This window comes from Pseudomonas atagonensis, from assembly GCF_011369485.1.
In the GTDB taxonomy this organism is placed as follows: Bacteria; Pseudomonadota; Gammaproteobacteria; order Pseudomonadales; family Pseudomonadaceae; genus Aquipseudomonas; species Aquipseudomonas atagonensis.
In genome coordinates this window covers 171,961-229,631 of sequence record NZ_VXCA01000017.1, presented here as the reverse complement: position 1 = coordinate 229,631, position 57,671 = coordinate 171,961, and the positions used below count along the sequence as shown (strand labels likewise).

At 60.4% G+C, this 57,671-nt stretch carries 49 protein-coding genes and 1 pseudogene (2 of these 50 only partly in view); 22 read left to right on the top strand and 28 right to left on the bottom strand.

Annotation, left to right across the window (positions count from 1 at the left end):
* The 5 genes from F2P67_RS12765 to F2P67_RS12745 form a co-directional block, all read left to right on the top strand.
* Positions 1-1,669, top strand: partial view of a xanthine dehydrogenase family protein molybdopterin-binding subunit gene (locus F2P67_RS12765; protein WP_166220828.1) — the 3' portion only. It extends 545 nt beyond the left edge of the window; 1,669 of the gene's 2,214 nt are visible here — the last part of the coding sequence; its start codon lies off the left edge, out of view; the stop codon is at positions 1,667-1,669.
* A gap of 6 nt (positions 1,670-1,675) precedes the next feature.
* Complete coding sequence (locus tag F2P67_RS12760) at positions 1,676-2,569, top strand: LysR family transcriptional regulator (protein WP_166220827.1); 894 nt, start codon at positions 1,676-1,678, stop codon at positions 2,567-2,569.
* 165 nt (positions 2,570-2,734) lie between these two features.
* Complete coding sequence (locus F2P67_RS12755; RefSeq protein WP_166220826.1) at positions 2,735-4,231, top strand: helix-turn-helix transcriptional regulator; 1,497 nt, start codon at positions 2,735-2,737, stop codon at positions 4,229-4,231.
* 133 nt (positions 4,232-4,364) lie between these two features.
* Complete coding sequence (locus tag F2P67_RS12750; RefSeq protein WP_166220825.1) at positions 4,365-4,622, top strand: DUF1652 domain-containing protein; 258 nt, start codon at positions 4,365-4,367, stop codon at positions 4,620-4,622.
* A 580-nt stretch (positions 4,623-5,202) separates the two neighbouring features.
* Positions 5,203-5,856 carry a trimeric intracellular cation channel family protein gene (locus tag F2P67_RS12745; RefSeq protein ID WP_218583274.1) on the top strand — a complete coding sequence of 218 codons (654 nt, stop codon included), beginning with the start codon at positions 5,203-5,205 and terminating at the stop codon, positions 5,854-5,856.
* Positions 5,857-5,900: 44 nt separating this feature from the next.
* Here F2P67_RS12745 and F2P67_RS12740 read toward each other — a convergent pair whose 3' ends face one another.
* Entirely contained in the window at positions 5,901-6,668 is a 768-nt protein-coding gene (locus F2P67_RS12740; RefSeq protein WP_166220824.1) for an SDR family oxidoreductase, read from the bottom strand.
* A gap of 38 nt (positions 6,669-6,706) precedes the next feature.
* Positions 6,707-7,774 (bottom strand): phosphotransferase family protein, encoded by a 1,068-nt coding sequence (locus F2P67_RS12735; RefSeq protein WP_166220823.1) that lies wholly within the window; start codon positions 7,772-7,774, stop codon positions 6,707-6,709.
* A 190-nt stretch (positions 7,775-7,964) separates the two neighbouring features.
* On the opposite strand from F2P67_RS12735, the gene F2P67_RS12730 reads away from it, so the two are divergent.
* Positions 7,965-8,360 carry a DUF4280 domain-containing protein gene (locus tag F2P67_RS12730; RefSeq protein WP_166220822.1) on the top strand — a complete coding sequence of 132 codons (396 nt, stop codon included), beginning with the start codon at positions 7,965-7,967 and terminating at the stop codon, positions 8,358-8,360.
* 208 nt (positions 8,361-8,568) lie between these two features.
* On the opposite strand, the gene F2P67_RS12725 is transcribed toward F2P67_RS12730, so the two are convergent.
* From F2P67_RS12725 to tssB, 15 genes and pseudogenes are all read right to left on the bottom strand, one after another.
* Positions 8,569-9,111 (bottom strand): toxin-antitoxin system YwqK family antitoxin, encoded by a 543-nt coding sequence (locus tag F2P67_RS12725; RefSeq protein ID WP_166220821.1) that lies wholly within the window; start codon positions 9,109-9,111, stop codon positions 8,569-8,571.
* A 12-nt stretch (positions 9,112-9,123) separates the two neighbouring features.
* On the bottom strand, positions 9,124-11,133 hold the full coding sequence (locus tag F2P67_RS12720; RefSeq protein ID WP_166220820.1) for a type VI secretion system Vgr family protein: 2,010 nt from the start codon (positions 11,131-11,133) through the stop codon (positions 9,124-9,126).
* Between the two features lie 19 nt (positions 11,134-11,152).
* Positions 11,153-12,067: an endonuclease/exonuclease/phosphatase family protein gene (locus tag F2P67_RS12715; protein ID WP_166220819.1), complete on the bottom strand. Its 915-nt coding sequence runs from the start codon at positions 12,065-12,067 to the stop codon at positions 11,153-11,155.
* Positions 12,068-12,096: 29 nt separating this feature from the next.
* Positions 12,097-12,687 carry a hypothetical protein gene (locus tag F2P67_RS12710; protein WP_166220818.1) on the bottom strand — a complete coding sequence of 197 codons (591 nt, stop codon included), beginning with the start codon at positions 12,685-12,687 and terminating at the stop codon, positions 12,097-12,099.
* Positions 12,688-12,774: 87 nt separating this feature from the next.
* Positions 12,775-13,746 (bottom strand): hypothetical protein, encoded by a 972-nt coding sequence (locus tag F2P67_RS12705; protein WP_166220817.1) that lies wholly within the window; start codon positions 13,744-13,746, stop codon positions 12,775-12,777.
* A 73-nt stretch (positions 13,747-13,819) separates the two neighbouring features.
* Positions 13,820-14,095, bottom strand: a pseudogene (locus tag F2P67_RS12700) (type VI secretion system ATPase TssH); the annotation flags it as partial.
* Positions 14,096-14,162: 67 nt separating this feature from the next.
* Positions 14,163-15,311 (bottom strand): hypothetical protein, encoded by a 1,149-nt coding sequence (locus tag F2P67_RS12695; RefSeq protein WP_166220816.1) that lies wholly within the window; start codon positions 15,309-15,311, stop codon positions 14,163-14,165.
* Between the two features lie 131 nt (positions 15,312-15,442).
* Positions 15,443-16,939, bottom strand: a complete 1,497-nt coding sequence (locus tag F2P67_RS12690; RefSeq protein WP_166220815.1) for a hypothetical protein — start codon at positions 16,937-16,939, stop codon at positions 15,443-15,445.
* Positions 16,940-17,016: 77 nt separating this feature from the next.
* Complete coding sequence (gene tssH, locus F2P67_RS12685; protein WP_166220814.1) at positions 17,017-19,557, bottom strand: type VI secretion system ATPase TssH; 2,541 nt, start codon at positions 19,555-19,557, stop codon at positions 17,017-17,019.
* 1 nt (position 19,558) lies between these two features.
* The gene (tssG, locus tag F2P67_RS12680) at positions 19,559-20,584 is read right to left on the bottom strand and encodes a type VI secretion system baseplate subunit TssG (RefSeq protein WP_166220813.1); all 1,026 of its coding nucleotides are present in this window, start codon (positions 20,582-20,584) and stop codon (positions 19,559-19,561) included.
* Entirely contained in the window at positions 20,548-22,341 is a 1,794-nt protein-coding gene (tssF, locus tag F2P67_RS12675) for a type VI secretion system baseplate subunit TssF (RefSeq protein ID WP_166220812.1), read from the bottom strand. The genes tssG and tssF overlap by 37 nt, the downstream gene beginning before the upstream one ends.
* A complete protein-coding gene (gene tssE, locus F2P67_RS12670; protein ID WP_166220811.1) occupies positions 22,325-22,768 on the bottom strand; it encodes a type VI secretion system baseplate subunit TssE in 444 nt (147 codons plus the stop codon). Before tssE ends, tssF begins: the two co-directional genes overlap by 17 nt.
* Before the next feature lie 15 nt (positions 22,769-22,783).
* The gene (locus F2P67_RS12665) at positions 22,784-23,281 is read right to left on the bottom strand and encodes an Hcp family type VI secretion system effector (RefSeq protein ID WP_007958866.1); all 498 of its coding nucleotides are present in this window, start codon (positions 23,279-23,281) and stop codon (positions 22,784-22,786) included.
* Between the two features lie 76 nt (positions 23,282-23,357).
* Positions 23,358-24,842, bottom strand: a complete 1,485-nt coding sequence (gene tssC / locus F2P67_RS12660; RefSeq protein ID WP_007958864.1) for a type VI secretion system contractile sheath large subunit — start codon at positions 24,840-24,842, stop codon at positions 23,358-23,360.
* A 30-nt stretch (positions 24,843-24,872) separates the two neighbouring features.
* The gene (gene tssB, locus F2P67_RS12655; protein ID WP_064117633.1) at positions 24,873-25,415 is read right to left on the bottom strand and encodes a type VI secretion system contractile sheath small subunit; all 543 of its coding nucleotides are present in this window, start codon (positions 25,413-25,415) and stop codon (positions 24,873-24,875) included.
* Positions 25,416-25,642: 227 nt separating this feature from the next.
* Between tssB and F2P67_RS12650 the strand changes: the two genes are divergently transcribed.
* Genes F2P67_RS12650 through tssA form a run of 5 tightly spaced genes read left to right on the top strand, consistent with a single transcriptional unit; the run spans position 25,643 to position 33,176 of the window.
* Positions 25,643-26,089: a type VI secretion protein gene (locus tag F2P67_RS12650; protein WP_166220810.1), complete on the top strand. Its 447-nt coding sequence runs from the start codon at positions 25,643-25,645 to the stop codon at positions 26,087-26,089.
* Positions 26,090-26,135: 46 nt separating this feature from the next.
* Positions 26,136-27,461, top strand: a complete 1,326-nt coding sequence (tssK, locus tag F2P67_RS12645; protein ID WP_166220808.1) for a type VI secretion system baseplate subunit TssK — start codon at positions 26,136-26,138, stop codon at positions 27,459-27,461.
* Positions 27,462-27,511: 50 nt separating this feature from the next.
* Positions 27,512-28,276: a DotU/TssL family secretion system protein gene (locus F2P67_RS12640; protein WP_166220806.1), complete on the top strand. Its 765-nt coding sequence runs from the start codon at positions 27,512-27,514 to the stop codon at positions 28,274-28,276.
* Positions 28,273-32,097: a type VI secretion system protein gene (locus F2P67_RS12635; protein WP_166220804.1), complete on the top strand. Its 3,825-nt coding sequence runs from the start codon at positions 28,273-28,275 to the stop codon at positions 32,095-32,097. Before F2P67_RS12640 ends, F2P67_RS12635 begins: the two co-directional genes overlap by 4 nt.
* Positions 32,094-33,176, top strand: coding sequence for a type VI secretion system protein TssA (tssA, locus tag F2P67_RS12630; protein ID WP_166220802.1), 1,083 nt, complete (start codon positions 32,094-32,096; stop codon positions 33,174-33,176). The genes F2P67_RS12635 and tssA overlap by 4 nt, the downstream gene beginning before the upstream one ends.
* Here the strand turns inward: tssA and F2P67_RS12625 are convergent.
* The gene (locus F2P67_RS12625) at positions 33,173-34,141 is read right to left on the bottom strand and encodes a 2-hydroxyacid dehydrogenase (protein ID WP_166220800.1); all 969 of its coding nucleotides are present in this window, start codon (positions 34,139-34,141) and stop codon (positions 33,173-33,175) included. The two genes, tssA and F2P67_RS12625, sit on opposite strands and share 4 nt — an antisense overlap.
* A gap of 113 nt (positions 34,142-34,254) precedes the next feature.
* Positions 34,255-34,638 (bottom strand): tautomerase family protein, encoded by a 384-nt coding sequence (locus F2P67_RS12620; protein WP_166220798.1) that lies wholly within the window; start codon positions 34,636-34,638, stop codon positions 34,255-34,257.
* Between the two features lie 488 nt (positions 34,639-35,126).
* Between F2P67_RS12620 and F2P67_RS12615 the strand changes: the two genes are divergently transcribed.
* The 3 genes from F2P67_RS12615 (at position 35,127) to F2P67_RS12605 (ending at position 38,559) form a co-directional block, all read left to right on the top strand.
* A complete protein-coding gene (locus F2P67_RS12615; RefSeq protein WP_166220796.1) occupies positions 35,127-35,297 on the top strand; it encodes a hypothetical protein in 171 nt (56 codons plus the stop codon).
* 254 nt (positions 35,298-35,551) lie between these two features.
* Positions 35,552-36,832, top strand: coding sequence for an HAAAP family serine/threonine permease (locus F2P67_RS12610; protein WP_166220842.1), 1,281 nt, complete (start codon positions 35,552-35,554; stop codon positions 36,830-36,832).
* Positions 36,833-36,912: 80 nt separating this feature from the next.
* Complete coding sequence (locus tag F2P67_RS12605) at positions 36,913-38,559, top strand: SulP family inorganic anion transporter (protein ID WP_166220794.1); 1,647 nt, start codon at positions 36,913-36,915, stop codon at positions 38,557-38,559.
* Positions 38,560-38,626: 67 nt separating this feature from the next.
* Here F2P67_RS12605 and acnB read toward each other — a convergent pair whose 3' ends face one another.
* Positions 38,627-41,236, bottom strand: coding sequence for a bifunctional aconitate hydratase 2/2-methylisocitrate dehydratase (acnB, locus tag F2P67_RS12600; protein WP_166220841.1), 2,610 nt, complete (start codon positions 41,234-41,236; stop codon positions 38,627-38,629).
* 410 nt (positions 41,237-41,646) lie between these two features.
* Here acnB and F2P67_RS12595 point away from each other — a divergent pair, with 410 nt between their 5' ends.
* Positions 41,647-42,117 carry a DUF1289 domain-containing protein gene (locus tag F2P67_RS12595; RefSeq protein WP_166220792.1) on the top strand — a complete coding sequence of 157 codons (471 nt, stop codon included), beginning with the start codon at positions 41,647-41,649 and terminating at the stop codon, positions 42,115-42,117.
* Positions 42,118-42,228: 111 nt separating this feature from the next.
* Here F2P67_RS12595 and F2P67_RS12590 read toward each other — a convergent pair whose 3' ends face one another.
* A complete protein-coding gene (locus F2P67_RS12590; RefSeq protein ID WP_166220790.1) occupies positions 42,229-43,092 on the bottom strand; it encodes a universal stress protein in 864 nt (287 codons plus the stop codon).
* Between the two features lie 158 nt (positions 43,093-43,250).
* Here F2P67_RS12590 and F2P67_RS12585 point away from each other — a divergent pair, with 158 nt between their 5' ends.
* The 3 genes from F2P67_RS12585 to F2P67_RS12575 all read left to right on the top strand — a co-directional run bounded on the left by F2P67_RS12585 (position 43,251) and on the right by F2P67_RS12575 (position 46,006).
* Entirely contained in the window at positions 43,251-43,859 is a 609-nt protein-coding gene (locus F2P67_RS12585) for a MiaE family protein (RefSeq protein WP_095047457.1), read from the top strand.
* A gap of 152 nt (positions 43,860-44,011) precedes the next feature.
* Entirely contained in the window at positions 44,012-44,719 is a 708-nt protein-coding gene (locus F2P67_RS12580; protein ID WP_166220840.1) for a response regulator, read from the top strand.
* A complete protein-coding gene (locus F2P67_RS12575) occupies positions 44,720-46,006 on the top strand; it encodes an ATP-binding protein (RefSeq protein WP_166220788.1) in 1,287 nt (428 codons plus the stop codon).
* A 152-nt stretch (positions 46,007-46,158) separates the two neighbouring features.
* Here the strand turns inward: F2P67_RS12575 and F2P67_RS12570 are convergent, their stop codons facing one another.
* From F2P67_RS12570 to F2P67_RS12545, 6 genes are all read right to left on the bottom strand, one after another.
* Entirely contained in the window at positions 46,159-46,956 is a 798-nt protein-coding gene (locus tag F2P67_RS12570) for a MipA/OmpV family protein (RefSeq protein WP_166220786.1), read from the bottom strand.
* A gap of 102 nt (positions 46,957-47,058) precedes the next feature.
* Entirely contained in the window at positions 47,059-49,266 is a 2,208-nt protein-coding gene (locus F2P67_RS12565; RefSeq protein WP_166220784.1) for a TonB-dependent siderophore receptor, read from the bottom strand.
* Between the two features lie 273 nt (positions 49,267-49,539).
* Entirely contained in the window at positions 49,540-50,028 is a 489-nt protein-coding gene (locus tag F2P67_RS12560) for a GFA family protein (protein ID WP_166220782.1), read from the bottom strand.
* A gap of 147 nt (positions 50,029-50,175) precedes the next feature.
* Entirely contained in the window at positions 50,176-50,793 is a 618-nt protein-coding gene (locus F2P67_RS12555; RefSeq protein ID WP_166220780.1) for a DNA-3-methyladenine glycosylase family protein, read from the bottom strand.
* A gap of 3 nt (positions 50,794-50,796) precedes the next feature.
* A complete protein-coding gene (locus F2P67_RS12550; RefSeq protein ID WP_166220778.1) occupies positions 50,797-51,594 on the bottom strand; it encodes an isocitrate lyase/PEP mutase family protein in 798 nt (265 codons plus the stop codon).
* Positions 51,595-51,617: 23 nt separating this feature from the next.
* On the bottom strand, positions 51,618-52,700 hold the full coding sequence (locus F2P67_RS12545) for a bifunctional transcriptional activator/DNA repair enzyme AdaA (protein ID WP_166220776.1): 1,083 nt from the start codon (positions 52,698-52,700) through the stop codon (positions 51,618-51,620).
* Between the two features lie 109 nt (positions 52,701-52,809).
* Between F2P67_RS12545 and F2P67_RS12540 the strand changes: the two genes are divergently transcribed.
* Positions 52,810-53,223 (top strand): VOC family protein, encoded by a 414-nt coding sequence (locus F2P67_RS12540; RefSeq protein WP_166220774.1) that lies wholly within the window; start codon positions 52,810-52,812, stop codon positions 53,221-53,223.
* On the opposite strand, the gene F2P67_RS12535 is transcribed toward F2P67_RS12540, so the two are convergent.
* Positions 53,220-53,840, bottom strand: a complete 621-nt coding sequence (locus tag F2P67_RS12535; protein ID WP_166220772.1) for a LysE family translocator — start codon at positions 53,838-53,840, stop codon at positions 53,220-53,222. The two genes, F2P67_RS12540 and F2P67_RS12535, sit on opposite strands and share 4 nt — an antisense overlap.
* Before the next feature lie 275 nt (positions 53,841-54,115).
* On the opposite strand from F2P67_RS12535, the gene F2P67_RS12530 reads away from it, so the two are divergent.
* The 3 genes from F2P67_RS12530 to F2P67_RS12520 form a co-directional block, all read left to right on the top strand.
* Positions 54,116-54,730, top strand: a complete 615-nt coding sequence (locus tag F2P67_RS12530) for a biliverdin-producing heme oxygenase (RefSeq protein ID WP_166220770.1) — start codon at positions 54,116-54,118, stop codon at positions 54,728-54,730.
* The gene (locus F2P67_RS12525) at positions 54,727-56,964 is read left to right on the top strand and encodes an ATP-binding protein (RefSeq protein ID WP_166220768.1); all 2,238 of its coding nucleotides are present in this window, start codon (positions 54,727-54,729) and stop codon (positions 56,962-56,964) included. Before F2P67_RS12530 ends, F2P67_RS12525 begins: the two co-directional genes overlap by 4 nt.
* A 523-nt stretch (positions 56,965-57,487) precedes the next feature.
* Positions 57,488-57,671, top strand: partial view of a LysE family translocator gene (locus tag F2P67_RS12520; RefSeq protein WP_166220766.1) — the 5' portion only. The gene runs 404 nt beyond the window's last position; the window shows 184 of its 588 coding nt (coding positions 1-184); it begins with the start codon at positions 57,488-57,490; its stop codon lies off the right edge, out of view.

Below are 57,671 nucleotides of genomic sequence, written 5' to 3'. Positions count from 1 at the left end.
TGTCGCCGCGCACCTGCCGGCCCCGGCAAAGGTCACGCTGAAAGATCCGGCGCAGTTCAAGTACATCGGCAAACTGCGCCACAAACGCGATGCGGCAGCCAAGGTCTGCGGACGCTTCAAGTACAGCATCGACGTGCAATTGCCGGACATGCTGGTCGCGGTGATTCAACGCGCGCCAGTGGTAGGCGCCAGGGTTGTCGCGCTGGATTCGGCGGCCGCGTTGCAGGTGCCGGGTGTGCGCAAGGTGATCGCGGTTCCGGGCCGTCCCGATGTACTGGGCGGCAATCTGGAGGGTGTCGCCGTGTTGGCGGACACGTTCTGGGCGGCGCAGCAGGGGCGCAAGGTGCTGCAGATCCAGTGGAGCGATTCGCCGCTGGCCGGTTTCGACAGTGAGCAACTGTTCAACGCCCAGGCCAAGGCCATCGGCGATCCCGAGGCGCAAGCCGTTAAAGCCATGACCCACGGCGATGTCGCGGCACAGTGGCCCGGCGCGGCGAAGCTGATCGAAGCCGATTACACCATGCCGTACAAGGTGCAGAACCCGCTGGAGCCGATCTGCATCACCGCGCAGGTCAAGGACAAGGCAATCACCTATTGGGGCGGTGTGCAGGTGCCGTCGTCGGCGCTGGAAGCGGCGCAAACTGTGTGCGGCATCGACAAGGCCAACGTCACCATTCACGAGTTGGTCTCCGGCGGCAGCTTTGGTGCGCGCGAGGCCAAATACTGGTTGTTCGAAGTGGCGTATCTGGCACAGCAAACCAGTGTGCCGGTGAAGCTGCTCAACAGCCGCGAAGATGAAATGCACGCGCTGTTCAATCACCCGGCCACTTTGCATCGGGTCAAAGGTGCGCTGGATGCGCAAGGCAAACTCAGTGCGCTGCAACTGCACGCGGTGTCGCCGGCCTCGCCAGAGCAGTGGGAGCCGGGTTACTTCGAGCGCCCGGATCACATGGATTACAGCACCACCGAAGCGATCACCGCGTGGGACTTCGCCTATCGTCCGCCGCATCTTGAGCTCAACTGGGTCAAGCACGAAAGCGCTGTACCCAGCGGCTGGTATCGCTCGGTGAGCTTCATCCCGAATGTATTCGCCGTGGAAAGCTTCATGGACGAACTGGCCCACGCGGCAGGGGCCGATCCGTTGGCCTTTCGCTTGGCCAACATGCAGGAGCGGCCACGGCATGTGGCGGTGCTCAAGCAGGCGGCCGAACGCGCTGGATGGGGCAAACCGTTGCCACCGGGTACGGCGCTGGGGATGGCGACGAATCAGGGTTACACCAGTTTTATCGCCGTGGTCGCGCGGGTGGCGACGGTGAATGGCAAAGCCACCGTCGAGAAACTTACGTGCGTGGTCGATTGCGGTCTGGCGGTGTCGCCGGGTGGCGTCGAGGAGCAGATCTATGGCGGCCTGATGTGGGGCTTGGGTCATGCGTTGTTTGACCGGCTCGACATCAAACAGGGCCGGGTGGTGCAGAGCAACTTCCACGACTACCGCGTGACGCGCATGTCCGATATGCCGGCAACGGACATCGTCGTGCTCGATGGCGAACCGGGCAAACCTGGCGGCGTCGGTGAGTTGGGCAGTCCGTCGGTGGTGCCAGCGATTGCCAACGCGTTGTTTGCGCTGACCGGCGTGCGTCAGCGCTCGACACCGTTGAACCTCGGGTAAGTGGCCATGGACTTGCGCCTGTTGCGTTACTTCATGGCACTGGCCGATGAGTTGCACTTCGGTCGCGCCGCCGAGCGCTTGCACATTTGCCAGCCGCCGCTGAGCCAGCAGATCCGTTTGCTGGAGGAAGAACTCGGTACGCCGTTGTTTGAGCGCAGTCATCATCGGGTGGAGCTGACAGCGGCGGGGCAGATGCTCAAGGAGCAGGCGCCGCTGGTCTTCGAACAACTCGAGCGGGCGCTGGATCTGACCCGCCAGACCGGGCGCGGGCAACTCGGCGAACTGGAAATCGGCATGATCAGTTCGGTGATGGTGGGCGTGCTGCCGAGAGCCTTGCACCTCTTCCGCGAGCGCTATCCGCAAGTCACCTGGCGCCTGCACGAAATGACCCCGGCGGCGCAGGTCAAGGCGTTGAAGGAAAAGCGCATTGATGCCTGCGTGTTTCGCGTGGGCTACGACGATCCGCAGTTGCGCAATGAATTGCTGATCTACGAGCCGATACACGTGGTGATGCCGGCGGATCATCCGTTGGCCAGCCGCGAGGTATTGGCCCCGGCGGACCTGGCGCAGGAGCCGTTTGTCGCGCTGGAACTGAAGCAGTCGCGATTCGCCAATTTTCTCTATCAATGCTGTATTCAGGCCGGCTTCACCCCACAGATCCGTCAGCAGGTGATCGAGGTGCAGACCTTGCTTAGCCTGGTGCGCGCCGGGTTTGGCGTGGCGTTGCTGCCTGCTTCAATCGAGCAACTGGCGCCGGCGGGGCTGGTGTTTCGAAAACTCACCCCGGCGCTACCGGAAGTGCCGCTTTACGCCACTTATCGGGCCGACGACGCCTCTCCTGTCCTCAAACTGTTCCTCGACACCCTGCGTGAACTGGTGGAGTCCGCCAGTCACCACTGATCCATTGTGGGAGGGGGCTTGCTCCCGAAGGCGGTGGATCAATTTTCATCATTGTTGAATGACACACCTATTCGGGAGCAAGCCCCCTCCCACTGGATGGAATTGGCACGATCACAAGTGGCTGCGGTCGTAATCTTCACATGGGCGCATCACTGTGGAGATCCAATGAGCCAGGAAGTCCTGACCCGCGAAACCAATCGTCGCCAGTTGCAGCAGATCATTGCCGGTTTGTCCGACGGCGTGATTCTGCTGGAACTCGATCAGAGCATCCTCTGGGCCAACGAAGCGGCGTTGGCCATGCACGGCGTCAGCCGGATCGGTGAGCTGGGTACCAACGCTGACGAATATGCCAAGCGCTTCGCCCTGCGTTACCGTAACAATCACCTGGTGCCGGCAGAGAACTATCCGATCAGCCGCGTCGCCCGCTGCGAAGTGTTCAGCGATGTGCTGATCGAGCTGTGCGCGGCGGATGATCCCGAGCGTGTGTGGGTTCACAGCGTGCGCAGCATGGTGCTGACCGACCGCGAAGGGCAGCCCGAGTCGCTGGTGCTGATCATGAGCGACGTCACCGATTGGGCCAACGCCGAGCAGCGTTTCGAAAAAACCTTTAATGCCAACCCGGCGCCGGCAGTGATTTGCCGGCTCAGCGACTTGCGTTACATCAAGGTCAATCCGGGGTTTCTCGAGATGACCGGCTATACCCGCGACCAGGTGATCGGCACCTCGGCCTATGAAATCGATATTCTCGAACAGGCCGAACACAAGGATCTGGCGATTCAACGCCTGCGCGATGTCGCCACCATTCCGCAGATGCAGGCCGAGTTGCGCCTGCCCGATGGCGGCAGCAAACAAGTGATCGTCGCCGGCCAGCCGCTGGTGCTCAACGACGAGGATTGCATGCTGTTTTCCTTCGTCGACATGGAGCTGCGGCACAAGGCCGAAGTGGCCTTGCGTCAGAGCGAGGAGCGCTTTGCCAAGGCGTTTCGCCTGACCCCTGTGCCGATTTTGATCTGCAGCGCCGCCGAGCAACGGGTGATCGACGTCAATCAGGCGTTCCTCGATACCCTCAGTTACGACAGCGACGATGTGGTCGGTAAAACCGTGGTGCAATTGGACTTTATCGACGACAGTGCCACGCGTTCGCGGTTGCTGACGGCGCTGGAAAAGGCCGGGCGAGTGGATCGCGTCGATGTGCGGGTGCGCAAGAAACACGCGGAGTTGCTGGAGTGCGCGGTGTCGGCCGACACGGTCAACATCGAAAATGTGCCGTGTTATTTGCTGGTGCTGATGGACATCACCGAGCGCAAGCGTACTGAGCTAGAGCTGGTAGCGGCGATTGAGGAGGTGATGAAGGATGCCTCCTGGTTCAGCCGTACGCTGATTGAAAAGCTGGCCAACGTGAAGAAGGTCAACTCGCCACAGTTGCCGAGCGTGTCGTTCACCGATCTGACGGCGCGCGAGCGTGACGTGCTGGGGCTGATCTGCGAAGGGCTGGCGGACAAGGAGATCGCTGCGCGGCTGAAACTGGCGCCGAACACGGTGCGCAATCATGTGGCGACGGTGTATTCCAAGCTCGATGTGCACAGTCGCAGTGAGGCGATTGTATGGGCCCGTGAGCGTGGTTTGTTTTCCGGGGACTGGCGGCCCAAAGGGCAGCGCTAAGGTGCAAATGCACTAGTTCACAAGGTGCAAATGGGGGTTTTGAGTGGACGGGGTGATTCTTAGTCTGTTGGCGTGCGATACGAGTTTTTTTCGCGTGTCGCGTCCCTTCGAAGTAGCTAAAGGAACGGCCCGAATGATGAATCTGGCACAGTTGCGCGCGCAGCTTGAGCGCAGTTTTTCGCCGCTGGCTTGTGAGTGTCTGGTGGATGGTGATCATTCGCTGACGGTGAAGCTTTATCACCCGGTGTCGGGGCAAGTGGATCTGGTGATCAGTGGGTTGAAGCTCGATTCGCTGCGTACGCCTGAATCGGTTGAGGGTTTGATTGACGAGTTGCGGTATGAGTTGGAGAGTAATTCGTTGCGGTCTGTGCGGGGGGAAGACTTGGTATAGGTGGTGACTGGGCTGGCCGATGGTGAGTGGGGCGGCATGCGCCGCGGTCGGGGTGTAGTCATTTTCTCGTGTGCGATGGCGGCCTGACAGCCGACCGGTCTCTGGCTGGTGCCCTGGCTCAAACTGTGGGAGGGGGCTTGCTCCCGAAGGCGGCCTGACAGCCGACCGACTTCTGTCAGATGTGCTCACTTCTCTTTGTGATTGTCTGGCTCCCGGAGTTCTTTGAACCGCACGCAAAATCGACAGCCAGTCTGGTGGCAATTCGCGGGTTCGCTGGCGATTGCGGGGGCGTCGGCTATAAAGAATGAGTGGTCAGGTCTTCTGTGGCTGGTTGGGTTGCGGAAGTTTGTCTTTCATTTTTCGCGGGTCGTCCTATGAATATTCTTGGGAAACGCGTGTGTTTGCCGTTGTCTCTGGCGTTGGGTGTGGTGTTGTTGGGCGGGTGTGCCAGTCCGCCGCCGCCTCCGCCTGCTGCGCCACCTCCGCCACCCGAACGTACTTGTCAGGTCCTTGAGAACACTGAGGTCGCCGGTGATATGTACGTCGACGGGCAGGTCACTCGCCACATCACGACGACCCGTTGCGTCACGCAATAGCGCCGGCGGGGCGCAAGTCCAGGGTTGAGCGGATTGTGCTGGTGGCCGACCTGGTCGGCACGACGGTGTTTGCCGTTGAGGGTGCGATTGCGGCGATGCGGGCTCAGCTCGATCTGCTCGGGGTGATGGTGATTGCCTTCATTGTCGCCCTCGGTGGCGGGGTTACCCGTGATCTGCTGATCGGCGCCACGCCACCCAATGCCGTGGCCGATTGGCGCTATCCGGCGCTGGCGTTTTTCATGGGGGGGCTGGCATTTGTCTTCCATGAGCAGGTGCTGGGCTGGTCCGGGTCGACGTTGATTGTGCTGGATGCGGCGGGGCTGGCGTTGTTTGCCGTGGCCGGGGCGCAGAAGGCGCTGAACTTCGGGATCACGCCGTTCGTGGCGATGCTGATGGGCACGATCACGGGTGTCGGCGGCGGGGTGCTGCGTGACATTGTGCTGGCGCGGGTGCCGGTGGTGTTGCAGGCGGATTTGTATGCGAGTTCGGCGTTTGTCGGTGCGGCGGTGTTGATCATCGGCCGCAGGCTGGGCGTTTCGCCGGTGGCGGCGGCGTTGCTGGCGGGGGCTGCGTGTTTGTTGTTGCGGTTGTTGTCGGTGCATTTCGGATGGCAGTTGCCGAAGGTGTTGGAGGCATGAAAAAGGCAGCCCTTGGCTGCCTTTTCTTTTGCGTCAGCGCCGGATCAGGACAGGAAACCGCCGTCCACATTCAGCGACACACCAGTCGTATAGCTCGACGCATCGCTCGCCAGATACAGCACCGCCCCGGCCATTTCGCTCGGATCGGCCACGCGCTTGAGCGGGATCTGTGTCAGTGCCTGCTTGAGAATCGCGTCGTTTTTCACCAGCGCCGAGGCGAACTTGGTGTCGGTCAGGCCTGGCAGCAGGGCGTTGCAGCGGATGCCGAATTGCGCGCATTCCTTGGCGAAGACTTTGGTCATGTTGATCACCGCGGCCTTGGTCACCGAGTAGATGCCCTGGAAGATCCCCGGCGAAATGCCGTTGATCGATGCCACGTTGATGATGCTGCCGCCACCGTTTTCGCGCATCAACTTGCCGGCTTCCACCGACATGAAGAAGTAGCCGCGGATGTTCACGTCGACAGTTTTCTGGAAGGCGCCGAGGTCGGTGTCCAGCACGTTGCAGAACTGCGGGTTGGTCGCGGCGTTGTTGACCAGAATGTCGAGGCGGCCGAACTGTTCCCTGATCCCGGCGAACACCTGGGCAATCTGCTCCATTTCACCGATGTGGCAAGCCACGGCGGTGGCTTTGCCGCCGGCGGCGATGATGGCGTCGGCCACGTGTTGGCAGCCTTCGAGTTTGCGGCTCGAAACGATGACGTGGGCGCCTTGCTGGGCCAGCAGTTTGGCGATGGCTTCACCGATGCCGCGGCTGGCGCCGGAGACGAAAGCGATCTTGCCGTCGAGGTCGAACAACTGAGTCTTGGACATGGGATTCCCTTGTAGTAAGCCTTGTTATAACGCCGTCATCAGAGGCTGGATTTGGCAATGACCTGCAGGCTCATCTGCTCCAGCAGTTTGTTCATGTGAATGAACTGCGCGAAGCGTTTGTCCTGGGTCTGGCCATGGAAGAAGCGGTAGTAGATCTGCTGCACGATGCCGGCCAGGCGGAACAGGCCGTAGGTGTAGTAGAAGTCGAAATTGTCGATCTGGATGCCCGAGCGCTCGGCGTAGTAGTCGACGAATTCGCGGCGGGTCAGCATGCCCGGGGCGTGGCTTGGCTGGCGGCGCATCAGTTGCACCGGTGCCGGGTCGTCGGCCTGGATCCAGTAGGCGAGGGTGTTGCCCAGGTCCATCAGCGGATCGCCGAGGGTGGTCAGTTCCCAGTCGAGTACGCCGATGATCTGCATCGGGTTGTTCGGATCGAGGATGACGTTGTCGAAGCGGTAGTCGTTGTGGACGATGCTCGAGGTCGGGTGATCGGCCGGCATCTTGTCGTTGAGCCACGCCTTGACCGCTTCCCAGTGCGGCGCGTCCGGGGTCAGGGCTTTTTCGTAGCGTTCGCTCCAGCCTTTGATCTGGCGGGCGACGTAGCCTTCCGGCTTGCCCAGATCGCCGAGGCCGCAAGCGTTGTAGTCAACGCGGTGCAGTTCGACGAAACGGTCGATGAAGCTCTTGCACAGGGCTTCGGTTTTCGCCGAATCCAAGCCCAGTTCCGGCGGCAGGTCCGAGCGCAGGATGATGCCGTTGACCCGTTCCATCACGTAGAACTCGGCGCCGATCACTGATTCGTCGGTGCAGTGCACGTAGGCTTTCGGGCAATACGGGAAACCGTCGCGCAACTGGTTGAGGATGCGGAATTCGCGGCCCATGTCGTGGGCGGACTTGGCCTTGTGGCCGAACGGCGGGCGGCGCAGGACGAATTCCTGATCCGGGTATTCCAGCAGGTAGGTCAGGTTCGACGCGCCGCCGGGAAACTGGCTGATCTGCGGCGTGCCGGTCAGGCCTGGAATGTGCGCCTTGAGGTACGGGTCGATCAGGCTGGCATCGAGTTCTTCGCCAGAGCGGATACGGGTGGACTGGTCAGTAAGCGCCATGCTTATCCCTTCTGCTTATTTTGGAGGCCAGACATCATTGGCTAATCTAATGGCGCGCTCGGGCAGCCACAAGCGCGGGTCGGTCTTATAGGTTAGCGTGTTGCACGATAATCACCTTTGGGAATGTGCACGGCGGGCCGCTGGCGACTAAGGTTTAGCGGGTATGCCGTGTCCACGAAGGAGTCGTGAAATGGGCTGTCCGCAAGTCTGTGCCACTGCCACATTGCAATGCAGCTTCGGCGCCGCGCCGGCGATGCTCAACGTGCTGCCGGTCAACCGCACGCTGACCGGCGGGATGCCGGCGGCGAACATCATGGATCATATTCCGCTGGTCAACATCCTGCCGTTTGGCGTGTGCATGAGCATGGCTAACCCGATGGTCGCCGCTGCCACGGCTGCGGCTTTGGGCGTGTTGACGCCGATGCCATGCATTCCGGCGACGGCGACACCGTGGATTCCCGGTGGGGCGCCGACGTTGTTACTGGGCGGGATGCCGGCGATCGATGCCAACAGCACGTTGATGTGCAACTGGGCGGGGGTGATCAAGATCGCGATGCCGGGGCAGATGCAGATGTTGATTCCCTGAGTTTTGTATTTGGCGCGAAATCCAGCCCCCTCACCCCAGCCCTCTCCCGGAGGGAGAGGGAGCCGATTGGGGGATATTGATGAACTACGCCGACGTGAAAGTCTTGCTGTGAATCCATAATCGACTCGGTCTTGCAGGTCGATGTATGAAGCAAGACGGCTCGGTCGGTTCCCTCTCCCTCCGGGAGAGGGCTAGGGTGAGGGGCTTTTCAGGCCTGTTGCGGATCCGCCCACTTGCGAAACCACCAGCGCACCCGCGAAATCGGCTTGCCATCCGCGCCCAACGGCCGCCCATCCTCGGCAAACCCTTGCTCGGGCTCCAGCAACTGCCCATTCACATACCGGGCGTCGACCGCCGTTTTCCCGTTCGGATGAAAACGCTGATAACGCCCCTCACGCACGCCATCGCGATAGAACTCGGCCTCCGCCACTTGCCCGTCGGGAAAGTAATTGAACGCCTCACCGTGCAACAACCCTCGGCGGTAAGTTGCCTTGCGCTGCAAAAAACCTTCAGGGGCAAAAAAACTCGCCACGCCCTGCAGCTTGTCGCGCACGAACGGCATCTGCGCCGAGACTTTGCCGTTGGGGTGATAAAGCAGTGACATGCCCTGCAATTCACCCTGGCTGTAATGCAGATCCGCCTGTTTGCGCCCGTCATCTTTGATGTTCAACGGACCTTCGAGTTGACCGTCCTGCAAACGCCCCTTCACCTGCTTGTCATCCTGTTGTAGATCCAGCGGTGTGATCGCCATGCCTGCTCCTTGTCAGTTGACCTGCACCAGGCCGCCCTTGATGGTCAGCATGCCGCCGCCGTCCACGGTCTGTGAGGCCGCGCCCTTGTTGGTCAGGCTGATGCCGGCGTCGTTGGTCAGCGTGGTGCCGGCCTTGTTGTCCAGTGAAGTGCCAGCCTGATTGGTCATGGCGGTGCCGGCCTTGTGGGTGATCGAGGTGCTGGCCGAGGTCGCCAGATCGGCGCCGCTCTTGATCGTGAAACTGCCGCCGCTTTGCAGGGTGAGCGTGCCACTGACTTTGATCGTCAGGTTGCCGTCCACGGTCAGGCTGTAATCGCCGGTGACCTTGTCGGTGTAGTTACCGCCGGTGCTGTGATTCTGGTCGGCGCCAACCTTGACCGTGCGGCTGTCCTTCACATCGAGGCTGTCGCTGCCGGTCTGGATAGTGACGCTGCGTTTGCCTTTTTCCAGGGTCACGGTTTCGTCGCCGTCCTTGACCGTGCGGGTGCGGGCGTTTTGTACCGTCAGGGTTTCGTCGTGACCGACGGCGGCATTGGTGTCGTTGAGCACGTTGATCTTCAGATCTTTCTGCGCTTGCAGGAACACTTCTTCGGCGTCCTTCTTATCCTCAAAACGCAGCTCGTTGAACCCACCACCGCCCTTGGACGATTGGGTCTTGATTCCCGATTGAGTCTGGTTGGCGGGCAAGGCATAGGGCAGGGCGTTGTCGCCGTTGTAGACGCAACCGGTCACCAGTGGTCGATCCGGATCACCGTCGATAAAGGTCACGATGACTTCCTGACCGATGCGCGGCACGAACTGCATGCCGAAACCCTTGCCGCTCCAAGGCAGCACCACGCGTACCCAGCAGGAACTGGTTTCGTCATTCTTGCCGTCGCGATCCCAAGGGAACTGCAACTTGATCCGGCCGTATTCGTCGGTCCAGATTTCTTCGCCGGACTTGCCGACCACGATCGCTGTTTGCGGATGCATGCGCGGTTTTGGCGTGACACGTTGCGGACGAAACGGCGTGGCCTTGGGGATCGCTTCGAAGCGGTTGCGATAGCTTTCGTGGCTGGCGTCGTGGGTGACCCGCGTGACGACCCAATCGACGTTCAGGCTTGTGTCTTCGTGGCCATCGAGGGTGAACCAGTGTCCCGGAATCAGCCAGCGACAGTCGCTCTCGCCGACGAAGCGTTTCTCCTCGCTGCGCAAACCGTCGACACGCTGCTTGGTCAACGCATCGCCCCGAGCCTTGGCGTTGTAACCGCCGGGATGCTCGTAGATCGAACGCGGCCCGGCCACGGCCTCGGCCTGGCCATAGAGTGAAGTGGTCGGCGTGGTGAATTCGTAATCCGTCGCCCGATACACTCCGGCTACCGCTTGCAGACACACTTGCCCGGAGCGGATCCCATGCAGTTCACGTTCGCCCAATCCCTGGCCCAGGTACTTGACCGTCGGCCCGTTGGGTATCTGTACGAAAGCGTCGTTGCTATCACCCAGCACGAGCGTGTGCTTGCCGTCCTCGTGGGTGAAAAACCAGAAGATGCCTTCCTCTTCCAGTAGCCGCGAGACAAAAGCAAAATCGGTTTCCCCATACTGCACGCAGTACTCGCGTGGGGTGTAACTGCCGGTCAGCGACAGCTTGAAGTCAGTGAAGCCGTGGGCCTTGAAAATCGTCGTGACGATGTCTGACGTGGCGAGGTTCTGGAACACGCGGTTGTTGCTGGCCAGGGTCAGCCACCAGAGCCACGGCCTTAGAACCAGCTGATAGCGCTCGGCGGTGGCATCGGCGGGGAGTTGGCGAATTTCAGCGACCAAGGCATCGAACGGGCGCAATTGAGCGTCGTTGTGCAGGGTGGTGGTGACGTGTGTGGCAACGGCGCTGGTGAGGGTGAGCGAGGCACCGTCGTTCAATCCGTTGAGGGTTTGAACGCCGAGGGTGTTCAGGGCTTCCTCACCGGAGAGCGACTCAGGGTAAAGCGCCGACAGCGAGGTGGCGGTGAGGGAGAGCGTAGTGTTGCTGTCGGTGGAACGGGGCATTGAGCGACCTTTACGAGAGTTATTCGAGTGTAGCCTTGAGCGTGAACAACACCGGGAAATGGTCGCTGCGAATGGCTTGGCCCAGGCAGCGCGGCGAGATGCTGACGGTGTTTCCATCCATGTCGCTTTCGATTTGAACGCTACCGTCGCAGCTCGCCTCCCAAGCGTGTGGGGCATGAACATAGGCGTAGTCGAGCATCAACAGGATGGGCAGTATTTCGCAACGCTCGATGGCTTCCATGTTCATGTAGTGTTCGAGATAGGAATGCGGCGTATGGTGCATGTCCTGCCCGAATTCCTGGCGCAGGCGCAGTTCGTTGGTCGCCCGCTGCAAGGTGACATTACGCACGCTCAAATGGGTATAGCCGGCACCTTTGGGCAGCAATCTGCTCATGCCGAGCATTGTCTCGGGCCCTTCGACGGCATTCACGTTCAGATCGCCGCCAAAAAACAGCAACTGTTTGATACCCAGATTATCGGCGTTGCTCTCGATGAAACCGATGGTGTCGAGAATGTTGCCGGGTGCCATGTAGGACGCGTTGGCGTGATAGAACGCAAAACCATAACTTGAAGCTTTGTGGCGAATGATCAGCGGTGCGCGTTGTTCGGTGTCCGAGAGAATGTAACGCTCGGTGACATCGTCGAACTCTTTGGCGATGGCATCGCGAATCAGCACCATGGAACCGAGGGTGGTGTGTTTCTTCTTGCCTCCTTCCTGCGCGAGCACCGAGGCGAGGGTGTAGCTGCCCATCAAGTCGCTGACCAGACTTTCATTGATCGATCCGGTTTTGCCCACTTCAAACAGAGCAATAATGTCTGGCTTCTTTTGCTGAATGAAATAGTCCAGAAACTGCTTTTTATCCGAATACGCGCTGGAGAGCTTGGCCCGCTGATTATCGAAGTGCTGCGTATTCCAGATCATGATCGAGTACATGCAACGCTCCTTGTGCAAGCTCTTTACGATTAATCGAGTGAGTTCAAAACCGTTCGATACACATCGCTGCCACGCATCAAAACCACCGAAGTAATCAGGCTTCCGGTATAGGCAAGCACTTCGTTACTGCCACCCCGAAACAACGGGATGACATAGGACGGCAGCGCATGGCGTTCGGCGACGTATTCTTCGATGTCTTGCAGGGTGGGGCCGTAAATCTTTCCCTGAATCTCGAATCGGTAGTAACCGCCGTGACCGAAATTCTCGGAAATACCGGAGTAAGTCCCGCACGGCACAAAATGACTGAAGTAATTGGGCGTACCGAAAGCCGTTTCCACACCCACCCGAGCAACAATCTCTTGATTGATCTGCTGGGCGTTCAATTGATTTAACGGGACAGGAACATTTCCGAGGATGATTTCCTTGCCGCTGCGCAATGTAGAACAAGGTTTTTGCGCGATCCGGGTGCGTATTTCGTTTTCCAGATTGGGTTTGATGATCTTTACCTTCTGCAGATAGCTGCCTACGGCAATCGGAACATTGATCGGCGGCAGGCTGGCTTCAATAACAGCCTGCTCCCATAGTTCAGTGGTGCCTCGATATAGAACGGTCCGGTACATACGCACTCCTTCGCACTCGTTGAACATGAGATAGCAGCCCCTCACGGCATTGCTGGAGGGGAAAAACCATTAATTTCCCGTCGCCCGTTACACCTCGACGGCAATCGGCACGGCGACAATGGGCGCAGGCCAGGTGACTGCATCCACTCTGTTGCCGCTGAACAGCAGATTAAAACGAGGATTAGCGGTGTCGACTTTGCACAGTCCAGGCGCCACAAGGGCTGGTATGAACTCTGAAGGGCAGGTGGAATCGGTTGCGGTAGTCGATGGACGGGCATCTTCCGGGGTATGAAGTGAGGCGCCGTTCACGAGAATTTTCTTGTAGTTATCAATCCATTTCTGGCAATTCTCACAGGCGGCTTTTTTGCCACCGAGGAAAATTTTGCTCTTTGAAAAATGACCCTCGACCATGCCCTTCGTAAAAAACTTGAGCAGCGCCAATTCAGCGTGAACGTTCTCTTCATTGTTTTCGATCACGTTGACGGTTTGCGTACCGATACTGGCTAACGAAGTCACAAGGTGAAGGCTGCCGGTGGTGGTATTCAGTTTCTTGGGATCAATGCTTTTGCCCGCCAGTTTTTTATACAGCCAGGCATGCGGAGCCTCGATGTCTTTTGGCAGCTTTGTTTCAATATCGACAATTTTTTTGATCTTGGTCGTTTGTTCTGCGGTCAGGGGGGCGGGGTTGAATGATGCATTGACGGCGTGGACGGCACTGTAGCCGTCTCGATCCTGGGCCGAGTAAAAGTACGCCATACCCAGCGAGTGCAAGGTCACACTCGGTGCACTGAAAATCTTGTGCGCTTTATACAAGAGTTGCATCAGGCTGCTGAGATTGGTGACGCCGCAACGATTGAGCATATTGAGGACACCCGTGTGCTCACGTGGGTTTGCTGCAATAAAAAGACGCTCCTCACCCTGAAAGAACGCGCACTGCACTTCCTGGATATCAAAAGCCCTGGACTGCTCATAAGCATGGGTGACCCAGTTTTGCCCGCTGGCGAGCGAGCCCAGAATGATTGAGATCTTGGCCAGATCGTATTGGTTGCTAAGCTCCATGCGCGTATCGCCTTCTCTCTGTCATCAGTAAAAACCTGTGCCTGCAATGCTGTGACTGGCTAATAGCGTTTCTCTACTTCAGTACCCACTCAGCCAACTTTCCTGTCACCTGCGTCATCAACACGTTCTCGACATTCCGAGCCCCCGCCGCGCTGCATTTGGCGAGCACCGCTTTGAAAATTCCCGAATCAAACTCGAACTGTTTGCCGGTCGCTGCCTTGTAACGCCCGCGCAATTTCTCCAGTTTCGCCAACACAATCCCTTCCAGCGTCTGCTCATCCAGCGGCTGATACGCAACCACCGTCATGCGTCCCAGAAACGCCGGGCGGAAGGCTTGCAGGAGGGCTTTTTGCATAAATGAATCTGTCCCCTAATTTTTAAATTATTTAATTCTCTTCACTATTTAATTGGTGGCGTCATTTGTGTAGTCGAGTTTTGATTTCTAGGTGAAAGATGGTGCTGCTGATCTTTTCGTTTAAGAATTTAGCCATTTGTTGATTAAGCAAGGAAAGGCCTTCCCGGGATTCTATAACTGTATAAAGATTTTCGTTGTTGTAAAAGTTTGGAATTGCGAACCACTCCTGCACCGCGGTCTGGGTGGATAGCCCGGGTTGTCCTATATGGTCAAGATCCAGCGTTTTCGTCAGTATTTCATCCAGCCATTCGGGCGAAACGGCTTTGACTGCCAGTAATAAATTTTCTGTTATTTGTGTCTTCTTTAAAGGGTCCAGAGCATAAGTGGCTTTAAGGATGTCGTTATTATTAGCTGCACCGCAGCCAATGAAAGACGAATAGCCCTTGAAGTTGGCGCCGAATGAATCCTTTGCCCATACCTTTCCCCCCAGACAAGGTTCAGCAAAGATCCTGGTCAGGTACATGAAAATAGCGAGCCTGAGCCCCAGCACTTCTTTTTTGCTCTTCAATGCAGCCAGCGGCCCGGCAACATCTGTAAGATTTTTTTGCATCGTAACTGTTGCCACAATAAGGCTTAGCACCCAGCTTTGGCGAGTCGGATTAAGGATCAGCGTTTGTACCGCCAGTTTGCGAAGTTCGGGCTTGATGGAGAGCAGTTTTTCGACAGACACTCCTATTGTGGTCTGCAGGTTTCTGGAAATGGTTGCTCGATGATATTCCCATCTGGAAGTCGCTTCTTTTCCAGAAATTAGATCAATTGCGGGTTTGCGTGGATCACTCAGTTTTGTTTTTTGAGATTTGCGCATGGGCGAAGTTGGCTTCGCCGCATTCTTGACGGAGATCTGGAGCTTGGTCAGGTCGACTGTTGTGAACGGATGCGGGTTTGAAACGAGCTCGACCGGACTGGACTTTCCATATCCATCGCTTGCATCTTCAGGTGTCAGATAAACCCCATGGCCCGTGGCCGCGTTAAAACTGTCGGAGCGTATGAGTGGCGTTCTTTTGAATACGTTGTAGAACCCGTCCTGTGCAATGACTGCTTCTTCGCCTGGCTTTTCCCACTTTGTATTCACGCGTCCGAACCCTTCAAGCTCAATGCCGACGCGTATGATTTTGTTGGTCGGAGCTGCTTCATCGGTAACATCAGGCATTTTGAATGTCCTCTGACTGAGTGTTCAGCACTGAAAAAGGGGACTGAAAAAGTGAAAAAGGGGACTGAAAAAGGGGACGGATTTATTTGTTCAGCAAACGGCAAAATACAAATCCATCCCCTTTGATTCAGTCACTTCCCAGCATTTTTAGCCTCAGCTGCCTTGGCCTGCTGCCACATCGGAATCGCCTTGAACGCTGTCACCATGTCGTAATCCAGCGCCACCGGTTTCGCGCCTTGTGCGGTGTTCGGCCCCATCGGGGTCTTGCCGTCGCGGCTTTGGAACCAGCTCATCCAGAGTTTCGAGCCGGGTTCGGCCATGACCAGTGCGGCGTCAGGATCGCTGCCTGACAGTGGCGGATCGATGGTTTGCGGTGGGTAGCTGGAGGTGGGCAGCAAGAAGGCGGTCATCGGATATTGGGCGCTGCTGTGGCAGCCCAGGCATCCAGCGCTGGCGAGTCCCGCCGGGAAGTAGTGCGAACCGGTCCAGGCCGGGGTCACGACGGCGCCGTCATTCGGGCCGGACAAGCGACCGTCCCATCCCAGGGTGGAGACTGAATAAGCCGGCGATTTGGGATTGACCCAGTTTTCGCTGAGTTTCTGATTGACCGTAACCGGCGGCGTCAGCGCCGTGGGCGCGGTGTTGATGACGTCCGGGTTGCCGCCCCAGGTGGCGCCCAGCGGAATCATTTTGTCCCAGGCGTCTTTGCCCGGCGCATTCTTGTCGTAGACCAGGGTCGAAAACACCCAACCGGTTTGCGGGGAAGCGACGCTGTCCTTGACGATGATGTCGAACTGCATCAACGACACCTTGGTCATCGCCGGTTGAGTGGTGGTGCCCTTGAAGTCTTTGCCGACACACTGTGTTTTATTCAGTGCGCTGCCATTGCTGGTGTTTACCGGTGCGTAGATTTCCCATTGGGCGGCGCCTTCCATGGGGGCCCAATCACTGCCACAGGCACTGACCATCGCGAACTTTATGATGACGCTGCCTTCGGCAAACTGCGTGGTGCTCGTTTCCAGCACCGGATTCATTGCACGCTCAGGGGTTTTGCCCCAGATGTCGCCGAGGGTTTTCGCCGCGCGAGTGTCGTACAGCGTCAGCACATACGTGGTCACGGGCAGGGTCTGATCCGTCAGCGTGCCGGCGGGAAAGCCTGACCCGACATACACGCCACGAAGGGGCTCACGCTCTATGCCCAGCCAGATCGAGTCGTACCAGCCGCTGCCCTTGTAGTTCCAGTTTGCGTAGTCGTAGACGATCTTGCGCATGTCAGGCGAGACGTAATCTTTCAGCGCCTGAACGTAAGCGCCGGCGTTGGCTTGGGTGATCTTGCCGTTGCCGGTGGTATTGCTCCACGGGAAAGAAGTGCCTGTCGGCAATTGGGTCGGATAATCATGGCTGAGCGTGAACAGCGGCCCCTTGTAATCCGGTGGCGGGGAAATCGCCGAGGTCAGAAAGGGGTCGATCTGCAGGTTCGCGTCATTGAGCTTTTCGACGGTGGAGGTCAGGAAGGACACCTTGCCCACCAGCTCGTCTTCCGAATGTCGAGTGTCCGCTTGGGCGGACAACGGTATTGCGATACAGGCGCCCAGCAGACTCATCGGGTATTTCAGGCCTTTTTTCATGACATTATCCTTGTCAGTTTTGGAAGAACGCCTTCCTTTCATCACGGTTTTCGTGCGCTTGCTGCGGACGCGAGGCGTTACTCCAACACCCACTCCGCCAACTTCCCGGTCACCTGGGTCATCAACACATTCTCGACATCCCGCGCGCCTGCCGCGCTGCATTTGGCGAGCACGGCCTTGACGATTCCCGAATCAAACTCGAACTGCTTGCCGGTCGCTGCCTTGTAACGGCCACGCAATTTCTCCAGCTTCGCCAACACAATCCCTTCAAGCGTCTGCTCATCCAGCGGTCGATACGCAACCACCGTCATGCGCGCCAGAAACGCCGGTCGGAAGGCTTGCAGCAGGACTTTGTGCAGCGCTTCGTTGAACGCTTCCGAGCCAAGTTGTGCAGTCGGTGTATCGAGCAGCAATTCGGCCCCGACATTGCTGGTGGCGAGCATTACGGTGTTCTTGAAGTCCACCACCAGCCCGGTCCCGTCTTCCATCAAGCCCTTGTCGAACACGTTGTAAAAAGCTTCCAGCACATCCGGATGCGCCTTCTCGATTTCATCCAGCAACACCACCGAATAAGGTTTGCGCCGCACGGCTTCGGTGAGCACGCCGCCGCTTCCGTAACCGACGTAGCCAGGCGGTGCGCCCTTGAGCTGGCTGACGGTGTGGGCTTCCTGATATTCGGAAAGGTTGATGCTGATCAGGTTGCGTTCGCCGCCGTATAGCGCGTCCGCCAGCGCATAAGCGGTTTCGGTTTTGCCCACGCCCGTGGGACCGACCAGCAGGAACACGCCGACCGGTTTTTGCGGATCGGTGAGCCCCGCGCGATAGGCCTGCAAACGTTGGGCGATGGTGTTGAGCGCAGTGCTCTGGCCCATGACCCGCTGGCCCATGCGGGTGCCGAGGGTGCGCACGGCGTGGGCTTCGTCGGCGAGCATTTTGCCGACGGGGATGCCGGTCCAGCCGGCGATCACGGCGGCGACGGTTTTGCCGTCGACCTGCTCGGGCACCAGCGGATCGTCCTGGCGGATCGCATCGAGGCCGGCTTCCAGACGCAGCAGTTCGGCGGCCAGATGATCGATGCGACTGTCGGTGGCTTCATCCGGTTTGTCGCTGTCGGCGCGTTCACTGAGGTCAAGTAATTCGCGGCGAGTGTCGAGCAGTTCGCGCACCGCCACGCGCTCTTCACTCCAGCGGGTTTCCAGTTCGCGGATGGCCTGAACGTTGGTCTTCGATTCGCTTTCCAGCAGGGTGATGCGCTCGCGGTGATCGAGCCCCGTGGCCTGTTCCCGGCGCAGGCGTTCGACTTCTTCTTTGAGGCTTTGCTGACGGTGGCGCAGGCTCTCCAGCGGTGGCGGTACATCATGCTGCCCGAGGGCGACCCGGGCGCAGGCGGTGTCGAGGACGCTGATGGCCTTGTCCGGCAACTGGCGGCCGGAAATGTAGCGGTGCGAGAGCTTCACCGCTTCGTGGATTGCGGCATCCAACACTTGCACGCCGTGATGCTGTTCGAGTTTGGCGGCGACGCCACGGAGCATTTCCACGGCGGTGGTTTCGTCCGGCTCTTCTACCTGCACCAGTTGAAAACGGCGGGCGAGGGCCGGGTCTTTCTCGAAATATTTTTTGTATTCCATCCAGGTCGTCGCGGCCAGCGTGCGCAATTCGCCTCGGGCCAGCGCGGGTTTGAGCAAGTTGGCCGCGTCGCTGCCACCTTCGGCACCGCCAGCGCCGATCAAGGTGTGGGCCTCGTCGATGAACAGGATGATCGGCTTGTCGGCGCTGCGAACCGCGTCAATCACACCTTTGAGCCGCTGTTCAAATTCGCCTTTGACCCCGGCCCCAGCCTGGAGCAAACCAAGGTCGAGCACCCGCAAACTGACTTCCTGCAACGACGGCGGCACGTCCCCGGCGGCGATGCGCAGCGCCAGGCCTTCGACCACGGCGGTTTTGCCCACGCCCGGCGCACCGACCAGAATCGGGTTGTTCTGCCGGCGCCTCAGAAGAATGTCGATGCACTGGCGAATTTCGCCATCGCGACCGACGATCGGGTCGATGCGCCCGGCATGGGCGTCGGCGGTCAGATCCTGGGTGTATTGATCGAGCACCGAGTCTTGCCGTGGCGTTGGACTCCCCGAAGACACGGAACGCGGGCCGACATGTTCGCGTGAGTTTTCCGTCCACTCCAGCAGATTGGCGCGCAGCGCTTCCTTGGGAATTCGCAGCAATGACGATGCGCTGTTGAGCAGCAGACTGCGGCGTTCGTCACGGTCGATCAACGCCAATAAAAGCAGCCCGGAACGAATGCTGTCGATCCCCAGCACACTGGCCTGCACCACCGCGTCTTCCAGCAATCCCAAGGTATGCGAAGACAACGCCGGTGTGCGCGTGCTGCCAGCCTTGAACAGGTCCAGCGCCTTGTTGATCTCCGCCGTCAGCGCATCCCGTTCCAGCCCGAAGCGCGGCAACAGAAAGGCAAAATCGCCGCCCTCGATATCCAGCAGTTCCAGCAACAAATGCTCAATCTCGACAAAGTGATGCCCGCGCTGCAAACACCGCTGCGCGGCGCGTTCGAGGGCGCGGCGGTTGTCCGGGTTGAGGCGTCCGATCAGGCTGGCCAGTTCCATTTCAGGTGATCTCCAGCTGACGCAGGCGGGTTTCGATCCGTTGCACGGCCAGGCTGGTCTGCCGTTGCAGGCCGCCGTTCCAGCTCAACAGGGCCGGGGTTTGTCGGCCGAGTTGCAGCGGCCCGGCACCGCGCACCAGCAGCACCAGTTTCACGTCCAGATCCGGGCCGAAATACAGCGCAGCAAGGCTGGCCAGTGCCGGATGCGCTTCGCCGTCCGGCAAGAAGCGCGCGGCCTGCGTCGATTGCAGCGGCCCCAACGTCAGGCGAATCCCGGCATGTTCATCCCAGACCCGAGTCCCGGCGACTGCGTTGCGACCCAGTTGCAGATTGCGTCCGCCAGCCTTCATGACGCTGCGGCTGGCGCGTGGAATTTCACGCCACGCCCCTTCATAAGCACTCAGTTCCACCGCCACGGAAAACTGCTCACGGACAATCGCCGCGAACCCCGCCAATGACCGGCGGCCATCGGCGTACAACGCCGTGCAGGCCAGAACGGCGCAGTCGGGAATCGCCTGGCGCTCTTGCAGGGATTTGGGCAGCAGCCCGGTCAGCGCCCGCAGTTGCGCCTGCACCGGCGAGGCGCCGGGCGTGGTGAAACCGAGGGCAATGCGGTGTTTGCGCATCACCTTGTAAAGCAGGCTGAGCAGTCGATGCTGGAACAGATCGAGGAATTCGGCCGGTGCATGATCCTTGGCCCGCGCCCGCTGTTGCAGCCATTCCTGATAAGCGTAGGGCAGCGGCCCGTCTGGCCCGCCGAGGCCGAAAACCGGTGTGTCGACCGTCAGCGCTTCGCCCGGCTCTTCAGTCAGGCTCTCGATCTGGCTGGCGGCAAACATCGGTGTCAGTGGTCCGCGCAACTTCAGCGCTTCGGCCTGTGGCGAGGTGCCGCTGCCGAGGGATTCGGCTTGAGGCTGTTCGCGCTCCAGCAACAGCAGCGCCTGCAACCATTCGAACGCCTGCGGATCACGGCGCAGGCGCTGGCTCAGGGTCAGAGCGACAGGGGCATGCCGGCTTGGGGTTGCCATGCCTTGACCTCCTTGTCTGCCTGCATGAGCACCGTGCGCACAAAGCGATTGGCCGTGGCGTACACCGAAAAGAACTGCGCGAGCACCGCTGAAAACAACACCGCGCTGCTACCGACGAAATGCTGTGGATCGAGCTGCAATTGCACTTCAAGCCCGTTGCGCCAGCCGCGCCAGGCGTCGGCGCCGACATGGCCGATCGCCCGCTCGCAACCGAGGCTCAGCAGACCTTCAATCTGACGCAGGGCGCTGGCCTCATCGCGCAGGTTGTGCAGGGTCAGGATTTCCTTCAGCGCATCCAGCGCCTGTGGCCCTTCGACCAGCGACAGATGATTGAGGGTCAGTTGCGAGACCAGCCGCCAGCGCGAATCACCGTCCAGACGCGGCAAGCTCTGCGGGCTCGGTGGATTGCGCAGGCGCGCCCACGCCACCGGGCCCGGCCGTTCGAAACCCAGCGGCGTACCGGCGGGCAGGCTCTGGGCCAGATACCGATTGGTGCACAGCAGTTCGGCGGTCAGGCTGTAATCGGGCAGGTCGGTTTGCGGTTCGAAACGGGTGTCGACGACGCTGACCAGCAGGTCGCTGCCGAGCCGGTTCGGCGTCTGTCCGTTGACCCGTCGCGCATGCCAGTAACGTTGCCGGTCACCGCTGCTGTGCTGGCTGCCGAAATACGCCGGCAGCCGTTGCACACCGCTGGCGGAGCTGGCGCGCACGCTGCGGATGCTGTGGATCTCGACGCTGTTTTCCCGGTGGCTGTCGGCGACCAGTCGATACTCGCTGCGGGTGCCGTCCGGACGCAACGGCTCCGAAGTGCGCGGGAACAGGTTGATCACCGGCGCGCAGCCCAGCGCGATATCGCTGGCCTGCAAATGCAGTCGACTGGTCGGGGCACGATCAAAAACGATGTACAGATACAGCGTCTGGCTGTCACTCGAAGCGCCGGACAGTGGCAGATCAAAGAAGTGGAATTTGTCCGGGAATGCGAAGTACTCGGCCAGCAGACGCATGCCCGGATGCACGCCGTCTTCGTCCGGCAGCAGCACTTCGTCATCGGCGAACCCGACGATCTTCGGCAAGCCTTTCACCCGGGCGGGAATGCTCCCCGGCGAGCCGGCCAACACCTGCACCGCGTGGGCGCCGAGCAGGTCGTAGAGGCTGGCGTTGACTACCGGTGACGCGGCCAGGTGAATGCGCAGTTGTTCGATGCCAAGCTCCGACCACTGACTGTCGCCGAGGCAGCGCAGACTCAGGCGCAACGCCGAGCGGGACTGCGCTACGCCGGTCAGCGCCTGGGCTTCATCGCTGCCCAGCAACAAGGCTTCGCTGACTTCTACTGGCCACAAACGCACGGCGGCGCTGGTGCGAAAGTGGATGCTTTCGCCCTTGCTGGTGGTGACGAACAACGGCGTGTCCCGGGGCAGGGGATAGCCGCCGTCGAGGTTGCCTTTGCTCGGGTCCGGTTCGAACTGGACGATCGCGCACGACGGCAACGGGCGCATGGCCAGGGGATAAAGCTGTTCGAGCAGCGCGTCGCTGAATTCGGCGTAGTCATCATCGAGCCGCCGTTGCAGGCGTGCGGCGAGCAGGGCGAAACCTTCGAGCAAACGTTCGACGTGCGGGTCCGGGCATTCGCCGGGAGACAACTCGAGACGTCGCGCGACTTTCGGATAGCGCTCGGCAAACTGTCCGCCGGCATGTCGCAGCCAGGTCAGTTCGCGCTGGTAGTAGTCGAGCAGTTGCGGGTCAATCGAGTCGCTCATGGCGCACCTCCAGCCCTTCGTTGCCGGGCTCGATGACAAAGGCCACCGGCCAGTGCTGCGAGCCGCTGCGCAACTCGCCGAGCAGGCGAATGCTCAGGCGCTGCGGGTGCTCAGGCAGGGGATTGACCTGAACCTCGCCGAGCAGCAGGCGTGGCTCGAAATAGGTGATGGCTTCGCGAATGTCCCGCGCCAGCCGACGACGGTCATCGCTGCGTTGCTGCTGCAGGGCGCTCCAGTCGGCGATGCCGTAGTCGATCACGCTGGGTGGTGTGGTCAACGTGCGCGGGCCACGGCGGGTGTTGAACAGGCGCCCGAGCTCGGCGTGCACCGAGTCGAGCAGATCCTGCCGATCGAACTCCCGCGCGCCGTCGCCCTCGCTCGATGCGAGGCGTTCGAACAGCGGTGGAAGTAAGCCGGTGCCTGCCATGGCCGCGACGCCGGGTTAGCTGACGAGTTTGTTGGCGGCCATGTCCCAGGTCGACGCGGCAGTGCCTTCCTTGGTGCCGTCGTCTTTCTGCGCGGTGAGTTCCCATTTGATCTTGGTGAAGTTCAGCGACAGGGTTTCCACCGGTTTGCCGCCGGTGCCGCCGCTGACACTGACGTTGGAAATCACCACGTTGGTCAGCGTGTAAATGATGAACGGCAACAGTTGCCCACTGCCCTCGGCGGCGTTACGGCCGATGGTGATTTTGGCTTCCGGGATCGGTTTGCCGGCGCAGCAGTATTCGTTGAGGGAGGGGGTCGAGGTGTCGACGAATTTGGTCAGGGTGAATTCGCCGACATGAGGCTTGCCGGAGGTCCGCTCCGAGTTGCTGACGTCGTTGGTCACCTGCATCGCCACGTTGTGGCTGTAGGACATGACTTCGATCTTGTCCGCATAACCCTCGAGCAGGCTGTCGCCTTTGATGTCGCCGCCGAGGTCGAGAATGATTGCATCCATCGCTTGAAACTCCTGAAAGGTGTCGCGCTAGGCAAACGGGAGGCGCCCGCAGGAAAACCCTGCGGGCGTGTGCAGGTCAGGCGGCTACCGGTGGCGGCAGGGTCGCGACCAGGCGGATCGACGCGGTCAGTTCTTCGAGCTGGAAGTGCGGCCGCAGGAACACCGTCGCGCGATAGGCACCAGGCTTGCCGGCGACTTCGGTGACGTCCACCCGCGCTTCACGCAGCGGGTACTGCGCCTTGATTTCCTGCGGGGCGTTGTCGTTGATCAGCACGTAATCGGCGATCCAGTTGTTGAGGTAGGTCTGCACGTTGTCGCGGGTCATGAAGCTGCCGACCTTGTCGCGCATGATCACCTTCAGGTAATGGGCAAAACGCGAGGCCGCCAGCACGTACGGCAACATCGCCGAAATCCGCGCGTTGGCGTTGGCCTCGTTGGTGTTGTAGACCTTGGATTTGTTGGTGGTCTGGCCGCCGAAGAACACCGCGACGTCGCTGTTCTTCTTGTGGCACAGGGCGATGAAACCGAGGTCGTTGAGTTCCTTCTCGCGGCGGTCGGTGATCGCCACTTCGGTCGGGCACTTGAGCGACAGGTCGCCGGAGCTGGTGCGGAAGGTGTGTGCAGGCAAGCCTTCGACCGCGCCGCCGCCTTCTGCGCCACGAATCGCCGCGCACCAGCCGTACTTGGCAAATGCTTCGGTGATGCGTTGCGATAGTGCCCACGCGGCGTTGCCCCACAGGTATTTGCTGTGGTCGGTACCGTTGGTGTCTTCGACGTAATTGATGCCTTCCACCGGCGAGGTGTCAGGGCCATAAGGCAGACGCAGCAGGAAGTGCGGCAGCACCAGCGAGACGTAGCGCGAATCTTCGCTCTCACGGAACGAGCGCCACTTGATCAGCTCCTGACTCTCGAACACCTTCGACAGATCACGCGGCACTGCCAGTTCGGTGAAGCTGTTCATGTCGAACAGGCGTGGGCTGGCAGCGGCAATGAACGGCGCATGGGCAGCGGCGGCGACGTTCGACAGTTTCTCCAGCAGGCCGATGTCCTGTGGGTGCCGGCCGAAGGTGTAGTCACCCACCAGCAGGCTGAACGGGTGGCCACCGAAGGTGCCGTATTCCTCTTCGTAGATCTTTTTGAACAGCGCGCTCTGGTCGAATTCCACGGCTTTTTCGAGATCGTTCTGCAGCTCTTTCTGGGTGACGTTGAGCAGGCGCAGTTTCAGCCGGGTGCTGGTTTCGGTGTTCTGCACCAGCATGTGCAAACCACGCCATGAGGCTTCGAGTTTTTGCAGGTCGGGATGATGCAGCACTTCGTTGAGCTGGGCACTGATCAGTTCGTCGATCTGGCTGATGCGGTCGTTGATCATCGCCACGGTGTCCTTGTCGATGGCCATGCCTTCGTCAAGTACTTGGGTTGCGAACTCCGCAAGCATGTCGCGGGCGTAATCCTGCTGACTGTCATCGTGGGCCATGCGGCCCTCGGCGATGATCCGGTCAAGCAGGGATAAAGTTTCGGCGGCAGCATTTTCGCTGGCTTGATTCTGGGCGGCGGCGGGCATGGCGAATTCTCCCCTCGATTAAGTGGACGATCAGGCTTGCGGTTCGGCCGGAGCCTCGGCATCGGCTGCCGGGGTAGCGGTGTCCGGGCGGGCCGATTTGATTTCCTGCAGGCCTTCAGTGTTGGCGATGACGTCGCGCAGCAGCTTGTCCAGGTCATCGTTGCCGTCGAGTTTGGTCAGCAGATCGCGCAGGCGTTGGCGGGCCTCGAACAGACGGCGCAGCGGTGTGACTTGTTCCACCACCTTGACCGGGTCGAAGTCGTCGATGTGTTTGAAGTTGAGTTCGATGTTGAGCTTGCTGTCGTCGCCGCTGAGGGTGTTGTTGACCTGCAGGGTGGCGCGCGGACCGATCGAGGCGAGCACTTCGTTGAAGTTGTCGCGGTCGATTTCGGTAAAACGCCGCTCGGTCAGTTTTGCCAATGGCTCGAGCGGCTTGCCGGAGAGGTCGGCGAGAATTCCGACCACCAGCGGCAATTCCTTTTTCTCGATGGCATTACCGATTTCGACGTCGTAGGTGATTTGCACTCGGGGCGGACGCACCCGGTCAAGCTTGTGTTGAGTACTTTCTGCCATGTCGGCGGACTCCGATGCGATGAGCGGGCGCAATGCATCGGGGAGGCCCGTTCATCGCTTTCCCTTGCTGGACCACAGGTTAGAAAGGGTGGCAGATGACCTGTCGTTCCTTTGACAAACCTTCCTCATTCGGCTGTAGGAACCGAACTACCCAAGACGCTAGAACAGGTCTATAAAAATGCAAGCAAAAACATTTTTGGACAGGATCGCGAAAAGGAAAATTCATTTTGTCTGCACGACTTTTCATAACAATTGGCTTTGCGCTGCTGACCGGTTGCTCGTTTTTCGGGCCGAAAGTGGCACTCGACAGCCTGACCCTAGACGTCGCGCCCAAAGCCAATGACGACACGCCGATTGCTGTGGATTTCATCGCGGTCAACGACCCTGATCTGCTCAAGCAGTTGTCGGGCATCAGTGCCGGCCAATGGTTCGCCGGGCGCGAGCAGTATCAGCGCGACTATCGTCAGCTGATGAGCGTGTGGGGACTGGAGCTGGTGCCGGGGCAATTCATCGACCGCCAACCCTTCCCGCTGGGGGGCAAGAAGGCCGCTGGACTTTTGGTCTTCGCCAGCTATAACACTCCCGGAGCGCACCGCTTGCGGCTCGACGATCAGAGCGATGCCTGGCTCAAGTTCGACAGCCGCGAGATGACGCTGGTCAGCAAGGAAAACTGAAACACACCGTCCGCCGCCGGTTTGCGGCGCAGTCGAAGGGAGTCGTATGAATTTGCTACCTGACGCGGTTTGCTGGCACGAAGGCATGCAGTTGCTGCCGCAGCATTTTCAGTTGCAAGGGTTGCGGGCCGAAGCGTTGGGCGCTCATCTGGCGCAAGCGAGCAATCCATGGTTCTGGGGCGTCAGTCACATGGAGTTCGATCCTTCGGCGCTGAGCGCTGGCGTGGTGCGGGTGTTGTCGTTGCAAGGGACGATGCCCGATGGTCTGCCCGTGGATTTGCAGGCCGGCGTCGGGCCGACGCTGGAGCTGGATGTCAGCGCCGCGATCAACGCCACCGACGATGCCACTGTCACCGTGTTCCTGGCGATCAGTCCGATGTGGCGCGCCGGCCAGTTGCTGCCGCTCAAGGGCCGCTTGCAATCGGTCGTCGGCGAGGCGTTGCCGGATCTCACCAGTGGCGAATTTCCCGAATCGATCACCGTATGGCGCCCCAATCCCCGGCTGTGCACGCAACTGAACAAGGCCGATTCGATCTGCCTGCCGTTGTTGAAAATCCGCAAGGAGGGCGGTGGTTTTCTACCACTGGCCTACACGCCGCCGACACCGATTCTGCTGCCGGACTCGCCACTGGGTCGGCGCGTGGCCGGGCTCTGCGCGCGGGCGCGGGAGAAGTGTCTGTTTCTGGGCGGCCGTTTGCGTCAGGCGCAACAGGCCGGCAATCAGGACGACGCGCTGGAAATTCGCCGCCAGTTGACCGCGTTGTGGGCGCGTCTGCCGGAGGTCGAAGGCACGTTGAACAGTCGCATTGCCCAGCCGCAAACCCTCTACGGGCAATTGCTTGGCCTGGCCGGTGCATGGGCGGCGCTCGATCCGCTGGCTGGCGTGCCGGCGTTCGCAGCGCTTGATTTTCTTGAACTGCAGCGCGGTTACGACGCGGTGCTGCAATGGCTGGAAACCACCCTTGAACTGATCCGCGCCGGCTACCGCAGCCTGCCGTTCGAACGCGGTGAGCAAAGCTTTTCGATTCAGTTGCCGGACGAGCAGCCGAGCCAGCGTCTGGTCATCGGTCTGCGCATGCCCAACGGTGCCAGCGAGCAGGCGGCGGGTGACTGGTTGCGCGGCGCGATCATCGCTTCGGCACCGCATATTGCGCTGCTCAGTCGCCAGCGCATGATCGGGTTGAGCCATCAGGCCATGAGCCGCAGCGAGCAAGTGGCCTACAGCGTCGGCGAAGACACGCGGCTGTTTGTGCTCACCGCCGAAGGCGCGTGGTTCGACGCGCAACTGCCGCTGATGATCGCCGCGCCGGCCGCGAAGCTGACCAGCAGTCCGTGGCAGGTGGTGCTGTTTGTCGCGCAGAACACGGCCTAGAAAAACCCATGTCTGAAAACCAGGGCGCCGGATCACACAAGGAACGTCGTATGTCGCAAGGAAGTGCCGCAAGCCTGGGTTTGCAGGACGCACCGCTGAGCAGCGCGTTCCGCCAGACCTGGCAGCAATGGCAACAGGACTGGACGCAGTTGCCCAAGGACAACGACGACGAAGCAGCGCTGGTCGAGACCGTGGTCGAGCTTTCGACGCAGGCTTCGCAACGTTTGTGGCGCACGGCGTATTCGCGGGTCGGCGATTCGGCGACCGAGCAGGTCAAGGCACTGGTTTATGCGTTTGTCGCACTGGTCGATGAGACGTTGCTGTTCACTCCGTGGCCCGGGCAATCGGCGTGGCAGGACACGCCGCTGGAGTCGCGTCTGTACGCCAGTCGTCAGGCCGGTGAGCAGCTGCCGGCAGCGATTCAAACCCTGCTCGATGAACAACAACCGACCACCCGCGATCTGGCCAACGTGTATCTGCAATGCCTGATTCTTGGTTTTCATGGGCGTATGCGCGGCGAGCACAGCCAGACGCAGCTGGAAAAATGGCGGCTGGCACTGTTCACCTTTGCCTGGCAGGACGAGGCCAGTTACGCCAATGTCAGTCAGCGTCTGCTGCAACCTTCATTGGCCACGCCGTTGCAACTGCCGGTACGCACCGCGCTGCCGGACGGCTTTCGTCTGGCGCTGGGGATTCTGGCGATGCTGCTGTTGCTGATCGGATTCGGCCAGTTTCTCTGGCGCGACATCCGTTCGGAGCTGGAGCCGGTGCTGCAAATGACTGACACGGTGACTGCGCCGGAGCAAGACTCATGAGCACCCTGACGATTGTCGCGTGGGTCGTCGCGCTGCTGCTGTTGCTGGTGATCATCGCTGCGGCAGTGTGGTGGTTGCGTACGCAAAGTGGCGCGGCGATCCGCAGCTTTTATGCCGCCGTGCGGCACATGGAGCAGGAGCAAGGCAGTCGCGATCGCTACCAGATGCCTTGGCTGCTGATGCTCGGCGACGAAACTCAAGGCACGCAACTGGTCACCGAATGGCGCTTGCAGCCGACCGACAAACCGGCATGGTTTGGCCGTTGGTGGTCGGATCCCGAGGGCGCCGTGCTGGTGGTGCCGCAAGCGCTGTTTTTGCCGGAAGAGGGCATGCACGTGCAGCGAAGCGGCTGGTGGCGGCTGCTCGGATTGATCCTGCGCCTGCGCAGCAAACGGCCGCTGGACGGAGTGATCTGGATGGTGCCGGCCAGTCGACTGGTCAATCTGGAACAGGCCGCCAGCCTCGGGTTGGCCGCACGCCGGCGTTTTATCGATTTGCTGCAACGCTTCGGCTTGAGCGTGCCGGTCTACGTGATCGTGACCGGTCTGGAAGAGTTGCCGGGTTTTCAGGAACTGATCAGCGCGCTACCCGATGAGGCTCGCGAACGCACGCTGGGCTGGTCGTCACCCTACGCGCGCGACACTGTTTGGCAAGGGCAGTGGAGCGATCAGGCACTCGATCGCATTCACCGCGCCGTGGCGGAAGCGGTGATTGAAATCGGTACGTTGTCCGGGCACTTGAGCCCAGACCTGTACGCCTTGCCGGAACGTCTGGAAACCCTGCGCCGTGGTTTGCAGAGCGTGCTGGAACCAGTGTTTCAGGGCAATGCGCAGGGCGAAGCACCGTGCTTTCGCGGCGTGTATTTCAGTGCCAGTCAGGCATCGGAGGATGCCCGGGACGGTTTTTCTGCCGATGACAGCGGATTGCAGCAAAGCGTGTTCGTGCGCCAGTTGTGGCGCCAGCGTCTGGTCGGCGAGCGCGGTCTGGCCCAAGGCGTGCCGCGCCTGTTGCGTTTGCGTCAGCGCTGGCAGCGGATCACCGCTGGCGTAGCGCTGGTGGTTGGCGTGGTCTGGGCGGTGGCGATGCTGTGGGTGTGGAATCAGTCGGTCAAGGATGCGCATGAACTGGCGCGACTGATGCAGAGCGCGCAAAAAAGCTATGTGGCGGTCACCGACGAAGCGCATCGAGTCGAGCCGACCCGGCGCAATGTGCAGAGCTTCTGGCGGGTGCTGGAACGCGCCCCGCGTTGGGATTATGTCTCGCTGGTGTTTCCGGTTTCGTGGTTCTCGTCGCTGGATACCCGGCTGCAGCAGGAGCTGTTTCAGTCCACCCAGCGGCACATGCTGGTGCCGCTGCATGAGTTGCTGGTCGGCGAACTGAACAAGATCAAAGCGATCCGCGCCACGGATCGGCGCAGTAGCGTCGAGAGCGAGGATCCGGCGCAGTGGCAGAACTATCAGAAGGCAACTGATCTGGTGGATCGTGCCTTGCGACTGGAGCAGCAAAACCAGTTGTTCAATCAGGTGCAGAATAATCCCCGTGTGCCGCTGGATGATCTGGTGCAACTGAGCAACAACGCGCTGTCGCTCAACCTCAACGCCGGCACCTTGCCTCACGCGGGGTTCTACAACCGTTTGCTGGTGGCAGGCGACGGCAGCGACTTGCAGGCGCTGGACCTGAGCGTTGATCGGCCACTGATCGAGAGCAATTTCTCCGGGCTGATGGAGCGCTGGCTCGACCAGTATTTCCTCGCCGACAACTTCGTCAGCAAGGCCGGTTATCTCAAACTGCACCTGGAGCAACTGGAAGTCGGCAGCGGCAACAGCCTGCGAGAACTGGAAGACTTGCGCGCGCTGATCGACGACCTGCAAGCGGCGATTGCGTTGACCAATTCCACGTGGAGTCGTGGCAAGGGTCAGGAGTTGGTGCCGGGTTATCGCGAGTTCCTCGACAAGGTGCGCAAAAGTACCTTGCTCGGCCCGGCAGTCGAGCAGCAGCTGGATCAACAGGCGAGCAAGTTGCAGCAAAGCTTTCGCGATCAATGGATCGCGCAAGTCGGCTCACGCGGGAACCTGTTGGTGCAGCAGGGCAGCGGGCAACTGGCGCTGCAAGAGCAGGTGGTCAAACTCAACAATGCCGTGCAGGCGCTGTTCAAGCGCGACTTCGTCTCGGTTGCCCTGCGCGCCAATCAAGACAACGTCAACCTGCAAGGCCAGACCGTGGATGGCGATGACCTCAACACCTCACTGAATTACTTCACCAGTTATAAAAGCTATGTCGCCGAAGAATTGCCACGGATCCCGCCGGCGTATCGCGAGGCGCTGCTGCAAACGGCTGAAGCCGCTGCCGCTCAGGCAATGTGGCTGAGCCTCAAGGATCACAACGATCAGACTCATCCGTATGCGGTGTTCAATGTTCAGGCCGAGCAAGCCATGGCGTTGCAGAAGGCCTTCGTCGAGGTGCATCGCAATGATCTGGCCGCGCGCCTGCAAGGTGCGTTGAACCGTCGCGCGATGGCGCAGATTGTCGCTGGCCTCGATGAAATCACTGCGCAGCCATTATTCGGCGGGCGGGCCGAAATCAGCCAGTGGGACGGCTCGAAAAACCTCGGCCTGCAACTGTACGGCGCCAGTGATGTGCAGGACTTGAAGCTGAGCCTCAAGCAACAGTTCAACACCATGCTGGGCATCACCGAGCGGCGTCAGTCGGCGCTGCAGTGGCTGATGACGCAGCAAGGCAATCTGTCCGCACTGGATTACGAACGCGTGACCCAGTTCAGCGCGCTCAATGACGAACTGCTCAAGTACAAGGACTCCAACCCGGCCAGTTCGCCGGCGCAGATCGAGCAACTGGTCAGTCGCGATTTCGTCGAAATGGACACCGCGTCGTGCGTGCAGGTGTTGCAGACCGCCAATGTCGCGGGCGGGCGCGGAACCCTGGCGATGCGCGCGGTCGAGCTGCAACAGTCGGCCATGCAGCGTTGCCAGTTCTTGCAGCAACAACAGGCCGCAGCGGCATGGAATGAACTGGCCAACTATTTCAATCAATACCTGGCCGATCGTTTCCCTTTCGCCAACGGCGTGCAGGCGCAAGATGCGGATCCTGCACGGGTTCAGCATTTCCTCGAAGTCATCGACAAGCGCTTGCCCGTGGCGCAGGCCGGACTGGTGCTCAGTCAGACCCCGGAACGGCTCGCGGCGGAAGATTTTCTCAATCGATTGAAGCAGGCCAGTGGTTGGCTGACGCCGCTGTTCGTGCGTGACAAGAGCGGCATTCTTGGTGTTGAGCTGGACGTGCGTTGGCGCACCGATCGGGAAGAAGAGCGAGGCGCTGATCAAGTGATCGCCTGGGGACTGCTCGCCGGCAGTCAGCAAATCAACTATCCGGTGCCCGCCGAACAGCCGAACCTGCGCTGGATAGTCGGCCAGCCGATTCGCCTGACGCTGCGCTGGGCACGCAATGGCAAGGAGCGCCCGGTCAACGATCCGCTGCAACCGAATCTGGTGGTGCGTGATCTCGAGGCCGGTTGGGAGTACGGCGGGCCGTGGTCGTTGCTGCGGCTGATGCGCGCGCATTTTTCGGTGCAGCGCCAGCCGAGCATGGACTACACCGATTTCCCGCTGACGCTGCGCCTGCCGGTGACGGCGTCGACCGACAGCGTGACCACTGAATTCACGCGGATGTTTGTGCGGGTGTCGCTGATGAGCCAAGGCTCGAAACTGCCGCTGTCGATTGCACCGTTGCCGACCCGCGCACCGCGCTCGCCGTTTCAACTGACTGGCACCACGGCTGCACTTGAAGCGCAAAAGGAGAACCTGTGAGCCTGCCTTCCACCCCGTTGCCCGACCTGATTGATCAGTTGCTTGCGCCGATCAGCGCGGACGCGCCCTGCGGTGTCGATCTGCGTTACGAACGCGAGTTCGACCAGTTGCGCGACCTGCGTCGTGAGGATGACGCCAGCCTGCCGACCGGCGTCTGGCAATCAACGCTCAAACGCGCGAACTGGCCGGAAGTCGAAAAACTCACCACTACGTTGTTGCTGGAACGCAGCAAGGATCTGATGCTCAGCGCCTGGCTCGGCGAGGCCTGGCTGCATCTGCAAGCGCTGGACGGTTTGCCCGGCAGCCTGGCGCTGATCGCCGGTTTGTGCGAGCGCTTTCCCGAACACCTGCACCCGCAGGCCGAGGACGGCGATCAGTCGTGGCGGGTGATTCCGCTGGAGTGGCTGGTGCGTCGGTACACGGAAGTGCTGCTCACCCGGGTGCCGCTGTTCGGCAGCCGCAACAGTGATTTCGAGGGTTACACCCTTGAAGTCTGGCGTCGTGTGCAGATTCAACAGGTGCAGGCCAACGACAGCAAAAACGCCAAGACCTCTGCGGAAACCGCGCGCAACGAACAGAAAAAGCTCAACGATCAGATTCGCGCCACGCCTTTGGCGTTCTGGCTGCGCACGCAGGGCAATCTGCTGCTGAGCCTGCAACATCTGCGACGACTCGACAGTTGGAGCGATGCCTATCTGGGGGATCAGGGGCCGGGATTGCGCCCGTTGCAGGAAACCATTCAGGCGCTGCTGATGCTGGTTCAGGAGTTTATTGCCATGCACCCACAACAACCGGCGCCGCCAGCGCCACAGGCCGAAACGCCCATTGCCGTCGCGGCGCCTGAAGAACAGGCGCCGGTTGCACAGGTATTCCGTGAGCCCGCCAGTCGCGAAGAAGCGTACCGGCAACTGCTGTTGATCGCCGAATACCTGGCGCGTACCGAGCCCCACAGCCCGGTGCCGTATCTGATCCGGCGCGGGGTCGAGTGGGGCAACAAACCGTTGAGCGAGTTGCTCGGTGAGTTGATCAGCGCCGACGCCGAATCACGACGTTTGTGGACGTTACTGGGCGTGCTTTAGTGCACGCGCTGATTGCTGATTTTCGGCGGCAGTTGAATCGGCGTGAGCACCGGTTGCCCGGAAAAGAACGCCACAAGGTTTTTGCCGACCAGTTCCACAGTACCTTGGGTCGCCTCCGGTGACAGCCCGGCGACGTGCGGCGTCAACAACACATTGCTCAAGGATTTCAGGGCATCCGGCACCTGCGGCTCGTGGTCGAATACGTCCAGCGCCGCGCCGGCAATGCGCCGCTGCTCAAGCGCGGTAATCAGATCCGCCGTGGCAATCACGCTGGCGCGGGCAATGTTGACGATGAAACCTTTCGGCCCGAGCGCATCGAGCACCGAACGCGTCACAAGATGCTGGGTGCCGATCCCGCCGGGCGTGGCGACGATCAGAAAGTCCGAGGCCCGCGCCAGTTCAGTCGGCGTCGAGCAGAACGCGTAGGGCACATCGCTGCGCACCTGACGGCTGTGGTAACTGATGTCCATGTCAAAACCCAGCCCGGCGCGTTTGGCAATCGCCATGCCCACGGCACCGAGACCGAGAATGCCCAGCCTTTTGCCGGCCAGTGACGGGCGCATGATTTTCGGCCACTCCCCACGGCGCACCGCCGCATCGCAACGCGGGATGTCACGCACCAGCGCCAGCAGCATGGCCATCGCATGATCCGCCACCGACGAGGCGTTGACCCCTGCACCATTGGTCACGGTAATCCCGCGATCACTGGCGGCTTGCAGGTCGACCTGTTCGTAACCGGCGCCGATCACCGTGATGATCTTCAGGGCAGGCAGTGCGGCGATTTCATCGGCGGTCAGGCCGAGCGGGCCACGGGTCAGCACGGCGTCGATGCGCGCACCCTGAGTGGCGATGGCTTGCGCACGTTCGGCAGGGGTCGGCGCGAGAATCAGGTGAAAGCCCTGATGTTCGAGAATCGGCAAATAGTCATTGATGGTTTCAACCAGTACCAGAACGGTGGCGGGCATTGCGCGGCTCCTCAGATCCATGGCGGTTCGGTCGCGAAAGTCGTGTCAGAGTGCTGATTCCAGAGCGGTTTGGCAAGGGTGGCGCTGCCCCCCGTATCAGGCCTTGGCAGGGATCAACTGGCGTATTGAGCGACGCCGTTGCCGAACGACCAGTTTTCTTTTTTCACTTCCACCAGATTGATGAACACGTCTTCCAGGCGAATGCCCAGTTGCGCGTTCAGGCTTTGCGCGATGGTCTGGTACAGCGCTTTTTTCTGCTCCAGGGTTCGGCCTTCGTTGAGGGTGATCTGGATGATCACCAGTTCGTCGCTGCGCTGTATGCCCAGGTATTGCGGGTCAAAGATGAAGTGCTCGCCGTCGTGTTCATTGAGGATCTGGAAGTTATCGTGCTCCGGCACGTTGATGGTGCTGCGCATGGCGGCATAGATCTGCTCGCCGACGCGCCTGGCAAAAGTGGCATCGGTGCGTTTTTTCAGTTCGACGCGAACGAGGGGCATGGGCAGAGACTCCGCAGGGCAGGGGACTCATCACACGCTAGACGATGCGGCGGGTTTTGTAAGGTCGTTTGGTCTGGAAGTTGTCGGATATTTCAAAGGGCTGCGTCGGCAGGTGAATAGCTACGTAAATCGCGGAATTTGCCTACAAATCTGCAGGATTCATCCGCTATCTGGTACGGGATGAATAGGGAATCATGAGGGCACAAAGCAGCCCGGGCAGTGATTGCCAGTAGCCAAGGAAGGCGAATGCTCAAGAACAATCGTGAAAATCTGGAGCTCGAAAGGCTGGAGAACGAATCAAGGAAGCTTGTGGCTGAAAGAAACTTCTGGTGGAAGAAAAAAAGCTTAAGAGAGAGATGAATTTATATCCGATCGCTGTGTTGGCTGCAGTGGTGACCGCAATCACTGCGATATCAGGCGTATTCTTCAAGTTTTAATTGTTGGGTTTTTCCACCTTCAGATCTGTGAACCAAGAAAAGGAAATCAACGTGAGTACCTATGATCGTAAGGCCAGAATGGAAGAAATGGAGCGGGAACACGATGAATGGGCTGAAAGAATGCGCCTCAAGGACAAAGGCGATATGTTCACGATCTGGGCGACGCTAGCATTTGGAATTTTTTGCTGGTCACTTGGATTTTTGTTGGGTCGAACGATCTGATCAGGTTTTCCCGGTTATGCGAGGTATAGGTGCTTTTCAGATAACGACATTCTACGTACCTGTTGCCGACAGACATTTGCCCAAAAACGACACTCCACTGATCTGCTCCGCACAACCATTCCTCAGCTAAGTCTTTGCTTCTGCTCATTTATCGCGGAGAATCGCGCCCCTGTTTCGGCCGGAGCATGTCTGTCGGTTTTTTCCGACGCGTCCTGACCGAGTGGCAAGTGACCGGAATGCGGAGATCCGACCGGATGAATGATCAGGCCAATAGCGTTGACGAACGCTTTGATGCAGCAGCACCCGCTGAACTTTCGAGCTGGAATCGCCAGGACACCACCTGGATGTTGGGACTGTTTGGGACGGCCATCGGCGCCGGCACACTGTTTTTGCCGATCAACGCAGGGCTGGGTGGCTTCTGGCCGCTGGTGATCCTTGCGCTGCTGGCATTCCCGATGACGTTCTTCGCACACCGTGGCCTGACCCGTTTTGTGCTGTCCGGTCGCGAAGGCGCCGACATTACCGAAGTGGTCGAGCAGCATTTCGGTATCAAGGCCGGTGCACTGATCACCTTGCTGTACTTCTTCGCCATCTTCCCGATCCTGTTGATCTACAGCGTCGGCCTGACCAACACGGTCGCCAGTTTCCTCGAACACCAACTGCACATCACGCCGCCACCGCGCGCGCTGCTGTCGTTCGTGCTGATCCTCGGCCTGCTGGCCGTGGTGCGTTGCGGCGAGCAAGCGATCGTCAAGGCGATGAGCCTGATGGTCTACCCGTTCATTGTCGCGCTGTTGTTCCTTGCCGTTTACCTGATCCCGCACTGGAACGGCGGCATCCTCACCACCGCTTCGCAAGTGCCGGCGCCGTCGGCGTTGTTGCACACGCTGTGGCTGGCGATTCCGGTGATGGTGTTCTCGTTCAACCACTCACCGATCATTTCGGCGTTTGCGGTGGATCAGAAACGCCGTTACGGCGCTAACGCTGACCAGCGCAGCTCGCAGATTCTCTGCCGCGCCCACCTGCTGATGGTGGTGATGGTGCTGTTCTTCGTCTTCAGTTGTGTACTGACCCTGTCGCCGGAACAACTGGCTGAAGCCAAGGCGCAGAATCTGTCGATCCTGTCGTACCTGGCCAACCATTTCAGCAACCCGACCATCGCCTTCGCAGCGCCGTTGATTGCGTTCGTGGCCATCTCCAAGTCGTTCCTCGGTCACTACATCGGTGCCAGCGAAGGCCTGAAGGGCCTGATCGTCAAGAGCGGCAAGCGTCCGGGCGCCAAGGCACTGGACCGTATCGTCGCCGCGTTCATGCTGGTGGTGTGCTGGATCGTCGCGACCCTCAATCCGAGCATTCTCGGCATGATCGAAACCATCGGTGGCCCGGTCATCGCGGCGATCCTGTTCCTGATGCCGATGTACGCGATCCGTAAAGTGCCGGCGATGGCGCGCTATCGTGGCCAGGCGTCGAACGTGTTTGTCACGGCGGTAGGTCTGGTGGCGATTTCGGCGTTGATTTATTCGCTGACGGCGTAAGCCAAAGCTTCAGATACTCAGCTACAGTGGCCGCTGTGCGTGATGCGCACAGCGGCTTTTTTTCGTCTGGAGACAGTGGATTGTCGAACGCCCCGCCACCTGTAGAACCACCCAACCGCTGGCAGGATGTATTGGCCGGTCTGTCGATTGCCGGGCTGTTGCTACCCGAAGCCGTGGCCTATTCGACCATCGCCGCACTGGCGCCTCAGGCCGGGGTGATCGCACTGTTTGCCGGATTGCTGTGTTACGGGTTGTTTGGCACCAGCCGCTTTGCCATTGTGTCGGCGACATCGTCTTCTGCGGCGGTCCTGGCGGCAGCCACGGCGACGCTGGCTAACGGTGATGCGCAATTGCGCTCGACACTGGCGGTCGGCCTGGTTCTGGTCACGGGCGCGCTATTTGTGCTGGCCGGGATCTTTCGTCTGGGCAGCGTCACGGCCTTCATCGCCAAACCGGTGTTGCGCGGGTTCACCTTCGGTTTGGCGCTGACGATCATTCTCAAGCAGGTCGCCAGCGTGGTCGGCGTGCACCTGACCGATGCCAATCTGGTGCGCTTCGCCCCGCAACTGTTGGAACAGTTGCCACAATGGAATTGGTCGGCGGCGGCTGTCGCAGCGGTGGCATTGTTGCTGCTGGCAGTCTTTTCGCGGTTGCCACACCTGCCCGGTGGTTTGCTGGTGGTGGTGATCGGCATTGCCGCCGGCCAATGGCTGAACTTGCCTGCCTATGGCGTGAAGATGATCGGCGTGATCGACTTGAGCCTTGAAGTGCCGAACCTGCCGGCATTGCCATTCGCCGACTGGCTGCGGCTGGGCGAGGTGGGATTTGCGCTGGTGATGATTCTGTATGCGGAGTCTTATGGCTCGATCAGCTCATATGCGCTCAAGCATGGTGATCGCGTGACATCCAACCGCGATCTGCTGGCACTGGGCGCGTCGAACCTGTTGTCCGGGTTGTTCCATGGCATGCCGGCGGGGGCGGGCTATTCGGCGACGTCGGCGAATGAAGCCGCAGGCGCCACGTCACGTTGGGCCGGCGGGGTGGCGGCATTGGTGGTGCTGATTATCGTGCTGACCGTGTTGCCGTGGATCGCGTGGACCCCGGAGCCGGTGCTGGCAGCGATTGTCATGCACGCGTTGGGGCGCGGTTTGAGCCTGCAGCCATTGGGGCGTTATTTCATCTGGCGTCGTGATCGCGTGCTGGTGTTGTGCGCAGTGGCGGCGGTGCTGGTGTTGGGCGTGCTGGACGGTTTGTTGGTGGCGGTGGCGATCAGTGTGTTGTTGATGCTCAAGCAAATGTCAGCGGCAGACATTCAAGTGCTCGGGCGGATCGATGGCGGCCATGACTTTGTCGATCGGCAGCGCCATCCGACGGCGACCACCGAGCCGGGCGTATTGATCGTGCGGCCGGGCGAAGCGTTGTTCTTTGCCAATGTCGAGCGGATCCTCGGCGCGGCTTTAAGATTGATCCGGCATTCGGATGTGCCGGTGCACACGGTGATCCTCAGTCTGGAGGAGACGCCGGATCTGGATGGCACCAGCATTGAAGCGATGCAGGAGTTCTTTTTGCGGGTGCACCAGGAAGGCAAACGGTTGATTCTTGCGCGTCTCAAGCATGAGGCGCTGGCGGTGCTGGAGGCATTGCCCGAAGTGCAGGGCAACGGTGTGATCCTCAGCGGTTTGAGCGTTGATGGCGCGGTGCAGCAAGCCCTCAAACTCAACGCATGATGGTTGCGAGGCATAAAAAAACGCCGCTCATCTCACGATGGGCGGCGTTTTTCATTGCGTTGCAGCGTTAGGCTTGAACGACCGGGATGTTGGCGTTCGCAGCAGCTTCACGGAACTCGGCAATCTGGTCGAAGGACAGGTAGCGGTAGATATCGGCCGCCATGCTGTCGATCTTGCCAGCGTATTCCATGTACTCCTCGACGGTCGGCAGGCGACCCAGGATCGAAGCAACGGACGCCAGCTCGGCCGAAGCCAGGTAGACGTTCGCGCCGTCGCCCAGACGGTTCGGGAAGTTACGGGTCGACGTCGACACCACGGTGCTGTTCGGCTCAACGCGTGCCTGGTTACCCATGCACAGCGAGCAGCCTGGCATTTCCATGCGAGCGCCAGCCTTGCCGTAGATGCCGTAGTAGCCTTCTTCGGTCAGTTGGTGAGCGTCCATTTTGGTCGGCGGCGACAGCCACAGACGGGTTGGCAGCTGACCCTTGACCTGATCCAGCAGTTTACCGGCAGCGCGGAAGTGACCGATGTTGGTCATGCACGAACCGATGAACACTTCGTCGATCTTCTCGCCAGCAACGCTGGACAGCAGACGGGCGTCGTCCGGGTCGTTCGGCGCGCACAGTACAGGCTCGCTGATGTCGGCCAGATCGATTTCGATGACTTCGGCGTATTCGGCGTCGGCATCGGCTTCCATCAGCTCAGGGTTGGCGATCCAGGCTTCCATCGCTTGAGCGCGACGTTCCAGGGTACGTGCGTCGCCGTAGCCTTCGCCGATCATCCAGCGCAGCAGGGTGACGTTGGACTGCAGGTACTCGGTGATCGACTCTTTCGACAGCTTGATGGTGCAACCGGCAGCCGAACGTTCGGCCGAGGCGTCGGACAGTTCGAACGCCTGTTCCAGGGTCAGACCTTCCAGACCTTCGATCTCAAGGATGCGGCCGGAGAAGGCGTTCTTCTTGCCTTTCTTCTCGACGGTCAGCAGACCGTTCTGAATGGCGAAGTATGGAATCGCATGAACCAGGTCACGCAGGGTGATGCCAGGTTTCATTTTGCCTTTGAAGCGCACCAGGATCGATTCCGGCATGTCCAGCGGCATGACGCCGGTGGCTGCGGCGAACGCGACCAGACCGGAACCGGCCGGGAACGAGATGCCCATCGGGAAACGGGTGTGCGAGTCACCACCGGTACCAACGGTGTCCGGCAGCAGCATGCGGTTCAGCCACGAGTGGATGATGCCGTCGCCCGGACGAAGGGAAACGCCGCCGCGGGTCATGATGAAGTCAGGCAGGGTGTGGTGGGTGGTCACGTCGATCGGCTTTGGATAAGCCGCGGTGTGGCAGAACGACTGCATCACCAGATCAGCGGAGAAGCCCAGGCACGCCAGGTCTTTCAGTTCGTCACGGGTCATTGGACCGGTGGTGTCCTGAGAGCCCACGGTAGTCATTTTCGGTTCGCAGTAGGTGCCAGGACGAACGCCTTGGCCTTCTGCCAGACCACACGCCTTGCCGACCATTTTCTGCGCCAGGGTAAAGCCCTTGGTGCTTTCAGCCGGAGCTTCCGGCTTCTTGAACAGGTCGAACGGTGGCAGACCCAGTTCGGCACGAGCCTTCTCGGTCAGGCCACGGCCGATGATCAGCGGGATACGGCCGCCGGCACGAACTTCGTCCAACAGAACCGGGGTCTTCATTTCGAAGGTGGTCAGGACTTCGTCGGTGCCGTGCTTGCAGACTTTGCCGGCATGCGGGTACAGGTCGATCACGTCGCCCATGTGCATGTTGGAAACGTCGAACTCGATTGGCAGTGCGCCGGCATCTTCCATGGTGTTGTAGAAGATCGGAGCGATTTTGCTGCCGAAGCAGAAACCGCCGGCACGCTTGTTCGGTACGTAAGGAACGTCGTCGCCGAAGAACCACAGCACCGAGTTGGTCGCCGATTTACGCGAGGAACCGGTACCGACCACGTCACCGACGTAGGCGATCGGGAAGCCTTGACCGCGCATTTCTTCGATCTGCTTCATCGGGCCGATGGCGCCCTGCTGATCAGGAACGATGCCGTCGCGAGCCATTTTCAGCATGGCCAGGGCGTGCAGCGGGATGTCCGGACGCGACCAGGCGTCTGGCGCAGGGGACAAGTCGTCGGTGTTGGTTTCGCCAGTCACCTTGAACACGCGCAGGCTGATCTTGTCGGCCAGGGTCGGGCGGTTCTTGAACCACTCGCCGTCAGCCCAGGATTGCAGCACGGCTTTGGCGTGAACGTTGCCGTTCTTGGCTTTTTCCGCGACGTCGTGGAACGCATCGAACATCAGCAGGGTGTGCTTGAGTTGCGCGGCAGCGACTGGCGCCAGCTCGGCGTCGTCCAGCAGGTCAACCAGCGTCACGATGTTGTAGCCGCCCTGCATGGTGCCGAGCAGTTCTACAGCGCGCTTCTTGTCCAGCAGAGGGGAGGAAACTTCGCCCTTGGCCAGAGCGGACAGGAAACCGGCTTTGACATAAGCGGCTTCGTCCACGCCTGGTGGAATGCGATTGGTGATCAGGTCAACGAGGAATTCTTCTTCGCCAGCCGGAGGGTTTTTCAGCAGCTCGACCAGGCCTGCTGTTTGTTCGGCGTTAAGCGGCTGGGGAACGATACCCAGGGCTGCACGCTCTTCGATATGTTTGCGGTAGGCTTCAAGCACAGTTATTACCCTCATCAGTGGTCCCAAATGGGTGTCCGGGACGCTCATCCCGAAATGGACGTACTCATGCGCTGCGTGGCGTTGTGGGCCACTTAGCCAGAATTACCGACCATTCCTTACAGAAGCTGCTTTCAAAGTTTTACGCCTGCAGAACGGGGAGCTGATGAGGGTTGGCGCTGGATTTTTCCCCGCTGGAAAAACCCCTCGCCAACACCGCTCTGAAGGAACGACTGTGCTCGTGACGCTTTGAAAACAGCTTCTAACGGACATTGGCGCCTTAAAAGGCTGGCTGATTCTACGGCAAAAAAATTTTAAAGGTAAGTTCACCCCTGAACTTTGAGGGGTGATGAATGTTAGACAAAGGGCTAACATGCCGACCTGTTCCACGTTTCAGTGCCTTTGCCTACCTTATGCCCAATCAGACGATCAAGACCCCCTGCGTCGGCCTCTGCTCCACTGTTTACGGAGATCTGGTGTGCCGCGGCTGCAAGCGTTTCCACCACGAAGTGATCCATTGGAATGGTTACAACGAGGAGGAAAAACGTGCGGTGTGGCTGCGTCTTGAACAATTGCTGTCACAAGTGATGGCGAGCAAGGTCGAGATCTTCGATCCGGCGCGTCTGCGTGAGCAGCTTGAGCAGCGCAAGATCCGCTTCGTGCCGCATCAGTCGGAGTATTGCTGGGCGTATCAGCTGATTGCCCGTGGGGCGCGGGTGATCATTAATCTGGAAGCGTACGGGATGGTATTGCTGCCGGAGTTTCGCGACTGGAACCTGCCGGAATTGCGCGACGCCATTGATCGGGAATTTTTCCTGTTGTCGGAAGCGCACTACCAGCGTTACATCGCCCCCGGATTCCTCAAAGACGCTTTTGGCGGCTGAAAATCAAAAGCTTCGCGAGCAAGCCCGCTCCCACATTGGTGTTGTGTTCGACATCAATCCAGCGTGGGAGCGGGCTTGCTCGCGAAGCGGCCGGTTCAGACACTGAACGGCTTAATGCTTCACCGCCAACTCGACCAAATGATCCTCAACCTCCTGCGGTTTAAGCACCAGCACATCACTCTCCAGCGCATCCAGCACCACTTCGGCGGTATTGCCGATCAATGCCCCCGACAACCCGGTGCGCGCTACCGTCCCGATCACCGTGACCGCCGCTTGCAGCTTGTGCGCCATGAACGGAATCAGCACATCCGCTGGACCTTCCTCGACGTGCAGGTGTGCGTCATCGATGTCGAACTCGGCCTGGAACGCCCGGCATTGTTCGCGATAGCGCGCTTCGATGGTTTCGCTGAGCTGTAACGTCGGGTCGGCCGCCGAGAGCATCGGCGAGGGATGCGCGGCAATCACGTGCAGATGCCCCTTGGCCAGGCTCGCAATGTCATAACCGTGATCGATGAGCTTGGTGTGCAGGTGGCGGTGCTCGCCATCGGCATTGCCCACATCCACCGCCACCAGAATCACTCGGTCTTTCCAAGAGGCCGAGGTTTTCACCAGCAGCACCGGGGTAGGGCAGTGGCGCAGCAGTTTCCAGTCCGCCGGGGTCAGCAGGGCTTTTTTCAGCGAGCTGTCGGGGAAATGCTGTTTGATCACCAGCCCGCAGCCTTCGGCCTGCTGCACGTCGATGATGGTTTCGTGCAGGCTCTCGTTCCACGCCTGTTCGGTGGTCACGCTGTAACCATCGGCCAGCAGCGCGGCTTTGAGTACGCCGAGCATGCCGGCGTGATCGTGCTTCTTGTCGCATACCAACAGGTGCAGATGGGCCTGGGTCACCCCGGCGATCAGCTTGGCGCGCTTGAGCGCCAGGCTTTCCGCATGTTCGGGTTCGATGACCACCAGAATGCTGCGAATGGCTTGCATGAGTGGAGTCTCCAGCAATGAAAAGGCACGGCGTTGCACAACTATAGTTGCTGCTTCCACGCCTGCGACTTGATGCATATCAACGTCCGCCGCTGGTGGTCTGCCAACAGGCCGGTATAATCGGCGCCCTTCGCTCGAACACCTTTACCGTGAGCCCCATGATCCTTCCCGAAATCCACGAATTCCTTGGCTGCCGCACCCCCGACGCCTGGGTTCAGGCTGCATTGGCCGATCAGGAAACCCTGCTGATCGACCACAAGAACTGCGAGTTCAAAGCCGCCAGCACCGCGCTGAGCCTGATAGCCAAGTACCATTCCCACGTCGACCTGATCAACATGATGTCGCGCCTGGCCCGGGAAGAGCTGGTGCACCACGAACAAGTCATGCGCATCATGAAACGCCGCAAGATCGAGCTGCGTCAGTTGCACGCCGGCCGTTACGCCTCGGGCCTGCGCAAGGTTGTGCGCAGCCACGAGCCGGTGAAGCTGGTGGATACGCTGGTGGTCGGCGCGTTTATCGAAGCACGCAGTTGCGAGCGTTTCGAAGCACTGGTGCCGCATTTGGACGAAGAACTCGGCAAGTTCTATTTCGGCCTGCTGAAAAGCGAAGCGCGGCATTTTCAGGGTTATCTGAAACTCGCTTATCAGTACGGCGACGCCAAAGACATCGCCCAGGTGATCGAGAAAGTCCGCGCCGCCGAGCAGGAGCTGATCGAATCGCCGGATGAAGAATTCCGCTTCCACAGCGGTGTGCCTGTCGCCGCGTGAACATGTTGAAGAATGTTAAAAACTCTTAAGAGTATGAAACATCACCGAAAACCGGCACCCGTGGCCGGTTTTTGCTGCCTGAGACAAACGCCGGGGTAACGATTGCCGCCATAATGGCGACCACTTCACACATGGGTTGGCAGACGGTCGTTATGGATAACCTGGGTTTTGGCAGAGTCCTGCTGGTCGAAGACGATGAGCGTCTGGCCACGCTGATCGCACACTTCCTCGAGCAACATGGCTACGAGGTGCGCAGCGTGCATCGCGGCGATCTGGCGGTGGCGGCGTTTCTTGAGTTCAAGCCGAAAGTGGTGGTGCTCGATCTGATGCTGCCGGGGCAGAGCGGCCTGCACGTGTGCCGGGAAATTCGCAGTGTGTCGGACACGCCGATCGTGATTCTGACGGCCAAGGAGGACGATCTCGATCACATTCTCGGCCTCGAGTCCGGCGCCGATGACTACGTGATCAAACCGATAAAGCCGCCGGTGTTGCTCGCCCGCTTGCGCGCGTTGCAGCGTCGGCAGGTGCCGGACAACGGCGTGGTCAACTCGCTGGAATTCGGCCGTTTGAGCATTGATCGCAGCTGTCGCGAAGTGCGGCTGGCCGGTGAGGTCGTCGAAATGACCACGATGGAATTCGAACTGCTGTGGTTGCTGGCCAGCGCGGCCGGCAAGACGCTGTCACGCGATGATATTCTCAACCGCATGCGCGGCATTGCCTTCGATGGGCTGAATCGCAGCGTTGACGTGTACATCAGCAAGTTGCGCAACAAGCTCAAGGACAATCCCCGCGAGCCGGTTTGCATCAAGACGGTGTGGGGCAAGGGGTATCTGTTCAATCCGTTCGCGTGGGAGCTGTAGATGCTGCGGTTATTTCTTGGCTTGTTTCTGGTCATGACGGTGGGCCTGGTGCTGGCGCTGCAAACCGTCGAGCACACCTTCAATGCGCTGCTCGACAATCAGATGCAGGCCTACAACCGCGAAGCGGTGCGCGGTCAGGCGTGGTCGCTGGTCGAGCACATGCGTGACAGTCAGGGCGAGGCGCGCGAGCAACAATTGGACGCCTTGCGCCCGCATTACGGTCTGTCATTGAAACTGGTCGAGGCCGATGAATTGGCGCTGAGCGGTGAGGAAAAAGCCGAACTGGCGCAGAACCTGTTGGTGATCCGCGACGACTACACGCAGTTCATCAGCAACATCGATGGCGGCTCGCAGTTGCTCAGCATCAAACTGCCGCCGGAACCGAGCCTGATGCCGTTCTACATCGCCGCCGCTTACGGGATGCTGGCGGTGCTGATCGGCATCGTTCTGTTCTTCTGGGTGCGCCCGCACTGGCGCGATCTGGAGAAACTGCGCCTGGCCGCCGAGCGCTTTGGCGACAACGATCTGTCGGCGCGCATTCAGTTGTCGAAACGCTCGAACATCCGCGATCTGGCCGAGCACTTCAACCTGATGGCGGCGCGCATCGAAGGCCTGATTGCCAACCAGCGTGAGCTGACCAACGCCGTGTCCCACGAACTGCGCACGCCGATTGCGCGGCTGTCGTTTGAACTCGACCAACTCAAGCAACAACCGGACGCCAGCCAGAACCGCGAACTGATCGCCGACATGTACGCCGACCTCGGTGAGCTGGAAGAAATGGTTTCCGAATTGCTCACCTACGCCAGCCTTGAACGCGGCGCCACGGTGATCAAGCGCGAAAACATTCAAGCGGCCAACTGGCTCGACAGTGTGGTCGGCAGCGTGGCGCTGGAGGCGGAAGCGGCGGGGGTGCAATTGCTGATCGGTGATTGCCGGCTCGATACCGTGCGCATTGAACCGCGGTTCATGGCGCGGGCGGTGATCAACCTGTTGCGCAATGCGATTCGCTACGCCGAGCAGCGGGTGGAGGTGACATTGGTGCGCACGGGCGATTATTACGAAGTCCGGGTCAACGACGACGGGCCGGGTGTGCCGGTGCACGGACGGGAGAAGATCTTCGAACCGTTCTCGCGGCTGGACGCCAGCCGTGATCGGCGTACCGGTGGTTTCGGGCTGGGGCTGGCGTTGGTACGACGGGTTTCACAATCCCATGGCGGGCAGGTTGAAGTGACGGAGTCGGCTTGGGGCGGGGCGTCGTTTCGCATGACTTGGGCGCATCTGGACTGACAGTGGCTGATAGTGCCGGCCCCTTCGCGAGCAAGCCCGCTCCCACAGGGTACGCATTCCAGATGTGAGGTCAGATCCATTTCGACAGCGCAGTGCAGTCCGAATGTGGGAGCGGGCTTGCTCGCGAAGAGGCCGTTAGAAGCACCGCAAAGTCAGAAGGTATACACCACCTGCCCAGCCACTGCAGTCTGCAAGCGCCGCTCGACAATCGGGCTGTCCGCCGCTTCATGGCTCAGATACTGCACTGCCAGTACCGACGACACACTCCAGTGCTCATCAATCGGCACCGACCAGGTCAGCTCCGCGCCGCGACTGATCAATCCGCTTTTCGGTTCATAAGCCCGAAACCGGCTGCGCGAAGCCTGCGCCGTGCTCACGCCGTACCAGGTGCGCAGATAATCACTGTCACCAAACTGGCTGTTCAGGCCGCCGGTCACCTTGCCATACCGGCCCTCATACAACGGCAGATGGATGCTCAGTTTCAGGCGATTCCACGACGATCCGCTGTCGGGGTCATCGTCGTCCTTTTCCAGTGCATGCTCGAAACTTGCGCCCAGAATGATCGGCCCCATGTGATAGGTGCCATCCAGGCCAAGCACCGGGCGCGACTTGATCGAGCCCATCCCGTTCAATTCGTCGGACCCCTTGAAACCGGCCTTGCGATCCTTGCGCACATCGCTGGCGCCGATGTACACGCTGAGGCCGAAATCCTCTTCATCAAAGCCCCAGCCTGCACCGCGCTCACTGTCGAGAAAGAACCCGTAGGGGCTGACCACTTCGACGCCCACCAGCGGCGCCGTCACCCGTTCATCACTGCCGCTGTAGCGCGGCGCATTGGCCGCGCCGCCGCGCAGGGTGGCGTGCCAGTCCTCGGCACGCAGCGCGTTGCCCGGCAGCAGCAGGCACAGGGAGGTCAGAGACAGCGAGAACGTGCGAAACGAAATCAGCATGGGGCACCCGAGGGGATTGTGGATGCGCCCATGCTAGGGGCAGGGTGGCGAGCAATCTTTGGCAGCTTTGTCGGGAAACTGTCAAAGACTGTTAAGCCGTGGTCAGAAGTCCCATTTGGTGGTGAGCATCAGGTTGCGCGGCTCGCCGTAGAACGTCGTGTCGAAGTTGCCCAGGCCCGTCAGGTAACGTTTGTCGAAGACATTGTTGGCGTTGACGGTGAAGCTCAGGTGCTCGTTGTACTGATAGCGGCTCATCAGGTCGACGAGGGTGTAACCACCCTGTTTGATCCGCGTGTAATCGCCGGCCGGGGCGCTGTAGATCTTGCCGTAGAACGCGCTCTGCCAGCTCACGCCACCGCCGACGGTAACCTTGTCGAGCATGCCGGGCAGGCGATAGGTGGTGAAGGTTCGCACCACGTGCTCGGGCTTGGTGGTCGACAGCGGATAACCGTAGATGCGTTGCTCATCGGCGTCACGGCTGCGGGCGTAGGTGTAACCGGCCGAGACGTTCCAGCCCTCGCGCAGTTCGCCCGCCAGTTCCAGTTCCACGCCTTTGGTGGTGGCGCCGTCGATGGCTTTGTAGATACCTTCGTTGGTCACGGCGTTGGTGCCGATCGACTCGGCGACGCCGTCCTGTTCAATGCGGAAAAACGCCAGGCTGGCGTTCAGGCGACCGTCGAAATACGCGGCTTTCAGGCCGGCTTCATAGCTGTCGCCTTCGACCGGTGCGAGGGTCGAACCGTTGCCGTCCTTGTAGGTCTGCGGCTGATAGATGCGGGTGTAACTGGTGTACAGCGAATAGGTGTCGTCGAGGTCGTAGATCAGCCCGGCGTACGGCGTGACCACACCGTGTTCCTTGTAGCTGGCGTGGGTGTCGTCGAGGCCGGCGCCCGGGTTGTAGCGGTAGTCTTCGTTGTACTTGAAGGTGCTCAAGCGGCTGCCGAGGATCACCGACAGATCGTCGGTGGGGTGCAAACGCGTCGCCAGATAGACGCCGTTCTGGCTCTGGGTACGTTCGTATTTGCCGTTCTTCGGGAAATCCTGTTTCGGCAGATCGCCGTTCCAGTCGTAAATGCTCCCCGGTACTGGCGAGAAGGCGCTGCTGTCATAGGTCGCGCCGGTCTGGCGCGAGTGCGCGGTCATCACACCGGCAATCAACTCATGCTCGCGACCGCCCAGTGTGAACGGGCCGGAGACGTTCACGTTGGCTGTGTTTTGCACGCGGTGACCTTCCCAGCGGCCCCAGTACAGGAACATGCCTTCGCCGCTGGCGCGATTCGGGTTGCCGCCGCTGGCCGAGGCCAGGCGCGTGTCGTGGTCCGTGGTTTTCTGATCGAGGCTGACCTTGAACTTCCAGTCATTGGCCAGCGCCTGTTCCAGCGAGGCGAAGTAGGTGATGTTGTCGAAATCGCGACGGCTCCAGTCAGCCCCGGAGTTGAAGTGACGCGGGAAATCGGTGCGCCCGCCGTCGGCGAAATACACCGGGTTGCCGGTCCAGGAACTGCCGCGCGGGGTGGTGCTGGATTTGTCGACGCCAAAGGTCAGCAGGGTGTCGTCGCTCAGGTCGGCTTCGAGGATGCCGTAGAACAGGTCTTTACGCTGGCTGTAGTGGTCGAGATAGGAATTCTGATCCGAATACGCGCCGACGAAACGTCCGCGCACGTTGCCCGATTCGGTCAGTGAACCGGAGATGTCGCCTACCGTGCGCCAGGCATCCCACGAGCCGACCGTGCCGCTGAGCGAGGCTTTGAATTCCTTGGTGGGTTTCTTGCGGATCAGGTTGACCGTTGCTGACGGATCGCCGGCGCCAGTCATCAGGCCGGTTGCACCCTTGATGATTTCGATGCGATCGATGCTCGCCGCGTCGTCGCCATTATTCGGGTTCTCGCCGTAAACGCCGTCGTAGGGAATGTTGACGCCGTCGTACTGAAAGTTAGTGATCGCCAGGCCCCGGGCGGAAAACTCGGTGCGGTCGCTGTCGTACTTCTGCGTTGAAATGCCGGGCGCGTTACGCAGCGCGTCGCCAACACTTTGCACGCCACGATCATCCATTTGCTGGCGGGTGATCACGGTGACCGATTGCGGGGTTTCGCGGATCGACAAGGGCAGGCCGGTCGCCGAAGACATGGCGCCAGTGGTGTAGGAACGGGTGTCTTCGGTGGTGGCGCCAAGACCCTGGGCGGAAATGTTGGTGGCGCCCAGTTGCAGCGGCGGCTGGTTTTTGTCGACGGTGTCAGCGGCGTGGCTGGAAGCGCTCAGCAGGGCCAGCGTCAACGGGCACAAGGTAAAACGAAAACGAAGGTGCGGCATGGAGATCCCTTTGCATCGAATCGATCGGTAGTTGAAGTGCTTCTGAGGGGTTAACCGAACGAAACGCGAAAAGGGGAACTGCGTGGATCAAAAACGATGGGTGGTGCGTGTCCTGTGGCGAGGGGATTTATCCCCGATGTGGTGCGCAGCACCACCAAACCTGCACCCTCGGTACTTCTGTAGGACCGCGTACTCAGGTTTTACGACTGCTGCGCAGCCGAACGGGGATGAATCCCCTCGCCACAGGGAATGTGGCAGGCATGGCTTTTTGGGTTAGCAGGTCAGTCCGAGGCGGTCGTGCCATTGCGCGATGGATTCTTCGGGGTAGACGTCGAATTGTTTGTCTTTGGGCTCGGCCTCGACTTCAACCCACGGCGCTTTCGAGCCGAGCATAAGGTGCGTATGTTCCGGCGGCACGGGCAATGGCGTATCGATGGCTGAAGCGAAGGGGTGAATCAGCTCCGGCCATTCCGGGCTGAACAACCACAAAGCGCTGCCGCACAACGAGCAGAAGTGCCGTTCGGCGGTGCTGCGGTGGGCGCGTTGTTCGCCATCGCTTTTGATTTTTGCGTGGTAGATCGAGATGTGCTTGCGGCCCTGCACCTTGAGGGTGGTGGCGTCGCCGGCAAGGTTGATCGCAAAGCCGCCACCGCCCTGGGTCTTGCGGCAGATCGAGCAGTAGCAGCGTTGATAAGGGTAGGGCTGGGCGCTGGTCAGGCTGAACGTGACTGCGCCGCAGTGGCAGGAACCTTCGAGGTGCATGGTGGCCTCCGGTGTTTTTGTCGGTGCGGTTCAGCCTAGATGAGTGGAGGTGAATGCGCAGGAGCCATCGCAAGCAAGCTCGCTCCCACCTTGGGCACGCATTTCAAGTGTGGGAGCGGGCTTGCTCGCGAAGAACGAAAACGCGGACTAAGGCTTGGCCACCCGCCACAGATACCACGCCGCCACCGTCCGATAAGGCCGCCACGCCAGGCCAGTCTCGATCATTTGCTTGCGCGCAGGCTGCACCTCCAGCCCCTTCAACCGCCGATACCCCTCGCGCACGCCAAAGTCATCCGCCGGCAAGATGTCCATGCGCTCCAGGCTATAAATCAGCAGCATTTCGACCGTCCAGCGACCGACCCCGCGCAGGCTGGTCAAGCGCTCGATCAGCGCTTCATCGTCCATCGCCAGCGCCGTGGCGTAGTCCGGCACGATGCCGTCCAGCGTTGCCTGGGCAATGCCCTGAATCGTCGCAATCTTGCCCGCCGAAAAGCCGCAACTGCGCATCTGATCGAACCCCGTCGCCAGAATCTGCTCCGGATGCGGAAACGTCTGCCCGGGAAACAACCCCACCAACCGCCCGACAATTGCATCCCCAGCCCTGGCGTGCAGTTGCTGATAGGCAATCGCCCGCACCAGCGATTCATAGGGATCGCGCGCCGGATGTGGTTGATGCAGGCAAGGGCCGACAGCAGCAATGTGGCGCTGCCAGTCGGCGTCGAGGCTGGCCAGAAATTCACTGGCCGGTTGATAGGGATCAGGCATGGCTTACTTCAACAGACCGTTGACTTCGCCATAGGTGAAAGCCTTGAGGTCATGGGTATCGAGCTTGCCGCTGGCGAGAAAGCTTTTCACCAGCGAACCCATGGCGCCGTACATGAATTCGGCGATCCCGGAACCGGCGCTCAAGCGGCGCACGCCGAGAGCTATCAACTCTTCGGGGGAGGGCAGGCAGGCGAAGCCCAGGACGTTGACCGGCAAAGTCGTCCCCTTGTAGATCGCTTCGATTTCGTAGGCCGACGTCACCCCGGCAGCGAACAATCCATCGGCCCCGGCCGCCTGATACAGCGCGGCACGACGCAGTGTTTCGGCGACGCGATCCTCGGCCGGAACCAGCCCTTTGAGGTAAACGTCGGTGCGGGCGTTGATGAACAGCTTCACATTGCGCTTTTCAGCCACTTGCCGCGCGACTTCGATTTTGCGCGCCAGCAATTCCGGCGTACCGCTGCCGTCTTCGATGTTGATCCCGACCGCACCTGCCGCGACAACCGCCTTTATCACTTCGGCAACCCGGTCGAGGTCATCGGAATAACCGGCTTCGATGTCCACGCTCAACGGCACCTGGATGACCCGGGCAATCGACTCCACGGTGCTGATCAAACGCTCCAGCGGCAGGGTGTTGCCGTCCGGATAACCGTGGGCCCAGGCGACAGCGGCGCTGCTGGTGGCGACCGCTTTGCCACCCAACTGCTCGACCAGCCGCGCGCCGGTGGCGTCGGCGACATTGGTCAGGATCAGCAGGCCATCGTGGTGCAACTGGTGAAACTGAGTGTCGAGCGCGTTCATCGAGATCCCTTCTTGTCGGTTGTTCAGAAAGCCAGTGGTTGCGTGAGCTGCACGGCGGCGTTTTCCAGCCTGAGCAGAAACGCCTTGCGCGGTTGCCCACCACCATAGCCGGTCAATGAGCCGTCCGCACCGATCACCCGATGGCACGGCACCACGATCGACAGCCGATTGTGTCCGTTGGCCAGCCCCACCGCGCGACTGGCGCCGGGTTTGCCCAGCCGTGCGGCGATGCTGCCGTAGGTGCTGGTGTGGCCGTAGGGGATTTGCCGCAACTCGCTCCAGACCTGTCGGGCAAACTCGCTGCCGGGCAGGTGCAGCGGCACGCTGAATTCGCTCAGCTTGCCGGCGAAGTACAGCGCCAGCTCTTTTTCGATCTGTTGCAAATGCGCGTTGTGCCCCGGTGCGACCACGTAGCCGTAGCGGTTTTGCAGTTCCTCGACTTCCCGGGTCAGCGCCGGACGGTCGAGAAACTCCAGCAGCACCAGCCCGCGGCGCTCGGCCATGGCGATCATCGGCCCGAGTGGTGTGGTCAGGCGGGCGAACAGCAGCGGTTCACTGTGGGCGGCGCGGCCGGGCGTGATGTGGAATGACTTCTGGAAAGCGTCGCGAAAACCGCTGAGCGATTCGTAACCCGAGTCGAACGCGGCGTGGTCGATGGACGTGCCTTGCTTGATCCCGCCCAGCGCCATGCCGAGCCGGCGGGTGCGCAGCCACGCATGGAAGGTCATGCCGAAATGCTGCTTGAACCAGCGCCGCAGCTTCAACGGCTCGATGCCCTCGGCGAGCAATTGCGCATCGCTCCAGCGCAGCTCAGGATCGGCGTCGACGGCTTTCAACAGCCGCTGCACCCAGTCCGGGGCGATAGCCGCGGCGTCCAGCGGTTTGCAGCGCAAGCAGGCGCGATAACCGGCGGACAGGCAGTCGTCAGCGTGGGCGAAGAACTCGACATTCTCCGGTTTCGGCTTGCGCGCCGTACAGGTGGGGCGGCAAAAGATCCCGGTGGTTTTCACGGCCGTGAAGAACACGCCTTCATAGACAGTGTCGCTTGCGAGCATGGCGCGAACCATTTCGGCGTGAGGGGGCAGGACAGCGGTCTGTATGTTCATGGGCCGAGGATAAAACCAGTTATTCGATGGCTCCACCGAAAAATCGACAGTGAATTTTCGGGCCGCTGCACTACAGTGATCGGGTCGCTACAACTCGGGAATTGCCTGTATGCCACCGTTCACGATTCAACACATCGACCACATCGTGCTGCGCGTCGCCGACCTGCAACGCAGCATTGATTTCTACGACCGGGTCGTCGGTGCCGAAGTGGTCAAGCGCAACGAAAAGTTCGGTCTGGTACACCTGCGCGCCGGCACGTCGATGATCGACCTGGTCGACCTCGACGGCGAAATCGGCCGCAAGGGCGGCGCCGCTGCCGGCAGTGAACGGCGCAATGTCGATCACTTCTGCCTGCGCATCGAGCCGTTCGATGAAGCGGCGTTGATCAGTCACCTGCAATCCTGTGGTCTGAGTGTCGATAAGGCTGCGACTCGCTTCGGCGCCGAGGGCAACGGCCTGTCGCTGTATTGCTTCGACCCGGACGGCAATCAGGTCGAGCTCAAAGGCCCGTCCGAAGCTTAGGCCCGTTTGGCCATCAGCAACACCGAAGCCGCCGCCGACAATAAACCCGCGCAGCAACTATTGAAGATCCGTTTGCCGCGCGGTTCGGCGAACCAGCGGCGCAGGTTCAGGCCCATCCACGCATAGGTGCCGATGGCGATCCATTCCAGCGACAGGAACAGCACGCCCAGCAGCATGAACTGCGGGGTGATGGCGCGGCTCGGGTCGACGAACTGTGGCAGGAAGGCGGTGAACAGCAAGATGGCTTTCGGGTTGCCTGCCGCCACCAGAAACTCCTGTCGCGCCAACGCGAAGAACCCGAACTCGGCAGCGTTCACCGACTGCTCGGCTTCAGGATTGGCGCGCCACAATTGCCAGGCCAGGTACAAAAGATACGCCGCGCCAATGATCTTGATCGCATGGAACAGCCATTCCGACGTTTGCAGCACCACCGACAGGCCGGCGCCGGCGAGGGCGATCATCCCGGCGAATGCCAGAATCCGCCCGATCCCGGCCGTGCAGGCGCGGCGGTAGCCGTAGCGGGTGGCGTTGCTGACCGACAACAGATTGTTCGGGCCGGGGGCCATGTTCAGGGCGAAACAGGCCGGCAGAAACAGCGAGAGCGTAGCGAGATCCATGACGAAGGCTCCTGAAACCAGAGCGCTGTTTTTATCACAAGGTTCGCGCCGTAATACCCATACAGTCAGGCGACGCCGTCGCAGTACAGCGTCGGTGGCGCTGGTCAATCCACTCGAACTTTTTCAAGGAACAGGCACTCAGAACCACTCAAAGGGTGATGGTGGCGGCAGAAAAACTTATCCGCGCGGTCAAAACCGGTATTTGCCGTGTAAGATTTCCCCGACGCTTCGCTAACCCCGTATGGCCCCAGGCGGCCCCACCAAGAGCGACATACATGCAAGCAAAGGCCCGTGAAGTTTATGTGCCACCGGTGCTGCAAGATCTGCGGGCCGGCACTGCCGAACTGCACATCGCACTGGAAAAACGCCTTCCTTTTTTTTCCGATTCCCTCGATCTGAAAGCCTTCGAGCGCTTGATGCAGGCCTATTACGGTTTCTATCAGCCGCTGGAAAATGCCTTGCAGCAAAGCCAGGCCATTCCCGCTGACTTCGACCTGAGCCCACGGCTCAAGACCGCGACCCTGCGCGGCGACCTGCAGGCGCTGGGTGTCTCGCCCCCGGCCTTGGATAATTTGCCGATCTGCGGTCAGTTACCGGTCATTGATTCCAGCGCTGCCTGCCTCGGCGTGTTGTACGTGCTTGAAGGCGCCACGCTTGGCGGGCAGATTCTGCGCCGGGAAATCTCTGCGCGCTTAGGTCTGGAAGCCAGGAACGGCGCGGCGTTTCTCGACATTTATGGCGCAGCGACCGGACGTCGCTGGCGTGATTTCATCGAATACCTTGGCAGTCGACCCATGGATGCGGACGAGCGCAATGCCGTTGTGACGGCGGCACACACCACATTCAGCTGTTTCGAGCGCTGGCTCGAAAGCCAGGAGGTACTGGTATGACCCCGCAAGACAAAGAAGCCTTTGAAGAACTGCTGGCCAACTGCGCCGACGAACCGATTCGTTTTCCCGGTGCGATCCAGCCGCACGGTTTGCTGCTGACCCTGAGCGAACCGGCACTCGACATCATTCAGATCAGCGCCAACGTCGAAGCGTTGTTGGCGCGTCCGCCCGCCGGGCTGATCGGCCAGCCGCTGGCGAGCCTGATCGGTGACGCTTACGCCGCCCAGGTGCGCGAAGCGTTGCAGCAAGCGGCGTTGTCCGACGCTGCACCGTTGCACTTTCGCCTCAACGGCACGGCGTTCGAAGGCCTGCTGCACCGGCATCAGGATGTTCTGATTCTGGAGCTGGAAATACACGTCGAAAACTTCCAGCCACGCAATGTCGCCGGGCGCGAAACCCACCTCGGGCGCATGCTCCAGCGCTTGCAGGCGGCCAAAAATCTACAGGCGTTGTACGACATCAGCGTCAACGAGATTCAGGCCATGACCGGTTACGACCGGGTGCTGATCTATCGCTTCGAAGAAGAGGGCCACGGTCAGGTCATCGCCGAAGCGTCCGATCCGTCGATGGAAGTGTTCAACGGTCTGTTTTTCCCGGCGTCCGACATCCCCGAGCAGGCCCGCGAGTTGTACCGCACCAACTGGCTGCGGATCATCCCCAATGCCGACTATCAACCGGTGCCGCTGGTGCCCAAGTTGCGCCCGGACACCCAGACCCCGCTGGACCTGAGCTTCGCCACGCTGCGCAGCGTGTCGCCGATTCATTGCCAATACATGAAGAACATGGGCGTGCTGTCGTCGATGAGCATTTCCCTGCTCAAGGGCGACAAACTCTGGGGCCTGATCAGTTGCGGCAACCGCCAGCCGCTGCACGTTCCGCATGAACTGCGCACCGCGTGCCAGACCATCGGCCAGGTGCTGTCGCTGCAGATCAGCGCGATGGAAGCCCTGGAAGTCAGCCGTCAGCGTGAGGAAAAGGTCGAGGCGCTGGCGTTGCTCAATCAGGCGATGATCGATTCGCCGCAAAACGTCTTCGATGGTTTGTCCGCGCAGCCCGAAGTGCTGATGGCGCTGGCCAATGCCGGCGGTATCGCGATCATCGAAGACAAGCAGCTGCACCGCTACGGCAATTGCCCCGAGCCGGACGACATCCGCGCGTTGCACAAATGGCTGCAGGAGAACGGTGAACCGGTGTTTGCCAGTCATCACCTGGCCAGTGTCTACCCGCCAGCGGCGAATTATCAGCAGGTCGCCAGCGGTGTGCTTGCCATGAGCCTGCCTAAACCGGTGGACAACGGCGTGCTGTGGTTCCGCCCGGAAGTCAAAGAGAACATCAACTGGAGCGGCGACCCGCGCAAGCCGCTGGATCTGGAAAACTCCGACGCCGGCCTGCGTTTGCGCCCGCGTACTTCGTTCGAAATCTGGAAAGTCGAAATGGCCGGGATCTCCACCAAATGGAGTCACGGTGATCTGTTTGCGGCCAACGATCTGCGCCGCTCGGCACTCGAGAACGACCTTGCCCGGCAAGTGCGCCGCGAGCAGGAAGCGGTGCGCGCCCGCGATGAACTGGTGGCGGTGGTGTCCCATGACCTGCGTAACCCGATGACAGTGATTTCGATGCTTTGCGGCATGATGCAAAAGGCTTTCAGCTCTGATGGGCCGCACACCTCTCGACGCATTTCCACGGCTATCGACACCATGCAGCAGGCGGCCGGGCGCATGAACACGCTGCTCGAAGACTTGCTCGACACGTCGAAAATCGACGCCGGACGCTACACCATCACGCCGCAGAAACTCGAAGTCAGCCAGATGTTCGAGGAAGCGCAGTCGCTGCTCGCGCCGCTGGCGCTGGACAAAGACATCAGCATTTCCTTCGAGGCCGATCCGGACCTGCGCATTCATGCCGACCCGGAGCGGCTGTTCCAGGTGTTGTCGAACCTGGTCGGCAACGCGATCAAGTTCACCCCACGTCTGGGCACGGTGGACGTACACGCCAAGTCCGTCGACGGCGAAATCGTCTTTATCGTGCGCGACAGCGGCGAAGGCATTCCCAAGGAACATTTGCCGCACGTGTTCGACCGTTACTGGACCGTGAAAGAGGGCAATCCGACCGGCACCGGCCTCGGTTTGTACATCACTCAAGGCATCGTCGAAGCCCACGGCGGGCGGATCGTCGCGATGAGCGAGCCAGGGCAGGGCAGTGAGTTCCGTTTCACCGTGCCGCGCCTGGATTGATAGTCAGTCCGGGAGTGTCGATGGATGCAGGACTTGGGTCTGCCCACACATCCAGGGTGGGAGTGGACTTGCTCACGAAGGGGCCGGCACATTCAGTATTGATGTTGCCTGACCCGCCGTCTTCGGGAGCAAGCTCCTTCCCACAGTTTGTCGATGGATGCAGGACTTGGGTCTGCCCACAAATTCAGGGTGGGAGTGGGCTTGCTCACGAAGGGGTAGGCACATTCAGCATGGATGTCGCCCGACCTGCCGCCTTCGGGAGCAAGCCCACTCCCACAGTTTGTCGGTGGATGCAGGACTTGGGGCTGCCCACAAATTCAGGGTGGGAGTGGGCTTGCTCACGAAGGGGCCGGCACATTCAGCATGGATGTCGCCTGACCTGCCGCTTTCGGGAGCAAGCCCCCTCCCACAGTAATGGTCGGGGGATGCAGGAATGGTGTTGTCAGGGCGATTTTCTTCAATACCCGGGATGAGGCGCTGGTTAGGGTGAGCGCCTTGTTCCTCGTTTTGAAGAAGGTGTGCGATGAGTCTGATTGTGTCGATGGCGGCGTTTGCTCTGGCTGCGTCCATTACCCCGGGGCCGGTGAATATTGTGGCGTTGAGCGCGGGGGCGCAGTTCGGCTTTCGTGCCAGTCAGCGTCATGTCGCGGGCGCCACGTTGGGGTTTGTGCTGCTGCTGGTGCTGATGGGGCTGGGGTTGCACGAAG

Excerpts from the sequence above, each read along its gene's own strand:
- tssE (WP_166220811.1), bottom strand. The coding sequence starts at position 22,768 with ATGGCAGGCACCGGCTTACTTCCACCGCTGTTCGAACGCCTCGCATCG.
- F2P67_RS12760 (WP_166220827.1), top strand. The coding sequence starts at position 1,676 with ATGGACTTGCGCCTGTTGCGTTACTTCATGGCACTGGCCGATGAGTTG.
- F2P67_RS12705 (WP_166220817.1), bottom strand. The coding sequence starts at position 13,746 with ATGGAGCTTAGCAACCAATACGATCTGGCCAAGATCTCAATCATTCTG.
- tssF (WP_166220812.1), bottom strand. The coding sequence starts at position 22,341 with ATGAGCGACTCGATTGACCCGCAACTGCTCGACTACTACCAGCGCGAA.
- F2P67_RS12525 (WP_166220768.1), top strand. The coding sequence starts at position 54,727 with ATGACCCCGCAAGACAAAGAAGCCTTTGAAGAACTGCTGGCCAACTGC.
- F2P67_RS12710 (WP_166220818.1), bottom strand. The coding sequence starts at position 12,687 with ATGTACCGGACCGTTCTATATCGAGGCACCACTGAACTATGGGAGCAG.
- F2P67_RS12535 (WP_166220772.1), bottom strand. The coding sequence starts at position 53,840 with ATGGATCTCGCTACGCTCTCGCTGTTTCTGCCGGCCTGTTTCGCCCTG.
- F2P67_RS12665 (WP_007958866.1), bottom strand. The coding sequence starts at position 23,281 with ATGGATGCAATCATTCTCGACCTCGGCGGCGACATCAAAGGCGACAGC.
- F2P67_RS12590 (WP_166220790.1), bottom strand. The coding sequence starts at position 43,092 with ATGCAAGCCATTCGCAGCATTCTGGTGGTCATCGAACCCGAACATGCG.
- F2P67_RS12720 (WP_166220820.1), bottom strand. The coding sequence starts at position 11,133 with ATGCCCCGTTCCACCGACAGCAACACTACGCTCTCCCTCACCGCCACC.
- F2P67_RS12595 (WP_166220792.1), top strand. The coding sequence starts at position 41,647 with ATGCCCAATCAGACGATCAAGACCCCCTGCGTCGGCCTCTGCTCCACT.
- F2P67_RS12625 (WP_166220800.1), bottom strand. The coding sequence starts at position 34,141 with ATGCCCGCCACCGTTCTGGTACTGGTTGAAACCATCAATGACTATTTG.
- F2P67_RS12740 (WP_166220824.1), bottom strand. The coding sequence starts at position 6,668 with ATGTCCAAGACTCAGTTGTTCGACCTCGACGGCAAGATCGCTTTCGTC.
- F2P67_RS12570 (WP_166220786.1), bottom strand. The coding sequence starts at position 46,956 with ATGCTGATTTCGTTTCGCACGTTCTCGCTGTCTCTGACCTCCCTGTGC.
- F2P67_RS12565 (WP_166220784.1), bottom strand. The coding sequence starts at position 49,266 with ATGCCGCACCTTCGTTTTCGTTTTACCTTGTGCCCGTTGACGCTGGCC.
- tssH (WP_166220814.1), bottom strand. The coding sequence starts at position 19,557 with ATGGAACTGGCCAGCCTGATCGGACGCCTCAACCCGGACAACCGCCGC.
- F2P67_RS12530 (WP_166220770.1), top strand. The coding sequence starts at position 54,116 with ATGCAAGCAAAGGCCCGTGAAGTTTATGTGCCACCGGTGCTGCAAGAT.
- F2P67_RS12695 (WP_166220816.1), bottom strand. The coding sequence starts at position 15,311 with ATGCCTGATGTTACCGATGAAGCAGCTCCGACCAACAAAATCATACGC.
- tssB (WP_064117633.1), bottom strand. The coding sequence starts at position 25,415 with ATGGCAGAAAGTACTCAACACAAGCTTGACCGGGTGCGTCCGCCCCGA.
- F2P67_RS12730 (WP_166220822.1), top strand. The coding sequence starts at position 7,965 with ATGGGCTGTCCGCAAGTCTGTGCCACTGCCACATTGCAATGCAGCTTC.
- F2P67_RS12540 (WP_166220774.1), top strand. The coding sequence starts at position 52,810 with ATGCCACCGTTCACGATTCAACACATCGACCACATCGTGCTGCGCGTC.
- F2P67_RS12580 (WP_166220840.1), top strand. The coding sequence starts at position 44,012 with ATGGATAACCTGGGTTTTGGCAGAGTCCTGCTGGTCGAAGACGATGAG.
- F2P67_RS12635 (WP_166220804.1), top strand. The coding sequence starts at position 28,273 with ATGAGCACCCTGACGATTGTCGCGTGGGTCGTCGCGCTGCTGCTGTTG.
- F2P67_RS12725 (WP_166220821.1), bottom strand. The coding sequence starts at position 9,111 with ATGGCGATCACACCGCTGGATCTACAACAGGATGACAAGCAGGTGAAG.
- tssK (WP_166220808.1), top strand. The coding sequence starts at position 26,136 with ATGAATTTGCTACCTGACGCGGTTTGCTGGCACGAAGGCATGCAGTTG.
- F2P67_RS12555 (WP_166220780.1), bottom strand. The coding sequence starts at position 50,793 with ATGCCTGATCCCTATCAACCGGCCAGTGAATTTCTGGCCAGCCTCGAC.
- F2P67_RS12755 (WP_166220826.1), top strand. The coding sequence starts at position 2,735 with ATGAGCCAGGAAGTCCTGACCCGCGAAACCAATCGTCGCCAGTTGCAG.
- F2P67_RS12545 (WP_166220776.1), bottom strand. The coding sequence starts at position 52,700 with ATGAACATACAGACCGCTGTCCTGCCCCCTCACGCCGAAATGGTTCGC.
- F2P67_RS12575 (WP_166220788.1), top strand. The coding sequence starts at position 44,720 with ATGCTGCGGTTATTTCTTGGCTTGTTTCTGGTCATGACGGTGGGCCTG.
- F2P67_RS12715 (WP_166220819.1), bottom strand. The coding sequence starts at position 12,067 with ATGTACTCGATCATGATCTGGAATACGCAGCACTTCGATAATCAGCGG.
- tssG (WP_166220813.1), bottom strand. The coding sequence starts at position 20,584 with ATGGCAACCCCAAGCCGGCATGCCCCTGTCGCTCTGACCCTGAGCCAG.
- F2P67_RS12620 (WP_166220798.1), bottom strand. The coding sequence starts at position 34,638 with ATGCCCCTCGTTCGCGTCGAACTGAAAAAACGCACCGATGCCACTTTT.
- F2P67_RS12690 (WP_166220815.1), bottom strand. The coding sequence starts at position 16,939 with ATGAAAAAAGGCCTGAAATACCCGATGAGTCTGCTGGGCGCCTGTATC.
- F2P67_RS12735 (WP_166220823.1), bottom strand. The coding sequence starts at position 7,774 with ATGGCGCTTACTGACCAGTCCACCCGTATCCGCTCTGGCGAAGAACTC.
- F2P67_RS12560 (WP_166220782.1), bottom strand. The coding sequence starts at position 50,028 with ATGCACCTCGAAGGTTCCTGCCACTGCGGCGCAGTCACGTTCAGCCTG.
- F2P67_RS12585 (WP_095047457.1), top strand. The coding sequence starts at position 43,251 with ATGATCCTTCCCGAAATCCACGAATTCCTTGGCTGCCGCACCCCCGAC.
- F2P67_RS12610 (WP_166220842.1), top strand. The coding sequence starts at position 35,552 with ATGAATGATCAGGCCAATAGCGTTGACGAACGCTTTGATGCAGCAGCA.
- F2P67_RS12550 (WP_166220778.1), bottom strand. The coding sequence starts at position 51,594 with ATGAACGCGCTCGACACTCAGTTTCACCAGTTGCACCACGATGGCCTG.
- F2P67_RS12750 (WP_166220825.1), top strand. The coding sequence starts at position 4,365 with ATGATGAATCTGGCACAGTTGCGCGCGCAGCTTGAGCGCAGTTTTTCG.
- tssC (WP_007958864.1), bottom strand. The coding sequence starts at position 24,842 with ATGCCCGCCGCCGCCCAGAATCAAGCCAGCGAAAATGCTGCCGCCGAA.
- F2P67_RS12640 (WP_166220806.1), top strand. The coding sequence starts at position 27,512 with ATGTCGCAAGGAAGTGCCGCAAGCCTGGGTTTGCAGGACGCACCGCTG.